A 57,671-nucleotide genomic window follows, 5' to 3' on the forward strand; every position below is an offset into this window, starting at 1 on the left:
AGGTCCGAGATGCTGCCGCCGACGCGCGCCAATGGCACGCCATCCACCGCGACGCCGACCGAGGATTCGAGCGCGGCACTCAACGCATAGGTGCCGACGCCGCGCACGTAGAAGCTGTTGAGCTTGGCCTCGCCCGATGGCGAGAAGGACACGCCGGGAACGGTCTGCTGCAGTTGCACCGTGCTGACCACGCCCGCCTCGGTCAGCGTGCGCGGCGCGACCGCGACGACCGAGATGGGCACGCGCTGGACGCTTTCGGAGCGCTTGTTCGCGGTGACGACGATGTCCGCATCGCTCGACGCCGCGGATCGGGCCGCGCCGCGTTCGTCGGCCTGGCCAGTGGCTGGCTGGGCGGGCGCGGCAGCATCGGGCTGATCCGCCGCGGTCTGGGCCGTCGCAGTGCCGGCCGTCATCGTCCATGCCGCCCCGGCCAGCCACAGGTGGCGCCGATGCCAGATCCCTCCCGCTCGTCCCATCGATCCTCTCCTCATCCCCGAGCCATTTTTGGTCTCGCTCACTTTGATGGCATGCCATTCTGGCGATTTGCAAGCATTACTTGCGCAATAATCCAGCATATGCCTATCATGGCATGCCATAACGATGAACAGGAGAGGATCATGACGTTCGCCCGCGACGCATGGTATTGCGCTGCCTTCGCGACCGAAATCGGCGACGTGCCGATCGCGCGCCGCATCCTGGGGGAGCCGATCATGCTGGTCCGCGACACCGCCGGCGCGGTGCGTGCGATCGGCGATCGCTGTCCGCATCGGTTCGCGCCGCTGCACCTCGGCACACGCGACGCCGACACGATCGAATGTCCGTATCACGGGCTGAAGTTCGACCTGGGCGGCGCGTGCATCTTCAATCCGCACGGACAGGGGCGCATCCCGGCCGCCGCCCGCCTGCCCTCCTATCCCGTCGCCGAGCGCGACGGCGTGATCTGGCTATGGCCGGGGGATGCGACGCTGGCGGACGAGGGCGAGATTCCCGACCTGCAGCTGATCGATCGCGGCGACCGCACGCCGGTGTCAGGCTATCTCGCCATGTCGGTCGACTATCGGCTGGTGCTCGACAATCTGATGGACCTCAGCCACGCCGCCTATATCCACGCCGGCACGCTGTCGCCGTCGCGGGCGAAGCGCGAATCGCAATATGATTCGGACGACAACTCGATCCGCGTCCACACGCAGATGCGCGACGTGCCGACGCCGTCCAGCCAGGCGCTCTATTTCGCCCACGCCAAGGGCGACTATCATTCGGATATCGAATGGGTGTTCCCGGGGACGCTGCGCCAGCGGCTGGCGATGACCGATACCGGCGGCGAGCCCGACGACGGCGCGGTGACGCGCAACGCGCACCTCATCACGCCAGAGACGGACCATTCGACGCATTATTTCTGGATCCACACGCGCAACCGCCGGATGGACGACACCGCCATCGACGAGCGCACCCGCGCGATCATCACCAACGCCTTCCGCACCGAGGACGAACCGATGATCGCGGCATGCCAGGATTATATGGACGGCCGCGAGTTCTTCTCGCTCCAGCCGCTGTATCTGGAAACCGATTATGCCGGGACGCGATGCCGCCGCGCGATCGAGAAACGGATCGCGGGCGAGACCCGGGGCGTTACCCCGGTCGAGCCACGGCTCGAACGCGCGGGCTGACCCCCCGCGCCATCGTTTGGAAGGACCACCACCTTGGCGACCCGCGCGGCTGCTGCCGATCCTGTGCCCGATCATATCGCCATGCTGGACATCGTCGACCGTCACCTCCGGTGGCTGTCGGCGTGGACGATCCACAACGCCAACCACCTGCGCGACAGCCGCGACGATCTGAAGGTCGGCGGGCATCAGGCGAGCTGCGCGTCGATCAGCACGATCATGACCGCGCTGTCCTTCCACGCGCTCGGGCCGAACGACAAGGTCGCGGTGAAGCCGCACGCCGGGCCGGTGCTGCACGCGATCCACTACCTGCTCGGCACGCAGTCGCGCGAGAAACTGCAGGCGTTCCGCGGCTGGGGCGGCGCGCAAAGCTATCCCAGCCGGACCAAGGACGTGATCCCGGTCGACTTCTCGACCGGGTCGGTCGGGCTGGGCGTCGCGGTCACCGCCTTCGCCAGCCTGGTGCAGGATTACCTCGTCGCGCATAACGCGATTGCCGCGGCCGATACCGGACGGATGATCGCGCTGATGGGCGATGCCGAGCTGGACGAGGGCAATATCTACGAATGCCTGATCGAGGGCTACAAGCACGACGTCCGCAATTGTTGGTGGATCGTCGACTACAACCGCCAGAGCCTCGACCATACGACCGCGGATCGCATGTTCCGGCGGTTCGACGACATCTTCCGCACCTGCGGCTGGCGCGTCGTCACGCTGAAATACGGCAAGCTGCAACAGGCGGCGTTCCGCGAGCCGGGTGGCGAGGCGCTGCGCGGCTGGATCGACCAGACGCCCAACGCCGATTACGCCGCGCTGACCTATCAGGGCGGCGAGGCGTGGCGCGCGCGGCTGACCGCCGATATCGGCGGCGAGCGCGGCGTGCCCACGTTGCTGGCGCGCCGCGACGATGCGGCGCTGGCTCGGCTGATGACCAACCTCGGCGGGCATTGCATGGCGAGCCTGACCGAGGCGTTCGATGCCGCGCGCGACGACACGCCGACGCTGTTCATCGCTTATACGATCAAGGGGCACGGCCTGCCCTTCGCCGGGCACAAGGACAATCATGCCGGGCTGATGAACCCGGCGCAGATCGCGAGCCTGCGCGACGAGATGGGCATCGCGCCGGGACAGGAATGGGAGCCGTGGGCGGGGACGGGCGACAATATGGCCGCCGCGCTCGCCGATCTGGTCGCCGCGACGCCGATCGCGCGGCACCGATCGCCGGTGGCACCGGCGGTGCTGGCGGTGCCGCCGATCGTCCCGCCGGCCGGCGACGAACAATCAACGCAGGCGGCGTTCGGCAAGATCCTGCTTGATCTCGCGAAGGGCGGCTCACCCCTCGCCGACCGGATCGTCACCACCTCGCCCGACGTGACGGTGTCGACCAACCTCGGCGCGTGGGTGAACCAGCGCGGCCTGTTCCGCCGCCAGCAATTGGCCGACGTCTTCCGGCTGGCGCGCATCCCCTCGGCGCAGAAATGGGAAGGCGGCGCCGCCGGCCAGCATATCGAGCTGGGCATCGCCGAGAACAATCTGTTCCTGATGCTGGCCGCGCTGGGCCTTGCGGGCGCGGTCTTCGGCGAGCGGCTGATCCCGATCGGCACCGTCTACGATCCGTTCATCGCACGTGGGCTCGATGCGCTCAACTACGCCTGCTACCAGGACGCGCGGTTCCTGCTGGTCGCGACGCCATCGGGGATCACGTTGGGGCCGGAGGGCGGCGCACACCAGTCGATCAACCCGCCGCTGATCGCGATGGGGCAGCCGGGGCTGCGCCATTACGAGCCCGCCTTCGTCGACGAACTGGCGGTGCTGCTGGCGGAGGCGTTGCGCCTGATGCAGGCGCCCGATGGCGAATCGGTCTATTTCCGGCTGTCGACGCGTGCCGTCGCGCAGATCGCCAGAAGCGACGACCGCTGGCAGGCGGATGCGATCCGCGGCGCCTATTGGCTGAAAGCGCCGGACGAGCGGGCGGAGGCGGCGATCGTCGTGATGGGCACGCTGGCGACCGAGGCGCTGCAGGCGTGGGAGGAGATGCGCGACGATCTGCCGGGGCTCGGCCTGCTGGTGGTGACGTCGCCCGATCTGCTGCACCGCGACTGGAGCGCGGCGACGACCGCGGACGGCCGGCGGCGCGGTGCCGCGCATATCGCAACGCTGCTGGCGGCGCTGCCGCGCGGCGCCGGGCTGGTGACGATGATCGACGGCTCGCCCGGCGCGCTGTCGTGGCTGGGCGGCGTCGATGGCCGGCGGGTGGCGCCGCTCGGCGTCGATCGCTTCGGCCAGACCGGCGACCTGCCCGATCTCTACCGCCACTATCGGCTCGACGCCGAGGCCGCGATCGATGCGATGGCGCACCTCTTCGTGCGCGGCCCATGATCCGCCGCCGGTCGCCGGGATCGGCGCGCGCGAACCGGTGTCTGGAAGCGCTGATGGCGATCGTCGGCCCGCCGGGCGAGGCTCGGCCCGCGGCTCCGGTCGCTCGGGGCTAACGGCGCTTTCCGGACGCTCCATCCACCGGGACCCATTGATAGGCATCGACGATCTCGCCGCGCGGTCGATAGCGCAGCTGCAACACCCTGCCGTCCCGTTTCACGTCCAGCGTCACATACGCCAGCTGATCGCCCTGCAGCGCATCCTGCGGAAAGCCGTTCAGGATCTCGTCGCCGTCGCGCAGTCCCGCGACGGCGGCGTTCGACCCGGCGATCAGGCCGCGGACGATCTTCGGCCTCGCCTGCAACGACGCCATGTCGAACCCCAGGTCGTAGCGGCGCAGCGGCCGGCTCACCCGACGGAAGCGCGGGCCATAGGCGTCCGATGGCGGCAGCACCGTCGCGCCGGCCAGCATCGCGTCGAGGTCGGTGAGCCCCCCGTCGCCGAGCTCCGCCTTCAGCAGCGATCGGTACAGCGCCTCGTTCATCGCGCCGCCGTCGCGCCGCGTCTTCAGCATCGTGCGAACGATATCGTCGAGCGATCGCCGGCCGCCGGACTCCGCGCGGATCTGCGCATCCACCGTCTCGAAGTACAGCGATCCGCGATCGTAGGGCAGCACCCGCACCCGCGTATCGCGCCAGAATCCGTCGGGGATCGCCGCATTGGGCGTCGCGATCTTGATGTTGGTATAATAGCGCCCTGCCGTCTCGTTGAGATCCTTCAGGAAATCCTCGGCGGAGATCATGCCGGCGCGATACGGCAGCGTCCGCTGGTAATGCACCGCCAGCCCCTCGCCGAACCACGACCGGTCGAGCCCGCCGGCGCTGTCCATCGATCCGTCGAGCGAATTGACCCAGCTGTGCAGCATCTCGTGCGCGAGCAGGCTGCGCAGGTCGTCGGGCTTCGACGTCTGGTTGAACGTATAGGCGAAACTGTCGGTCAGCCCGATGCCGCTGCCCGGATTGCGCGCATTCGTCCGCCCGAACACGCCGAAGCGCGGCGGCGTGTAGCCGAAGAAGCCGCCGTAGAAGCGATGCAGCGCCCCGGCCCAGGTCATCAGCGGCGCCATCGCGAACGGCGGCTGTCCCTGCCACGCGGCGAAGAACCCGTCCGCCTCCGGCCCCGCCGTACCGGGACGGCCGCCCATGTAATAAGCCGACGCCAGCTTCTGCGCGGGCAGCGCGGCGGGCGTCGTCACGTCGCCGATGCCGAAGCTCGACACCCCCGCCCCGGCTTTCCCGTATGCCGCGAAGTCCCAGCGTACCTCGACCCGCCGCGGCACGGTGTCGGTCGGCAGCAGCAGGAAGGCATTGCCGGCGGCGGAGAAGGTGCCGCCCTCCGTCCGCATCTCATATTGCGGCAGCGCAAGCGGCGGCGCGGCGGCGTCGATCGGCACGCGATAGCGCACCGTGACCCCGCCATCGACCGCGCGCGACGCCCGCCACCGCCGCGTGGTGTTCGACCCGTCCTCCGCAATGTCCTGCGTCGTCACCGCGATCGGGCCGGCGGCGTCGGACACGCTAAGTCCCTGCACGTCCCTGCCGCTGGTGACGACGGTGTTGGCGACCATCGGCAGCTCGAACAGCGCATCCCCCGCCGCCGCGTGCATCCCCTGTACGACCAGCGTGACGTCGACGAACGGCACATGCTGCGCCGCATCCGGCGCGCCGGGCGCGAGGCGGACGACGAGCCGCGGGCCGTCGGCCGCGCCCGGTGCCGCGGCGGTCAGCAGCAACGCGGCGACGGCCGGATATGTGCGCAACGCTCGGCCGGTCATGATACCTCCCTCGTCGTGACGATCAGCCTGTATTTGATGCCGTCAGGCTGACCAACCTCCCGCCGTTCGCCCTGAGCCTGTCGAAGGGCATTGAGTCTCACCTGTGCTTCGACAGGCTCAGCACGAACGGGGTGGTTTGAAGTCCTTGCTCTAGCCGCGTGCCGGCGCGAAGTCCGGTCGCAAACGCCCTTCCGCACCGCCGGCTGCGCATAGACTATTCGCCGATCGCCATCCCCTTCATGCCGTCGGCAGCGGCAACCGGTGCGTGCACTTCACTTCCGACAGCGTCGCGATCGATCGGATGTCCTCGACCCCGGGCAGCCGCAGCAGCGTGCGGAAGGTGAAATTCTGATACCAGGCCATGCTCGGCGCCAGCACCTTCAGCATCACGTCCATCTCGCCGAACAGCGTATACGCCTCGGTGATCTCGGGGATGTCCTCGACCGCGCGCATGAAGCGGTCGCGCGCCTCGTCGCTCAGCCGCCCCATCTTGAGCTGCGCGAAGATGTACATGCTCTCGCCGAACTTCTCGCGGTCGAGCACCGCGACCTGCGCCTTGATATAGCCTTCGTCCTTCAACCGCTGGATGCGCCGCCAGCAGGGCGACTGCGACAGGCCGACGCGATCGGCGATCTCGCTCGACGATTCGGAGGCGTCGATCTGCAACCGGTCGAGGATCTTGAGGTCGAGGCGGTCGAGGGCGTCAGCCATGTTTATGCGTCGTTCCGGCGGAATGAGAATGGAATTGGCCGTGCTTTGACCATGATCGGCGCCGATCGACAAGCATTTGCGCGCCGCCGGGCCTAGCCTGATGCGGACACGCTGGCGGAGAAGCAGGAATGACGCGTGACGAGCTGGCGATCTTCGATAGCGAGGCGGTGCGCGCCGGCCTGCCCTATCGCGACTGCATCCATGTGGTGCGCGAGGCGATGCAGGCGCTGTCCGCCGGCACCACCCGCCAGCTGCTGCGCACGATGCTGTCGCTGGGGCCGGGCCGCACTTTCGCGCAGATGCCCGGCGCATTGGGCGAACGCGATATGTTCGGGACCAAGACGATCAGCGTCTTCGCCGACCCACAATCCCCCGGCAAACGCCGCCACCGCGGGCTGGTCGTGCTGTTCGAACCCTCCGAAGGCCGCCCGGTCGCGATCGCCGATGCCGAGGAGATCACCCACATCCGCACCGCCGCCGCCAGCGCGGTCGCGACCGACGCGCTCGCCCGCGCCGATGCCTCCACGCTGCTGATCGTCGGCACCGGGGGGCAAGCGCACACCCACCTCCACGCACTGCCGCTGGTTCGCCGCTTCGATCGCATTCTGATCTGGGGCCGCTCGCCGGACAGGGCCGATGCGCTGGTCGCCGCCTTCCCCGACCTGCCCTGCGAACGCGCCGACGACCTGGAGGCCGCCACCCGCGCCGCCGACGTCGTCTGCACGCTGACCACCGCGGCGCAGCCCGTGATCCTCGGCGACTGGGTCCGGCCCGGCTGCCACGTCAACCTCGTCGGATCGAGCGGCCCCGGCCCGGTCGAGGTCGATAGCGCGCTCGTCGTGAAAAGCCGCTACATCGCGGACAGCACCGCCTCGGCGCGCGATGCCGCCGCCGAATTCCTCATCGCGCGCGACGCCGGCCTCGTCACCGACGACCATATCGTCGCGGAAATCGGCGAGGTGCTGCTCGGCCGCGTGCCCGGCCGCACCGGGCCCGAGGACATCACCCTCTACAAATCGCTCGGCCATGCGGTGCAGGACCTCGCCGCCGCCGCGCACCTCTATCGGAGTGCGCACCGTTGATGCTCCCCGTCATCCTCGCCCTGCTCGCCGCCACCCCGGCCCACGAACGCCTGTCGGTGATCGCCAACGGCGAAAAGGTCGGCAGCGTCGATGCCACCCGCACCGGCGATCACGTCGCGATCCATTACGACGTCAAGAACAATGGCCGCGGCCCGACGATGGACGAGGCGATCGACCTCGGCCCCGACGGCGTGCCGCTGCGCTGGACGCTCGACGGCAAGGCGACGTTCGGCGGCGACGTCCACGAACGCTTCGCCCGCGACGGCGGCGTGGCGCGCTGGACCGACGCGATGGGCGCGCGCGAGGCACCCGCGCGCGGCACCGCGCTCTACATCGGCCAGTCGGCCAGCCCCTGGGCGCTCGGCCTCTACGCCCGCGCGCTGCTCAAGGCGCCGAACGCGACGCTCCCCGCGCTGCCCGGCGGCCAGCTGCACATCGACCGGCTCGGCCCCGCGACGATCCGCGGCGTCCGCTATCAGGCCTATGCGATCAGCGGCATCGACCTGTCGCCCGAACTGATCCTGCTCGACGAGCGCCAACAGCTCTTCGCGGTGCTCGACACCGGCGGCGCGACGGTGCGCGAAGGGCATGAGGGCGACGTCCCCGCGCTGGCCGCGCTCGCGACCCGCCTCACCGCGGAGCGCTACGCTGCGCTCCAGACACGCTTCGCGCACCGCATCGACGCGCCCGTGCGCATCCGCAACGTCCGCGTCTTCGATCCGGTCACCGGCACGCGCGGTGCGCCCGTGTCGGTGGTATTCGCCGATGGCCGGATCACCGGCATCCAGCCTCTCGACGCGCCCGCCTCGCCCGGCGAAGCGTCGATCGACGGCGCCGGCGGCACGCTGATGCCCGGCCTGCACGACATGCATGCGCACGTCAGCCTCGAATCCGCGCTCCTCTATCTCGCCGCCGGCGTCACCTCGGTGCGCGACATGGGCAACGACAACGCCTTCCTGCCCGACCTTGTCCACCGCATTGCCGCGGGCGAGGTCGCCGGCCCGCGCATCACGGCCAACGGCTTCCTCGAAGGGCGCAGCCCTTATTCCGCGCGGCTCGGCATCGTCGCCGACAGCGAGGCCGCGGCGCTCGACGCCGTCCGCTGGTATGCCGCGCGCGGCCATTGGCAGATCAAGATCTACAACAGCATGAACCCAGCATGGGTGCCGGGAATCACGCGCGAGGCGCACCGGCTGGGGATGACCGTGACCGGCCATATCCCCGCCTTCACCAACGCCGATGCGATGATCGGCGCGGGCTATGACGAGGTGACGCACATCAACCAGCTGATGCTCGGCTGGGTGCTGGAGCCTGAGGAGGACACGCGCACCCCGCTGCGCCTGACCGCGATGAAGCGCACCGCGACGCTCGACCTCGCCGCGCCGCGGGTGCGGCACACGATCGACCTGATGGTCGCCGGCAGAATCGCGCACGATCCGACCGCGGTGACGCTGGAACTGCTGATGGGCGGTCGGGATGGCACGCCCAACCCTGCGGTCGCCGATTACATCGATCACCTGCCGATCGGCCTGCAACGCCGCCGGCGCCAGGCGATCGCGCCGATCGCCGGTCCTGCGGACGCCGCCGCCTATGACGGCGCGATGGCGAAGGTGAAGCAGGTGCTCAAACTGCTCCACGACCGCGGCATCCGCCTGCTGCCGGGCACCGACGACCAGACCGGCCTGTCGGTCCACCGCGAACTCCAGATCTACGCCGAGGCCGGCATCCCCGTCGCCGACGTCCTCCGCCTCGCGACCCTCGCACCCGAACAGTACATGGGCCACGATCAGCAGCTCGGCTCGATCGCGCGGGGGAAGCTCGCGGATTTCATCCTGCTGCCGGGCGATCCGACGCGCGATCTGGCCGAACTGCACCGTATCGCGATGGTGGTGAAGGACGGCACGATCTACTTTCCGTCGGAGATCTATCCTGCGTTCGGCGTGAAGCCTTTCGCTGCCGCACCGAAACTGACGCTGCCGCCGACGGCGGCGAAGACGGCAGGCTCAGGCCCGGCGCACGACGCAATGGACGAATACCTGTTCTAGTGGTGGCGGGCATAGGCCCCACCAACCGTTCGCCCTGAGCCTGTCGAAGGGCCGCTCTCCACCCGCGTCGGCGCCCGTGGAGAGCAGGGCTTCGACAGGCTCAGCCCGAACGGGTCGGCGGGGCTCACCGCCCAGCCGCTACCTCCGCCACGAAGCGATGCAGATCCCCACTCAGCGCCGCCAGCCCCTCGGCGTCCTCGAACGTGGAATGGCCCGCGGCATAGCGATGGAACGCGACGCGATCCGCGGGCACGCCATGCTGCTCGATCGCGAACTGCCCGGCATAGACCGGCGTGGTGATGTCGTAATAGCCACCCGCCGCGAACATCCGCAGCGTCGGCTTCGCCGCCATCGCCGCCTTCAGATACGGCGCGAACGACATGGCGCGATAGCTGCCGCCATAGTCCTTGTCCCAGGTCCATGTGAAGTTGATGCCGAGGTTCAGGCTGCGATAGGCGCTCGGCAGCGCATAGCCGAGCTCGTCCTTCAGATACGTCTCGACCGTCGTCGCCGTCCCCGATCCCAGCGACATCGACGGATCGTCGAACGGCGGGCGCAACCGGCTGTCGGCGATCGCGCGTGTCGCCCGCCCGTCGAGCTGCCCGGTGCGCAATCCCTTCGCCGCGAGCAGCCCGAGCATGAAGTCGCGCCGCTCCAGCCGCAGGTCCTTCGCCATGATCGTCGCCGCCGGGATTCCGGTCAGCGCCGCCATCCGCGCCGCCACCCGCTGCTTCTCCGCCGCGGGCAGCGCCGGCCCCTGCATCAGGGCGGCGGCATAGTCGGTCTGCGCGAAATGCAGCGCCGCGTCATACCATTGCGCGACGCTCTGGCCGCCGCGATCGACCGCATCGTGATACCAGGCGACCGCCGCCAGCGTCGGCAGCAGCACCGCATCCGACACCACCGGCCCGTCGCTGTCGCCGACCGCCAGCGACAGCAGCACGACGCCGTCGGGCAGCGGCTGCTTCGCCTTCATCGTCTCGTTGAGGATCGCGAGCGCGCGCGCCGTGCCATAGCTTTCGCCGACCAGCAGCACCGGTGCGTCGCTGCGCCCGTTCGCCGCCAGCCAGCGCTGGATCATCGACGCGACCCCGCGCGCGTCGCCGCCGACGCCGAAATAGGCCGACGCATCCTTGCCCTTGACCGGCATCGACGCGCCGGTGCCGACCGGATCGATGAACACCAGATCGGCGACGTCGAGCAGCGTGAAGCGATTGTCCTCGAGGTGCGCGGCATCGCCGCTACCGACCATCCGCCGCGGTCCGAACGCCTGCATGTGCAGCGGCGAAGACGATGCCCCCGGCCCGCCGTTGAACACGAACAATACCGGCCGCTTCGCCCCGCCCCGCGGGCCTTCGGCGACATAGGCATAGCTGACACCGACCGCGACCGGCGTGCCGTCCGGCCCCGGCATCGGCTGTTCGCTGACGATCGCGCGATAGGCGAACGGCCTGCCGCCCAGCGCGATCCGATGCCGCGTCGTCACCACCCGCGCGCGCGCGGCGTCGCGCGGCACCATCGGCTCCATCGCGCGCAGGAAGGCCGGCGACATCGGCGCATTGCCCTCGTCCTGCGCATGCAGCGCGGCGGGCGTGAGCAACAGCGCGGCAAAGGGAGCGAGACGGCGCATCGGCAGCGATCTTTCGTTTGGGGTCATGCGCGGGGCAGCGCGGCGAGCAGGCGCTCGATATCGTCCATCGTGTTGAACACCGACGGGCTGACGCGGAAGCGGTTGCGCGACAGCGTGATCTGCACCTTCGCCGCCTTGAGCGGCGCGGCGAGCCGCTCGCGCGCGCCCTCCATCACACAGGTGACGAGCGGCGTCCGGCTCTCGGGCGGCGTCACGACGCGATAGCCGCGGCTCGCCAGCCCGGCGTGCAGCCGCCGCAGCAGCGGCTGGCGATAGCCGGCGATCCGATCGACGCCGAGCGCGAGGATATGCTCCAGCGACCAGTCGAGCATCGCCGACACGACATGCGCATGCGTGCCGCCGGCGAACAATCCCTCCATGTCGGGGCGCGGCGTCACGTCGGCGATGGGGTAATCCGCCTTGGTCGCAGGCGCGTCGAACGGATAGACGTGCGGATCGAACCCGCCAAGCTGGTAATAGCCATAACGCGTCCGCCGCAACCGGTCGTGCAGGTCGGCGCGGACGTAGAGGAAGCCAAGCCCGAAATCCCCCATCAACCATTTATAGCTGGCGCAGGCGGCGAAATCGACGTTGCTGGCGCGCACGTCGATCGGCACCGTGCCGGCAGCGTGGATGATGTCGGCATAGACGAGCGCGCCCTTGGCATGCGCGATATCGCACACCCGTTTGAGGTCGTGCTCGAAGCCGTTGTACGTCGACACCAGCGACAGCGCGACCAGCCGCGTCCCCGGCACGATCGCGCGCTCGATATCGTCGATCGCGATCCGGTTCGCGCGCGGCCGCAGCCAGACGACCTCGACCCCCTGTTTGGCAAGTTCCTCGTAGAGGTAGAAGGAGCCGAAGAAGTGCAGCGTATCGGTGACGATCCGCCCCTTCTCGCGGGGGAAGCCGAGCGCATCGATGATCGCCTGTTCGCCCGCGGTGGTGCTCTGGACGAAGGCGATCTCGTCCGGCGACGCGTTGATGAGCTTGGCGAAATTCGCCTTCACCCGCCCCTCGACCGCGTCGGTCGGGAAATAGCCGTCCATCGTCGCGCGCTGGTCGAGATACGCCCGCGCCGCGTCGCGCGCGCCGATCGGCACGGGATGCATCGTCCCCGAATCGAGGTACGTCCCCGGCATGGCGGCGAAGCTGGCCCTGTCCGGCAAGGCCGCTGGGTCCGGCAAGGCCGCGGGCGCCGCCACGCCGCGCGCCGCCAGCGGCAGGGCCGCAGTCCCCGCCAGCACGTTGCGCCGTGTCACCCCTTCGGTCACCATCATCCCCCTTGTCGATCCGCAGCCTAGCGCACGCTGCCTGCATAGATGTTGCGTCCTTTCGTACGGGCGACACGCACCATACCGTCTACCGCATGTCGCCTCGCCCGATCTGCGCATAAATATGCCGGCGTTTCGCGGCTACCGCTTTGCCTCAAGGGAGTGTGCACGATGATCCGACGGGCCTTGGCGATCATGGTTCTGATGGCGATCGGCACGCCGGCCGCCGCGCGGACCTGCGCAGCCGATGCGGTGGAAAGCCGGCACAGCGCCGACATCGCCGGCAAACGCCTCGCCTATGTCGCCTGTGTCGGCGCGATCCCCGTGCGTGTCGGCGCCGCCGAGGCGCGGATCGTCTACACCGCCTATCTCGTCCCCGGCCGCCCGCACCGGCCATTGAGCTTCGTGTGGAACGGCGGGCCCGGCGCCGATTCGCGCACGCTCCACTTCCACGCGATCGGCCCGCGCGTCATCCGCGGGAGTGCGCTCGCCGACAATCCCGCCAGCCCGCTCCGCACCACCGACCTCGTCTTCGTCGATCCGGTCGGCACCGGCTTCAGCCGCGCCGCGACGCCTGCACAAGCCACCGCCTTCTACGGCACCGTCGCCGACATCGCCGCCACCGCCGCCTTCGTCCGCGACTTCCGCATCCGCTATCGCCGCACCGCCAGCCCGCTCGCGCTCGTGGGCGAGAGCTTCGGGACCTGGCGCGCTTCGGGCGTCGCCGAGGCGCTGGTCGACCAGCGCATCCCCGTCGCCGGCGTCGCGCTGATCTCCGGCGGCATCCCCTTGGGCGAGGAGCAGCATGGCGAACGCCGCCGCGCGCTGTCGCTGGTCAACCGCGCCGCCACCGCCTTCGCACTCGGCAAGCTGTCCCCCGAGCTGCAACGCGACGAGGCCGCCACGCTGGCCGAGGTGCAGCGCTGGGCTGACGCCACCTACGCCCCCGCGCTCGCAAACCCAGATGCGCTCGACGCGACCCGGCGCGCCGCGATCGTCGCGGCCCTCGCCCGCTACCAGGGCCTCGACCCCGACACGATCGATCCGAAGACGCTCTGGGTCTCGCCCCGCGACTTCCGCACCCGCCTGCTCGGGCGGGAGGGCAAGACGCTCGGCATCTTCGATATGCGCCAGTCGACCAAATCCGACACCGCCGGCGAGGACGCGGTCGCCCTCGCTTATTATCGTACCGACCTCGGCTACACCGCCGACCGATATGCCGGCATCGACGCCCCCGCCGCGGACGTCGGCGGCCAGTGGCGCTACGACCAGTCGCCGGTGACGAAGGCCTCGCTCGCCCGGGCGATGGCCGGCGAAGGCCCGCCCAGCGCCTCGCAGCCGTGGATCCAGCGCGCGATGGCGAAGGACCCACATTTGCGCGTCTGGGTCGCGACCGGCCTGTACGATTCGCTCAACAGCTGTGCCGGCAATGCCGCGACCGTCGCGGCCTTACCCGCCGACCTGCCGCGCCGCTTCACGCTGCGCTGCTACGCCGGTGGCCACATGATGTATGAGGACCCGCGCGAAACCGATCGCTTCGGCAACGAACTCGCTGCCTTCCTTGACGACGGCGCATAAATTTTGCGCGGCGGCGCGACTGGCCCGCCTTTTTGAACCTCGCCTACCCCGTCTTGCCCGATCAACGCCGAAATTTGCCCTGCCACCCACGCTATCCTGTGTGGCAGGCAGCGATCGCAGACGGCAGCAAGCCGCACCGATCGCCAACGCGACGAGAAGGGGGCTTCATGCAGCACGCACATGACGGAACGATCCGGGGACTGATGGCATCGACGGCGGTCCTCGCCGCGCTGATCGCGACGCCGGCGCTCGCCCAGCAGGCGCCCGCGCCCACCGCGGCCGACCAGTCGATCGCCACCAGCGCCGATGCCACGCCCGACACCGACGAGACGATCGTCGTCACCGGATCGCGCATCCGCCGCGCCGGCCTCGACAATGCCGCCCCGGTCGCGGAGATCACCACCCAGTCGATCACCGACCGCGGCTTCATCACCGCCGCCGACGCGCTCAACAACCTGCCGTCGAACGCGCCCGTCCTCAACCAGGCGGACGGCAGCGGCAACACCAGCGGCCCCGGCTATCAGGCGCCCAACCTGTTCAACCTCGGGCCCGGCCGCACGCTGACGCTGTTCAACGGCCGCCGCATGGTCACCAGCGGATCGGGCATCGGGTCGGCGGACGGCGCCGGCGACGCCTTCGTCGATGCCAATATCATACCGCTGGGTCTGCTCGACCGGGTCGAGGTCTATCAGGGCGGCGGCGCCGCGGTCTACGGCTCGGACGCGATCGCCGGCGTCGTCAATTACATCGTCAAGAAGGACTTCTCCGGCCTCGTCCTCGACGCGCAGGCGGGTGTCTCCGATCGCGGCGATTACGGGACGCAGAGCCTGCGCGGCACCGCCGGCGTCAACTTCGGCGGCGGGCGCGGCAACGTCGCGATCGACCTCGGCTATTCGCGGTCGCCGGCGCTGATGTTCTCCGCCCGTCCGCTCTCCAACCTCGGGCGGCTGACCGTCAGCAACGCCGCCGACACCGGCCCGACGGACGGCATCCCGGCGGTCAAGGAGATCTTCGACGCCGCCTTCTGGCCGTTCAACAGCAACGGCGTGATCTTCACCCGACCGGCGCCGGTCCCCCAGTTCCTCGCACGCAGCGCCGGCAACGCGCTGCAATTCGCGCCCGACGGCAGCGTCGTCACCTACAATACCGGCGCGATTCAGGGCATTCCCTTCGCGTCGGGCGGCGACGGCTTCAAATATCAGGCGCTCGCGGGCTTACGCACCGGCGTCGAACGCTACACCGCCAACCTCGTCGGCCATTACGACCTGACCGACCATGTCACCGTGTCGACCGAATTGCTCTACGCCCGCACGACGGGCACCGAGATTCCGCAGGGCAACAGCTACACCACGCTCAACGCCGGCGCGTACAACGGCCCGATCGCCTTCACGACCGCCAATCCCTATCTCTCGACGCAGGCGCGCACGCTGCTCGGCGGCGCCAATCCGGCCTTTGCCGGCGGCGCGCCTTTGTATCTGTCGAAATACTTCTACGACCTGACGCCGTCCAACGACCAGACCACCCGCACCGACACCTATCGCGCGGCGCTGGCGCTGGAGGGCGATTTCGACGTCGGCACGCGCAACTTCTACTGGTCGCTCGCCGGCAGCTATGCCCGGGTCGAGGGCGCGCAGCGCAGCTGGCAGGTGGTCAACAGCCGCTTCCAGAATGCGATCAACGCGGTGTCGAGCGGCGGGCAGATCGTCTGCGCGATCAACGCCGATGCCAATCCCAACAACAATGACGCCGCCTGCGCGCCGATCAACCCGTTCGGCGACGGCAACGTCGGCGCCGCCGCGCGCAACTACGTCAGCACCCGCGCCGGGATCGACTGGACCAACGAACAGGCGGACCTGCTCGCCACGCTGGGCGGCACGCTCGCCAAACTGCCGATGGGCAATGCCGATTTCAGCGTCGCCTACGAACATCGCGACGAACGCGCGCGCTTCGACCCGCTCGACGCCAACCGCGCCGGCAGCTTCGGCACCGGCGTCCGCCAGGTGTCCCAATCTGGTGGCTACAACACCGACGAGCTGTCGGCCGAGCTGATCGTCCCGCTGATCGGCAAGGATTTCCAGCTGCCGCTGGTCCGCCTGCTCGAGGCCAAGGGCGCATTCCGCTACGTCGACAACAGCTATGCCGGGCACCAGAACGTCTGGGACCTCGGCCTGCGCTGGGAGGTGCTGGCCGGCGTGACGCTGCGCGGATCGCGCAGCCGCAACTTCCGCGCGCCGACGCTGACGCAATTGCTCGCGCCCTCGTCGAGCGGCCTCAATTCGACCGGTTTCGATCCCTGCGATGCCGACCGGATCGCCAGCGGCCCCAACCCCGCCCAGCGCCGCGCCAGCTGTCTCGCGCTGTTCACCGCCAATCCGGGCTATGGCGTCGACGCCGACGGCACCGGCGCGGGGCTGAGCGCCGCCGCCCGCCTCGCCCGTTTCCAGGACCCGTCGGAGAATTTCGCCCGCGCCACGGTGACCACCGGCGGCAACGCCGCCCTGCGCAACGAAATCTCGAACACCTGGACCTATGGTATCCTGCTCCAGCCGCGCATCGTTCCCGGTCTGACGATCAGCGCCGACCGGATCGAGATCGACCTGAAGGACGGGCTGTCCGCCTTCACGACGCAGGACTTCACCGCCGCCTGCTATGACGATCCCAACCCGGCGGCGGGCGTGTGCGGCGCCTTCACCCGCCTCGCCACCAGCGACGGGCTTAGCCCCGGCGGCACGATCGCGACCGGCACCACCACCACCTTCAACGCCGGCGTGATCCGCTATCGCGGCGAAAACTACATGGTCGATTACCAGTTCGCGCTGGGCGACCTGTTGCGTACGGGCGATCTCGGCCGGCTGCAGCTGACCGCGTCGGCGACGCACAACACGCTGCTCACCACCTCGGTCACCGGCACCACCTTCGTCCGCACCAACGGCACCTATCTGTCGCCGACCTGGGTCGGGCGGTTCAACGCCGCCTACAGCAAGGGGCCGCTGCGCCTCACCTACCAGCTGCAATATCGCGACCGCACCGCGGCGGGGCCGAACGTGTCGATCGAGACGACGCCCAACCCCGTCCTCGCGCGCAACATCGTCCACGACGTCTCGGCGCAGGTCGACCTCGGCAGCATCGCGCTGCGCTTCGGCGTCGACAATCTGACCGACAAGGACCCGTCCTATCCGCAAATCGCCTATGGCGACATCCTGGGCCGGCGCTTCTACGCCGGCGCGCGGATCAAGTTGCGGTGACACGATCGCCCGGCCTGTGCCGCGAACCGGTGGTCATGCCGACCGGGGCGTCGGGCGTCGCCGAATCCTATTCGCACTGGGTCCGCCGGGTGATCCGCGCCGTCCGTTCCGAACGCGCGCTGCTGGTCGGCCTGTTCGACAGTTCGGTGCCCGAACCCGTCGACCACCTCCGCCGTATCGTCGCGGAGGGGTTCGGCGAGACGATCACCTCGCGCTACACCAGCGCCTTCACCAGCGGCAATCCGTACGTCGTCGCGCAGCTCGCGCGCCATTATGCGGTGCCGGCGGAGCGGATCGTCTGCACCACCGGCGCGACCGGCGCGCTGTCGCTGATCTATCGCGCGCTGCTCGAACCCGGCGACCGCGTGCTGGTCGAGAACCCCGGGTTCGACCTGTTCCACAAGATCGCCGAGACGCATGGCTATGGCGTCGATCGCTTTGAGCGGCATGGGCCCGATTTCACGATCGACATCGACGCGCTCGCCGCGGCGATCACCCCGCGTACGCGGCTGATCGTCCTGTCCAACCTGCACAATCCATCGGGCATGGCGCTGTCGACCGAGACGCTCGCGGCGATCGGCGCGCTGGCGCAGGCGCGCGGCATCCACGTCATCGTCGACGAGGTGTATGGCGATTACATCGACCCCGCGCTCCGCCCGCCGCCCGCGGTGCAGCTGTCGCCCGCGCTCATCAGCATCAGCAGCCTCACCAAATCGCACGGGCTCAGCACGCTGCGCTGCGGCTGGATCGTCGCCGCGGACGCGCCGATCGCCCGCATCCGCGCGCTCGCCGAGGAGATCGACTTCGGCGTCTCCAACCTGTCGCACGCCGTCGCCGCCCTGGTCCTCGAACATCCCGAGCCGTTCGAGGAATATCGTAGCGGGATCATGCACCGCGCCCGGCCGATCATGGCGTCCTATCATAAGCATTGGCTTGAAGAGGGTCTGGTCACCGGCGCGCTGCCGCGGTTCGGCTGCATCGCCTTTCCGCGGCTGGTCGGGATCGACGATACCGTGCGCTTTTCGGAATGGCTCGCCGATCGTTGCGGCGTCGTCGTCGCACCGGGGGAATATTTCGGCGCGACCGGCCATATCCGCATCGGCTTCGCGCGCGCGCCGGCCGATGTCGATTACGGCTTGCAGGCGCTGACCGATGGCCTGATCCGCTATCGCGATCGGCATAGCGGGGGGAAGGCATAGGATGACGATGCGGGCGGTCTGGGGATTGGCGATGCTGCTCGCCGCGGCCACCGCCTCGGCGCAAAGCCCGCCGCCGGCCCCGACGGTCAAGGCGCGCAGCGAACAGACCGCCGTGATCCGTGACCAGCAGCTCGCCTATACCGCCGAGGTCGGGCTGGTCCCGGTCGCCAGCAAGCCCGGCCGGCAGGACGCGACCGCCGGTTACGTGTCGTACAGCCGCGCCGGGGCCGCAAATCGCCCGGTGCTGTTCGTCTTCAACGGCGGCCCCGGCGCCGCCTCCGCCTATCTGCAGATGGGCGCGCTGGGCCCGTTCCGTGCGCGGGTGCCGCAGGACCCGACCGCCCCCCTGCCCGCCGCCGCGGACGTCGCCGCCAACCCCGACACGCTGCTCGACGTCGCCGATCTCGTCTTCCTCGACCCGCCCGGCACCGGCTTCTCCGCACTCGGTACCGATGCCGACACCGCCTTCTACCGCTCGGTAAAGGGCGATGCCGACGCGGTCGCGCAACTCGCCCGCGGCTGGCTCGCCGCGCATGGCCGCGCCGGCGCGCCGCTCTACATCCTCGGCGAAAGCTACGGCACGATCCGCGCCGCCGCGATGGTAGATGCGTTGCGCGAACAGGATTCGGCGCTGCGCCTGCGCGGCGTGCTGCTGCTCGGCCAGGCACTCAACATGATCGAGACGTCGCAGCGCCCCGACAATGTCGTCACCTATCCGGTATCGCTGCCGACGCTCGCCGCCATCGCCTGCTATCACCACGTCCGCCCCGCCCCCTGCACGCCCGAAGGCAGCGCACGCGAGGCATCGGCCTATGCCGAACCCTATCTGACCGCGCTGTTCCGCGGCCGCGCGCTCGACGCCGCTGGACGCGCATCGGTCGCGGCGAAGCTGCAGGCACTCACCGGCATCTCGCGCAGCTATTATCTCGCCCACGACCTGCGCATCTCGAAGGAACAGTTCCGCGTCGAGCTGCTGCGCGCGCAGGGCAAGGTGCTCGGCCGCTACGACGCGCGCTACACCGCGCCGCGCCCCGCCGATGCCGGGGAAACCGTCGGCCCCGACGCGTTTTCGGCCGTATCCGATCTCTACGGCAAGGCGGTGATCGGTCAGCTCGCCCGGATCGGCGTCGCCGACGCGGCAGCCTATAAAGTGATCGTCCGCGGCGGCGACGATTGGCGCTATGGGTCGGGGGATTCGCCGTTCAACGACTGGCCGTTCATGGCGCGGCTCGAACGCGCGATGACGGCGACGCCCGGCCTGCGCCTGTTCGTCGGCACCGGCCTGTACGACCTCACCACCACCGTCGGCGCCGCGGACTATCTGTTCGCGCAGAGCGACCTCGCGCCCGATCGCTACCGCAACCGCCGCTACCCCGCGGGCCATGTCGCCTATTCGGACGATACCAGCTGGCGCATGCTGATCGCCGACCTGCGCGCGTTCCTCACGACCGGAGCCGGCCGTTGACGGAGGCGAAGCTCGCCCGGGGAATCGACCTGTGGGGCGTCGTCGCGCTCGGCCTCGGCACTGCGGTCGGCGTGTCGATCTTCTCGGCGATCGCGCCCGCCGCCCGGATCGCGGGCCCGGCGATGCTGCTGTCGGCATTGCTCGCCGCCCTGCCGATGTATTTGATCGCGGTCAGCTACGCCTTCCTCGGCTCCGCCTGTCCGGTGTCCGGCGCGTCCTTCGTCTGGCCCGCGCGCTTCCTCCATCCCGCCTGGGGCTTCTACGTCGGATGGATCCGCATCGTCGCCAACGTCGGCGCGATCGTCGTGCTCGCGCTGGTGCTCGTCAAATATGCCGCGATGCTGGTGCCGCTGCCGACCAGGCCGACGATGCTCGCCGTGCTACTGCTCGCGCTCGTCGCCAATCTGTTCGGCGTCCGTATCGCGACGCGCGTGCAGAAGATCCTGCTCGTCGGCATGCTGCTGCTGTTCGCGATCTTCATCGTCTGGGGCGGCGCGACCGCGGTCGATACCGCGCGGCTGCAACCGCTGTTCCCGCACGGCCTCCACGGCATGGTCGCCGCGACGCCGCTGCTCATCGGCCTGTTCTTCGGGATCGAGGCGGCGACCGAGGCGGGCGCGGAAGTGACCGACAGCCGCCGGACCATCCCGCTCGGCATCGCGCTGTCGATCGGGTCGGCGACGTTGCTCTATCTCGCGGTCGGCTTCGTCGCCTTGGGCGTGCTCGGCGGCGATGCGCTGGGCGCCAGCGAGGCGCCGATCCTCGATGCGGCGAAGCGCTTCATGGGTCCCGTCGCCACGCCGCTGATCGTGCTCGCCGCGGTGTTGTCGATCGGCAAGTCGCTCAACGCGCTGTTCGCGATGTTCAGCCGCAGCCTCTACGCGATGGGCCAGTCCGGCATGCTGCCGCGCGCGCTCGGCAGGGTCCATCCGCGCTGGCAGACGCCGCATGTCGCGCTGGTCGCGGTCTTCCTGCTCGGCTGCGTCGGCCTGCTGCTGCCGATGGAGCTGACCTTCCTGTTCCTCGCGGTGAACATCCCCAATTTGCTCAAATACGGCAGCATCTGCCTCGCCGCCGCGCGCGTCGTCGAACGCCACCCCGATTTGTACGCCGCGGCCGCATTCAAGTTCGGCCGGCGGACGATGCGCGTTTTGAGCTATGCGGGCGCGGCCTGTGCCATCGCCCTGATCTTCGTCGGAATGGAGGCGGACTGGCGGCCGTACGTGCTGCTGCTCGGCTGGACGGCCTGCGGTTTCGTCTATCTCCGGACGCGCAAACGCTACAGCCGGTCCGGTCGCATATCGGTCGAGTAAGTGCGGCCGACCTAGCGGTGGGCGGCGGGCGCCGACCGTCAGGCAACTGCCACGTCTGCCAGCGGTGGACCGGTAGCGCGTTCAGCGTACAGGCGCTGGTGGCGGAGGACCGGCTGTCCGTCACCGGATCCGTCGTCGTCCAGGAGATCACGACCGAGGACCGCACCTCGACCCAGCGGTTTTGCGGTACCTGCCATGCGCGCCTCTACAACACCAACACGCGGCGACCGGGCATCGCGGTGGTGCGCGCCGGCACGCTCGACCGGTCGGAGGAACTCGACTGCGTCGCGCACATCTTCACCGCCTATCGCCAGCGCTGGGTCGTCATCCCCGCGGATGTGCCGCGCTGGCCGGAGGCACCGCCGCCGGCGGATTTCATGCGGGCGCTGACGGCCTGACGCGCGACGACTATACGGTGCCCGTGCTTCGGGTACAGAAGGCACCATGACGCGACTTGCCCGAGCGAACAACGTAGCCGACCTGCGCCTGATGGCCCGCCGCCGGCTGCCGCGGCCGATCTTCGACTATATCGACGGCGGGGCGGACGACGAGGTGTCGCTCCGCCGCAACGCCGCCGCGTTCGCCGACTACGAACTGGTCCCCGACGTCCTCAACGACGTGTCGGCCATCCGGACGGAAACCCGGATCTTCGGGCAGCCGTCGCGCTGGCCGCTGATGCTGTCGCCGACCGGCCTCACCCGCATGTTCCATGGGGAAGCCGAACTCGCCGTCGCCCGCGCGGCGGCGCGGCACGGGCTGCTCTACAGCCTCTCGACGATGGGCACGACGCGGCTGGAGGATCTCGCGCAGGCGTTCGCCGGCCCCAAGGTCTTCCAGGTCTACATCTTCAAGGACCGCGGCCTCACCGCCGAATTCGTGGCGCGCTGTCGCGAGGCGGGCTTCCACGGCCTCGCGCTGACCGTCGACACGCCGGTCGCGGGCAACCGCGAACGCGACCGGGTCAGCGGCCTATCGCTGCCGCCGAAGCTGACGCTGCGTTCGCTGCTCAGCTTCGCGCTCCACCCCGCCTGGTCGCTGCCCGCGCTGACCGGGTCCAAGTTCGACCTCGCCAACGTCAGCCACAAGGTCGATGCGCTGGCATCGGGGCCGATGAGCCTGTTCGACTATATCGGCGGGCAGTTCGATCGCTCGGTCGGCTGGCGCGACGTCGAATGGCTGGCGCGCGAATGGAACGGCCCGCTCGCGATCAAGGGCGTGATGACGCCCGAGGACGCGCGCCGCGCGATCGCTTGCGGCGCGACCGGCGTCATGGTCTCCAACCACGGCGGCCGCCAGCTCGACGGCGCCCCCGCCCCGATCGACCAGATCGCGGCGGTGCGCGACGCGGTCGGCGATGCGCCCGACCTGATCTGCGACGGCGGCATCAGGCGCGGATCGGACGTCGTGAAAGCGCTGGCCCTCGGAGCGACCGCCTGCTCGATCGGGCGTCCGTACCTGTATGGCCTCGCAGCAGGCGGCGAGCCGGGCGTCGATCGCCTCCTGACGCTGCTGCACGAGGAGTTCGAACGCACGCTGACCCTCGCCGGGATCAACGACGTCGCCGCCTTGTCGCGCCGCCACGTCCGCCGTCGGCCAAGCGGGACGGGATTGGGCTGACCAGGTCCATGGCAAGCCCAAGGGGGTGCTGCACACCACCGGCGACTATGCGGTGCACGACCAGATTCCCCACCGCGTCGGGCGTAGACGCTCAGACGAGCTATACGCTTATGGTCCGCGCTCGCCGGGTTCCTGATCCGGCATCACACGCGCGACCGACCAGTCGAGCCGCAGGCGCCCCCCGGCCGACCCGGGTTCGGCACGGCCGCCACGCGTGACGATCCCCTGAGCGACCGCGGTGCGTTGACGCAGGCTGCCGCCGCGAACCACGATCGACCGGGCCAGCCGCGCGGACGCCCAGCTTGCCGCCGATAGCGCTTCGTCGTCGATGACGCCGGCGGTGATGGGGATGGCGGGCAGGGCGATGTCGCCGGGCGGCGTGAGCAGGACGTGCCAGTCGTCGACCGCGGCATCCGCACGCTGCTCGAGATCGCGATAGCCGGCGATGCCGAGGCCGGTCAGCGGCGCCGCAGCGGCGCGGATCGTCCGGTCAGAGGGGTCCGCACGCACCGCTGCGACGGGCACGCCGGCGATCAGCGCGACGTCCGCGACTGCACGATCGCGTTCGCGTGCGGCACGCAACGCATCGCCATTGCCCGCGCGTGCGATCTGCGCCGCCTCGACCGCGCCGGTTTCGGGCGAGATGCGCACCTGATCGACATGGACGTCGACCGGCCGTGCGAGCCGCCGGCGCAGGTCCGCGGCGAGCTTGCGATCCGCCCCCGGTTCGATCCGCGGCGTCAGCATCACCGCGCGCACGCGCACCGGATCGGCGCCATGATCGATCTCGACCTGGCTCAGCCGCGCCCCGGCGGGGAAATCGTCGCCCAGCGCATCGCGCACCTGGCGCTGCGCGACCGCCTCGAACGCGATCCTGCGCAGGCCGGCGCCGAGCGGAATCGACAGCAGCCCGATCGCCACCGCGAACAGGACGAGCTGCCAGCCGGTGTGTCGCGGCGACAGATGGCTGCCGAAACCATAGCAGCGCGCCACCAGCGCCGCGGTCAGCGCGATGGTGATCGCATTGGTCAGGAACAGCAGCAGCGCGCCCGAGAAGACCACCCAGTTCGCCGTCGCGATGCCGAAGCCGACCACCACCAGCGGCGGCATCAGCGCGATCGCGATCGCCACCCCGACGACCGTGCCGCCACGCCCGCGGATCAGCGCATAGCCGCCGGCGATGGCCGAGAGCAACGCGACGAGCAGATCGAACAGCGTCGGCTGCGTGCGTCCGGCGATCTCGCTGGTGATCGTCTGCACCGGAGAGAGCAGGATCAGCACGACGGACAGCGCCACCGCGATCGTCGCGCCCAGGACCAGCGCCGTCGCCGCGCGGCGGATCTCGGGAAAGTCGAGCGTGGCGATGCCGAACCCCAGACCGATGATCGGCATCATCAGCGGCGACAGCAGCATCGCGCCGATCAGCACCGCCACCGACGGCATCAGCAGACCGAGCAGCGAGATCGCCGCAGAGATGACGATCAGGAAGGCATAGCGGCCCGACCAGCCCGATTCCTCGGCGATCTGCCGTCGGACGCCGTCATGGTCGACGCCTTCGGTCGCGCGGGCGAGCCACGACCGTGGCAAAGCGAACATCTGTGCAGGGTTCAGGTGGATCGAATCGTCTCCGTCATCGTGAAGGTCTTCGACAGGCCGTGGTACAGTTTGTCGCGGCACACCCATTGGCTGGCGGCATCGGCGATGAACGCCGTGGCGAACATCGGCAGCATCAGGCCGCGGCTCGCGGTCGTCTCCGACAGGATGATGACCGCGGTCAGCGGCGCGCGGACTACGCCGGCGAAATAGCCGACCATGCCCAGGATCACGATCGCGCTGGCCGGCTCGCCGGGGAAGATCTCGCGCAGCAGATTGCCGACCCCCGCCCCCACCGCGAGCGACGGCGCGAAGATGCCCCCCGGCAGGCCGGCGATCGCGGTCGCGGCGGTGGCGATCATCTTGGCGGGACCGAACCACAGGGGCGCGTCGACCCCGACGATCATCGCGCGCGCCGATGCATAGCCGGTTCCCCAGGTCAGCCCGGTGGCGACGCCGAGCACCGCGACGACGCTGCCGCACAGGCCGGCGAACGCCACCGGATGCGCGCGCGACCAGTCGGTCAGCCGGTTGCGGCCGATCGCCATCGCCAGCAGCGTTCGCGAGAACACCCCGCCGGTCATGCCGCCGGCAATCCCCGCCACCGGCGCCACCAGCAACGCCGACAGCAGCGTCATGTGAGCGCCGATCGCGCCGAAATAGATGTAATCGCCCTGTACCGACTGCGCGACCATGCCGGCGACGACGATCGCGGCGAGGACGAGCAGCGTCACCCGCTGCTCGTAGGCAGACGCCAGCTCCTCGATCGCGAACATCAATCCGGCGAGTGGCGTGTTGAACGCAGCGGCCACGCCGGCCGCGCCGCCGGCGATCACCACTCCGCCACGCAACGGCACGCGCAGCAGGCGGTGCGTGAAGCCCATCACCGCAGCCGCGATCTGAACGGTCGGCCCCTCGCGGCCGACCGACGCGCCGCCCAGCACCGCGCCGATGGTCAGCACCGCCTTGGCAGCGACCGTCCGGATCGAGATCAGCGTGCGGGTCGCCGCGTTCGGATCGGCCTGCGCCGCGATCACCTGCGGAATCCCCGACCCGCGTGCGAGCGGAGCGTAGCGGCGCGTCATCCACACCAGCCCCATGAAGGTCAGCGGCGTCGTGACGAGCGGCAGCCAGTGCCCGTTCCGCGCGAAACGGCCGAACGTCGCGCTGGCCAGATCGGCTGCTTCGGCAAAGAGCGTGGCGACGATCCCAACCAGCACCGCACCGACGATGATGGCCATGCGCGTGCGAAATTGCGTCGATCGCGGCCCCCGCGCGCGAAGCAACGCCCTGTAGCGCGACGGCGTCCAGCGCTTGGCCGGTACAAGGCGGTCGAATATGCCGGCCATTTTCCCTCTTTAAGGCGAACGATCGGCAAGGCCAGCCCGATCCATCGACGCGAGGGTAGCGGTCTGCGCCATCGCGCGCCTCCGGAGCGACCGATCGGCGCTCCTGTGCCTGGACCGGAGCCGCCGACGCCATCGCGGCCGTCGTCGCACCCTTCATCGTGTCGTCTCCTGGTGCGTTGGCGTCGTCGCTGGTCACGGCTGCCTCACGGTGTCCGTTATTTGGCGGTCGCAGCGTCGCGGTGGTCGAGGAAGCGGCTGATCGCAAAGATCGGCCCGCTCGATCGATCCGGTCAGCCGGCGGATATGGCATGCGCCTGTGAGCAGCTGTCATGGAACCACATCTGCCCACCTGCCACGTTGGTTTGACGGAGCCGCCGCACGCTATGTCACGAACGCACAGGCGGTGCCGATCGCGCGGTCGGCACCGTCACCGAACCCCTTGCGAAGAATTAATTGTACGATTAAGTAATGCGCAGGCCTTGCCATGAGGACGAGCAAGAATGCAGCCGATCCTGACCCTGTTCTACCCTGCCACGACGCGCGACTTCGACGTCACCTATTACGCCGGGCAGCATCTTCCGCTGGTCGACCGGATATGGGGATCGTTCCTCGACCGAGTGGAGGTGCTGAAGGGGGTCACGTCGCTGGTGCCGGGCGCCGCTCTGCCGTTCGCCGCACTCACCGTGCTGTACTTCAAATCCGATGCAGACCTGCAAGAAGCCCTGGCCCACCCCGACGCGGTGCTGCTTCAGCAGGACATCGCCCGCTTTTCCGACGTCTCGCCGATCGGACAGGTCAACGTCGCCGTGACGGCCTGATCGGATGGCCGGCCCCCTGACAGGCTTGCGGATCGTCGAATTCGCCGGGATCGGCCCCGCCCCCTTCGCCGCTATGATGCTGGCCGACCACGGTGCGGAGGTCATCCGCATCGAACGGCCCGAAGACCTGACCGAACAGGCGATCGCCATCCGCCGGCGCGACGTCACGTTGCGCTCGCGCACCTTCGTCGCGGCGGACCTCAAGACGGAGGCGGGACGCGACCGCGTCCAAGAGCTGATCGCCGATGCGGACGGCGTGATCGAAGGATTCCGGCCCGGCGTGATGGAGCGGCTGGGGCTCGGCCCGGCGGAGCTGCTCGCCCGCAATCCGCGGCTCGTCTATGGCCGGATGACCGGCTGGGGGCAGACCGGCCCCTATGCGCAGGCCGCCGGCCACGACATCAACTATATCGCGCTCAGCGGCGCACTCCACGCCTTCGGGCGCGCGGGCGAGAAGCCGACGCCGCCGATCAACATGGTCGGCGATTTCGGCGGCGGTGCGATGATGCTCGCCTTCGGCATGGTCAGCGCGCTCTACCACGCCCGCGCGACCGGCGAGGGGCAGGTGATCGACTGCGCGATGACCGATGGCAGCGCGCTGTTGATGAGCGCGATCTGGAGCATGATGGCGGTCGGCATGTGGCGCGACGAACGCGGCGTCAACCTGCTCGATACCGGCGCGCATTTCTACGACACCTACGAGACCGCCGACGGCGGGTTCATCGCGCTGGGATCGATCGAACCGAAATTCTACGCGCTCCTGCGCGCCGCCGCGGGACTGACCGGCGAGGAATGGGACGACCATTTCGACGCCACGCGCTGGGCGGCGTTGAAGCCCCGGCTCGCGGCGATCATCCGCACCCGGACGCGCGACGAATGGACGACGGCGATGGCGGGCACCGACATCTGCTTCGCCCCCGTCCTGTCGATGCGCGAGGCACCGCTCCACCCGCATAACGCGACGCGAGAGACGTTCGTCGAGATCGACGGCGTGATGCAGCCTGCGCCCGCACCGCGTTATTCCGCAACCCCTCTGCCGCGCCCCCGCATGTGGGACGGCGTGCCGCGCACCGGCATGGCGTTCGACGGCGCGGCCACCCCCGGCTGACCCGCCGCACACGAATCGGCATTTCAACAGGACAGGACAGCATGTCGGAAGCATGGATCATCGACGCCGCCCGCACCCCCCGCGGCATCGGCAAACCGGGCAAAGGCGCGCTGGCGGACCTGCATCCGCAGGTCCTTGCCGCCACCGTCCTCCAAGCGCTGGTCGAGCGGAACGGGATCGACAGCGCGACGATCGACGACGTCATCTGGGGCACCAGCGCACAGCGGGGGGCGCAGGGCAACGACCTTGCGCGCATGGCGCTGCTCGACGCCGGATTCGACACGCAGGTCAGCGGCGTGACGCTCGACCGGTTCTGCGGATCGGGGATCACCGCGGTCAGCCTGGCAGCGGGCATGATCGCATCGGGCTTCGAAGAGGCGATCGTCGCGGGCGGGACCGAGATGATGTCGCTGACGGCGACGATGGCGGCGCAGGAGGCGGCGCGCGGCGAACCGCCGATGATGATGGATGCCGGCAACCTGCGGCTGCGCGCGCGCCATCCGCAATCGCACCAGGGCGTCTGCGCCGACGCGATCGCGACGATCGAGGGGATCGGTCGCGAGGACGTCGATGCCCTGGCACTCGAAAGCCAGCAGCGCGCCGCCGTCGCCATCGCCGAGGGGCGGTTCGCGCGCAGCCTCGTCCCCGTCCACCATCTCGACGGTACGCTCGCGCTCGACCGGGACGAATTTCCCCGTCCGGGCACGACGGCGGAGGGGCTGGCGGCGCTGCGCCCGTCCTTTGCGGCCATCGCCGACGTCGCGGTGGACGATGCGGGTACGACCTATCGCCAGCTCATCAACGCACGCTATCCCGACCTCGATATCCAGCACATCCACCATGCCGGCAATTCGTCGGGCGTCGTCGACGGCGCCGCGGCGCTGCTGCTCGCCTCGCCCGATTATGCCCGCCGCCACGGGCTGGCGCCCCGCGCGCGCATCGTCGCCACGGCTAATGTCGGCGACTGCCCGACGCTGATGCTCAACGCCCCCGTCCCCGCCGCGCACAAGGCGCTGGCCAAGGCCGGGCTGTCGGTGGACGACATCGACCTGTGGGAGATCAACGAGGCGTTCGCGGTAGTCACCGAAAAGTTCATCCGCGACCTCCGCCTCGACCGGTCCCGCGTCAACGTCAACGGCGGTGCGATCGCGCTCGGCCATCCGATCGGCGCGACGGGCGCGATCCTGATCGGCACGATCGTCGACGAACTGGAACGCCGCGACCTCAAGCGCGGGCTGGTGACGATGTGCGCGGCAGGCGGCATGGCGCCCGCGATCATCGTCGAGCGGATGTAGCGCCCGGGAAGCGATCTGCAGCAGAAGAAGAGATGTTCGCGCGGAGGCGCGGAGGACGCAGAGGTGTTGCGCCTGCCGCAGCGGCGGCCCCGCTCATCAGGCCATAAAGATGACAGGGCTACGCCCCTCCACGCGAGACATCTCTGCGTCCTCCGCGCCTCTGCGCGAACACGCTTTCCCGTTCTTCGGCACGCTTACATGCGGACGGGAATCACACGCCCGGCACACCTGTCACGCCTCGTCGGCGAGCACGCCCTTCAGGAAGATCGTCACCACCTGATCGATATATTGCCGCTTCAGCGTATCGTCGACGACGGCGATGCCATAGCAATATTTGAGCGATACGCTCGACGAGAACAGATGATCGCACATGCCGATCACGTTGAAATAGAGTAATTTCGGGTCGATGTCGCGGAATTCGCCGATCGCCCGCCCCTCACGCACGATCACGTCGTACGCGTCGGCGATCGGTTTCAGGAAACGGTCGGCGATCCGCTGGCGTTCGTCTTCCGTGCCTTCCTGCAACAGTTTGATCATCAGCCGGCTGAGATAGGGATAATTGTAGTAGGTGTTGATGAGGCCGGCGAGATGATAGCGCAGCTTCTTCGCCGGGCGAATGTCCATGGCGAGCAGATGATCGAGTTCGGCGAGGTTGTTCTCGGTATCCCGCTCCAGCAACGCTCGCAGCAGCCCGTCCTTGCCACCGAAATAATAGCGCACCAGCGCGGCGTTGAGCCCGGCCCTGGCAGCGATGTCGCTCAGCGGCACGTCGAGGCTGTCCGCCTCGCGCATGGCGATGCTTGTTGCCTCGAGCAGCCGCGCGCGCCCCGACGCCGGCGCCTCCACGTCCTGAACGATCGCCTTCCGTCCCGCCACCCGCATTCCTTAACTGATTGATGAACCAATCTATCGTGAAAGGCGGAAAGAGCCAAGCGACGAATGACGAGGCGGATCAGGAGGACGCTGGCAGCCGCCCGCGCAGCGCGGCGACGAAACGCTCCTTCAGCAATGCGAGCGACGCGGTCGCCAGCATCTTGTTGCCGGTCAGGTCGCGGCCGATCGCCAGCCCCTGTGTCGCGGCAATCAGCAGATAGACCTCGTTGAGCAGGCCCAGCGGATCGCTCATCGCGAACTGCTCGGCGACCTGCATCACCTTGCCGCTCGCCAGGTCGCTCATCGCGCGCATCGCGCGCTGCAGCCCGTCTTCCAAGCTGGTATCCCAGCGGCTGGCGAGCTGGATTTCGGTGAAGGCGCGCGCCGGCAGATCGGTCTGCACCCGCCACAGGATGCTGGGGAAGTCCATCATCCCCTTGAGCAGATCGCTATGCCGCAGCAGCCCGCTCTCGACCGCGGCGAGCATCCGCTGCATCGCTTCCTCGGCGGTGGCGACCATCAGCATGTCGCGGGTCGGGAACTGGTGGAGCAGCGACCCGCGGCTGACGCCGGCATCGTCCAGCACGGCCTGCGTCGTGGTCGCGGCATAACCGTGCAGCGCGACCAGTTTGATCGCGCTCGACAGCAGGATGTCACGGGTCGCCTTGCCGCGCGCGCGCGTCGCAACGTTTCGCTCGCCGTTGGCGGCAACAGGGGTGGCAGGCAAATCGATCATCCCGGATGGTCGCAACGATCGCACAATGTAGGCGAGCGTGCGGGGGTGTCCATCCGGCGGGTCCGAACCGGATGACATTTGCTTGATATTCCATGGCTATGGACGGGCCAGCCGCTCAGCCCGTCGAGAATTCCAGCCCTGCGAAGCGGCCGTCCGCCAGCCACTGGTCCTTCAGGTGGAAGAAGGCCGCCGCCCCGGCGCCATAGCCGAAGCCCTGCGCCGCCTCCTGTGTCAAATGACCCTCCAGGTTGTAATAGCCCGGCGTGCATTGTTCGAAGAACGGCACGAGATTCGCCGCGACCTCGCCGCAATGCGCCACCCAAGCATCCTCCGCGTCCTGCGTCGCCTCGACGACCGGACGATCCAGCGCCTGCGCATGGCCGAGGATCGCGGCGATCGCCTTCGCACCCTCGGCCAGGCCGTGGCAGAAATTGGCAGGAAGCGCCGCCTGCGCATTCTGGTGGAGGAACAGATTGGGGAAGCCATGGACGTGCATGCCGTGGAAGGTGGAGAAACGGTGCGACCATTTGTCCTGCAGCGACAGGCCGCCGCGCCCGACGATGTCGTAGCCGGCGCGGCGGATGTAGTCGGTGCCGACCTCGAATCCCGAGGCGAAGACGATGCAGTCGACCTCATATTCCACGCCGCCGACGCGGATGCCCGTCTCGGTGACCGCCTCCACCCCGCGCCCGTCGGTGTCGAGCAGGGTGACGTTGTCGCGGTTGAACGTCTCCAGATAGCCGTCGTGGAACACCGGCCGCTTGCAGAAGCGGCGATACCAGGGCTTGAGCCGCTCGGCGGTCGCCGGGTCCGCAACGATCGCGTCGATCCGCGCGCGGATCTCGTTCATCTTCTCGGCGTCCGCGACCTCGGCGGCGTGCAGGATCTGCAGCATCGCATCGGGGCCGCTGGCGGTCGCCGCCGCCGCGGCGATCTTCTTGAACAGGAAGGTCCAGCCATCCTCGATCAGGTCGCGCTCCGCCGCGCCGCCCGAGGTCAGCGCGTTGAAATTGTCGATCCATTCCTTCTGCCAGCCGGGCTTGAGCGACGCGGCCCATTCGGGATCGGTCGGCACCTCCTGCCGGATATCGACACCGGACGGCGTGCGCTGGACGACGTAGAGGTGATCGGCGCTCGCGGCGAGATGGGGGATGCACTGGATGCCGGTCGCACCCGTGCCGATGATCGCGACGCGCTTGCCCTTCAGGCCGGTCAGGTTCCCGTCCGGTCCGCCACCGGTATAGGCATAATCCCAGCGGCTGGTGTGGAAGGTATGCCCCCTGAAGCCGGCGATCCCGGGAATGCCGGGCAGCTTGGGCCTGGACAACGGCCCGTTGGCGGTGACCAGATAACGCGCCTCGATCACGTCGCCGCGATCGGTCGATACGCGCCAGCGGCCGCTCGCCCCGATCCATTCGGCGCGCGTCACCAGCGTCTGGAACAACGCCTTGTCGCGCAACGACCAATGATCGACGATCCGTTCGGCATGGGCACGGATCTCCGGTCCCGAGGCATAGGAGCGCGGCGGCATGTAGCCCGTCTCCTCCAGCAGCGGCAGGTAGACGTAGGATTTCATGTCGCAGGCGAGGCCCGGATAGCGGTTCCAGTACCAGGTCCCGCCGAAGTCGCCGCCCTTCTCGATCATCAGGACATCGTCGATCCCGGCGTCCTTCAGCTTCACCGCGGTCAGGATGCCGCCGAAGCCCGCGCCGACGATCGCCACCTCGCACGTCCGCGTGATCGGGACGCGCTCGACGCGCTCGACATACGGATCCTCGGCGAAATAGGAGAAGTCGCCGCCGGTCCCGATATACTGGTCGATGCCGTCCTTGCGCAGCCTCTTGTCGCGCTCCTCCAGATATTTGGCGCGCAAGCCCTCGAGATCGACCGGGGTCGTTCCAGCATCAACAACCGACATATCCAGCTCCTTGTCCCCGCCTGCCCGGCGAGGGTCCTATCGTTGCGGTTCAGGCGGGCTTGACCCAGAAACTCTCCAGCCCGCGGAAGCCCGGGTTCATCGTATAGACCGCGTCATGCGCCGGGTCGGCGACCAGTGTCGGGAAGCGCTCGACCATCGCCTTCAGCAATTCCTGTGCCTCCAGCCGCGCGAGCGGCGCGCCGAGGCAGGTGTGCCGCCCCCCGCCGAACGAGAAATGCTTGACCGGCTTGCGCGCGATATCGAACCGGTCGGGATCGGGATTGACCGCAGGATCGTGGTTGAGCGCGGTCAGCATGATCGAGATCTGATGCCCCTTGGGGATGGCGACGCCGCCCAGTTCCATGTCCTCGCCCGCGATCCGGTCGGTCGAGAAGATCGGCGGTTCGAACCGGATCGCCTCGTCCACCGCATTGGGGATCAGCGCCGGATCGGCGACCAGCCGCGCCCAGCTGTCCCCGGCCTTCAGGATGTTGCAGATCATCGTGCCGAGCAGATCGGTCGTCGTCTGGTTGCCAGCGATCAGCAGCACCTGCGCATGTTCGACGATCTCCGGGTCGGTCAGCCGTTCGCCCTGATGTTCGGCGGTCATCAGCGCGGTGATGAGGTCGTCGCCGTCCATCGCGCCGGCACGCCGCGCGGCGATTTCGGCGCTGAACAGCTGATACAGGCTGACCGCCGCGGCCGCACCCTCTTCCTTGACCGCGGGCGGCGCGAGCGGGTTCAGCATCGCGGCGACCATCCGGTCCGACCAGATCTTGAAATCGTCGTGATGGCGCGAATCGATGCCGAGAATATCGGCGATGGTGATCGTCGGCAGCGGCCGGGCGATCGCATCGACGAAGTCGAACGCGCCCGTCCCCGCGGCGTCGATCAGCTGGCGGCACAGCGTCGCGACACGCGGCCGTGCACGCTCGATCCGCTCGGCGTTGAACGCGCGGCCGACCAGCCCGCGTACGCGCTTGTGCAGCGGATCGTCCATGAACATGATCGGCGGGTCGCGCGTCAAATCCTCGCCGCGCAGCCGCCGGGTCGACGTCTCCACGGTGTTGCGTGGATCGCTGGGCAGCTGGCGGTCGGCGAGCACCTTGCGCCCCACCTCCGCCGACAGCACGACATAATCGCGCAGCATCCCGTCGTGCAGCACCGGGCATTTGCCGCGCGCCGCGTTCAGCACGGCATGCGGATCGTCGCGGAAGGTCGCGGACAACGAGGTGAGCTCGAGCCCGCGCGGCAGATCGTCCTGGACAGCGGTCATGATGGAACCTTTCGCAAGCATCAGGTGAGGGGCTGAAGGTTGAGGACCTGCTTCGCCATGGCGAGCAGCGCGACGTCGCTGGCGGGTTCGCCGCGCACCGCGGCCTCAATCTGGCGGTGACGGGTTTCGATCTCGTCGCGATATTCGGGATGGGTGACGACGTAGAAGCGCCGCTCCGCCAGCGCCGCGAACGCCTGATCCGCGACCGCCGCGGGGGCGATGCCGTTGTCGACGAACGACCGGGTGAAGGCGCGCTCCTCCGCCGCCGCGCTGCTCAGCGCGTCGGGCGTCAGATCGGCGGGCAGGTTGCGGTCGGCATCGGTGATGTTGGTGGCGACGCTGCCCGGACACAGGACGGCGACGTGGATCCCGTGCGGGCGCAGTTCGTGCGCCAGCGTTTCGGAGATGGCGACGACGGCATGCTTGCTCGCCGAATAGACCGCCGAGCCGCCCGGCGAGACGATCAGCCCGGTGATCGAGGCGGTGTTGAGCACATAGCCACCCTGCCCGCCGGCGATCATCGCCGGCACGAACAGACTGAGGCCATACCCCAGCCCGAGCACGTTGACCGAGATCGTCCAGCGCCAGTCCTCGGGCGTCGCGGCACTGGCGGGCGCCTTCCACGCGATGCCGGCGTTGTTGACCAGCAGGAACGGTGCGCCATGATCGGCGATCACCGCCGCCGCGACGGCGCGGTACCGGTCGAGATCGGCGACATCGAGCCGATAGGTGAAGACCGTCGCGCCCTCCGCGCGAAGGGTCGCGGCAGCACCCGCCAGCGCGCCCTCCTCGATATCGGCGATCAGCAGCGTCATGCCTTCCGCCGCGCAGCGCTGCGCGATGGCAAGCCCGATCCCGCTCGCGCCGCCGGTGATGAACGCCGTCTTTCCGTGCATGTCCATGCAGCCCTGCTCCTTGATCGGCGAGCCTGACCGACTCGCATCTTTCATCTGCTAATAGTCTATACTGACTATTACAGGATTGCTAGATCGGATTGCTCGCGGGCGGCGTGTAATAGAGCGCCCGCGCGCCCGGATCGCGCTTGATGCGGCCGATCTCGTTGCGCGCGATCATCCGCAGATGGACCTCGTCCGGCCCGTCGACGAAGCGCAGCGCGCGCGCCCAGCCCAGGAAGCCGGCGAGCGGCGTGTCGTTGGTCAGGCCCATCGCCCCGAACACCTGGACTGCGCGGTCGATCACCCGCGTCTGCAATCCCGCCGCGACGACCTTGATCGCCGACACGTCGATCTTCGCCGCCTTGTTGCCATGCCGGTCGAGTACCGATGCGGCACGCAGGACCAGCAGCCGCGCCTGATCGATCTCGATCCGCGACAGCGCGATCCAGTCCTGGATATTGGCGTAGTCGGACAGGTGGCGGCCATAGACGCGGCGTTCGAGCGCGCGTTCGCACATCAGGTCGAGCGCCAGTTCGCACTGGCCGATCGTCCGCATGCAGTGATGGATGCGCCCGGGCCCCAACCGTGCCTGCGCCAGCGCGAACCCCGCGCCTTCGTCGCCCAGCAGATCGGTGACCGGCACGCGCACGTCGCGATACAGCACCTCGCAATGCCCCTCGACCGCCAGATGGTTGAGCACGGGGACGTTGCGCACCACGGTCAGCCCCGGCGTATCCATCGGTACGATCACCATCGAATGGCGCGCGTGCGGCGATGCGTCGGGATCGTCGTCGGTGACGCCCATCACGATCGAGAAGCGGCAATTGGGATGCAGAGCGCCGGTGGTGAACCATTTGCGCCCGTTGATGACATAATGATCGCCGTCGCGACGGATGCGCGTTTCGAGGTTGGTCGCGTCGGCGGAGGCGACGTCGGGTTCGGTCATCGCGAAGCACGACCGGATCTCGCCGCGCAGCAGCGGGTCCAGCCAGCGGCGACGCTGGTCCGGGGTCGCGAACAGATGCAGCAGCTCCATATTGCCCGTGTCGGGAGCGCTGCAATTGAACACCTCGGCCGACCAGGGCATCCAGCCGATCTGTTCGGCGAGCGGCGCGAATTCGAGATTGGTCAGCCGCGTGCCCGGCTCGTCGTCGCGCAGCGCCGGCAGGAACAGGTTCCACAACCCCTCGTCGCGCGCCAGTTGCTTGAGCGGCTCCATGATCTCGGACGGATAGCGACCGGCCTCGGTCGCATGCGACCAGGCACGGTTTTGCGGCAGGACATGGGTATCGCGGAACACCGCCATCCGGCCCCGCCATTCCTCGACACGCGGCGAATATTCGAAATCCATGCAATATCCTTTGGAAAGACGGAGCCGGTTCAGGCGATCTGTTCGACCGCCAGGCGGGCGAAGCGGCCCGCGAGCCGCCCGACGTCGGCGGCATTGTCGGCGCTGGCGGTGCCCTGCCGCGCGCGCGCCGCGATCCCTTCGAAGATCACCGCGAGACGGAACAGCGAGAACGCTGTGTGGAACGGCTCGACCGCGAACGCCTGCGACGCGGCGGCGCGATAGCGATCGAGATATTCGCGCTCCGTCGGGATGCCGAGCGCGGCATGGTCGAGATCGGCGATGCCCATGTAATCGGCGGCGTTCAGGTGCCAGCCGAGCGCGCTGTAGGCGACGTCCGCCGCGGGATGGCCGAGCGTCGACAATTCCCAGTCGAGCACGCCGACGACCCGCGGCTCGCGGGGATGATAGATGAGATTGCCGATACGGAAATCGCCATGCGCGATGGTGGTGATGTCGCTCGCCGGAATGTGGCGCGGCAGCCAGTCGATCAGATGGTCGATGTCCGCCGAGGCAGCGCCGTCCGCCAGTTGCCATTGCCGCGTCCAGCGCCCGACCTGGCGTTCGAAGAAATTACCCGACCGCCCGAAATCGGCGAGTCCGCGCGCGCGCCAGTCGACCGCGTGCAGCGCCGCCAGCGTATCGGCCATCGCCAGATACATGGCGCGCCTGTCCGCGGCCGATACGCCGGGCAGCGCAGGGTCGTTGAACACCCGCCCGTCGATCCGCTCCATCAGATAGAAGGGCGTACCGATCACCGCAGGGTCATCGCAGTAAAGCACCATCTCCGGCACCGGCACCTCGCTGTCCGCCAGCGCCGCCATCACCCGATATTCGCGATCGATCGCATGCGCGGACGGAAGCGCGTTGGGCGGCTGCTTGCGCAGGACGAGGCGCCGGTCGCCATAGGTCAGGAAGAAGGTGGGGTTGGACTGGCCGCCGGGGATCGACTCGATGGCCAGCATCGCGGCGGCACCGGGCAGAGCCGCTTCAAGATATTTTTCGAGTGCCGCCTGCATGGATCCGTCCTATCCCTTCCGGGCTTGCGTTATTCTGGTCTTAGGTGACTGATTCATCCTGAATAAAACACCTGCATTCGCCTATCCACCGAGGGAAGCGGCCAATCAGGCATTCGAATCCGGGATGCACAAACCACTATCCGTTTCGTATTTATACGTGTAGTTAAGAGCGCGAGTGAGGTAAAGCGCTTCCTGAGAAACCGGCGAAACGGTTCCAGAGCGCCGCCTTTCACCGGTGTCGAACGGAAGAATCCTGAGGAGGGGAAATGTCGAACAAGGCCTTGTTGGGGACGGTGTCCCGCATCACGCTTGGCATCCTGGCGGCGGCGACCGCGACGAGTGGCGCCTGCGCGCAGAGTGCCGGCACGGTCGCGCCCCCACGCCCTCCCGCCCAGACGACCGCCCCGGCCGACGACGAGACGCACGACATCATCGTCACCGCGCAGAAGCGCAGCGAGAGAATCCGCGATGTCGGCATGTCGATCCAGGCGCTGTCGAGCCAGTCGCTGGTCGATGCCGGTGTCGCCGCGCCACAGGATCTGGTGAAGGTCGTGCCGGGCTTCGCCAGCAACCCGACGCCCTATGGCGCCAACGTCTATACCTTGCGCGGCATCGGCTATCAGGAGACGACGCTGTCCGCCGCGCCGACCGTCACCGTCTACAGCGACGAGGTGCCGATCCCGTTCAGCCCGGAAACGCTCGGCACCGCGCTCGACCTCGAGCGTGTCGAGGTGCTGAAGGGCCCGCAGGGGACGCTATACGGGCAGAATTCCACCGGCGGCCTCATCAACTTCATCGCCGCCCGTCCTACCGATCGTCTCAGCGCCGGAGGACAGGTCAGCTATGGCAGCTTCGACGCGGTCGATGTCGAAGGCTATCTGTCCGGCCCGCTCACCGACACGCTGAAGGCCCGCGCCGCGTTCAAGGTCAGCGAGGGCGGCGCCTGGCAGAAGAGCTATACGACCGGCGCAAAACTGGGTGAGCGCGATCTGCTCAACGGCCGGCTGCTCATCGACTGGAACCCGGGCAGCCGCTTCCACGCCAGCCTCAACATCAGCGGGTGGCGCGACCATGGCGAGACGCCGGCGCCGCAATTCTTTGGGCTTCAGGTGCTGACGCCGGGCGCGACCGCGCTAATGCCGCCGGGGCTCGTCGCCTATCCGACCGCGCCGCACGACAATCGCGCCGCCGACTGGGATCAGGGTGTCGATTATCACCGGCGCAATTCCTTTTTCTTCACCTCGCTCAAGCTCGGCGTCGACATCACCGACGACGTCAGCCTGACCACGCTGACCTCCTATCAGCGTTTCAAGCGCGACCAGCCGGTCGAGGGCGACGGCACCGCGTTCGAGGATTACTCGACCATCCAGCAGGGTGACGTGAAGACCTGGTATCAGGAGGCGCGGCTGGCCGGCACGTTCGGCGGGCGGGGCAACTGGATGCTCGGCGGCAATTACGAGCACGACACGGTCTTCGACCAGTTCCGGATCCTCGACAAGGACGGGTCGCTCAGCCACGTCCTGCTCTCGGCAGCGCCGCTCGTCATCCTCAACCTGCCCGGCAATTTCGAGCGAACCGACCAGACAATCTCGACCGGCGCGATCTTCGGCAACGTCGAATATCCGGTCACCTCGACGCTGAAGCTGCAGGGCTCGGCGCGCTACACCAGGACGACGCGCGACTTCTTCGGTCAGGCGTTCGACGGAGTGAACGGCAACACCGCCTTCTTCTTCACCCTGCTCCAGGCGCAATTGCGCGCGGCCTATGGCGTGTTCACGCCAAGCGGCCAGACGCCGGGACTGACCGACTGTCTGTCGCTGGGTGCGGCGCCGACCTTCCTGATGGGATGCCGGACGGACCGATTGAAGGAGGACAACGTCAGCTGGCGCGTCGGCCTCAACTGGAAGGCGTCGAAGGACACGTTGCTCTATGCGAACGTCAGCCAGGGCTACAAGGCGGGCAGCTTCCCGACGATCATCGCCTCGACCCTGGCGGAGATGGACCCGGTCACGCAGGAACGGGTGACCGCCTATGAAGCCGGCGTGAAGACGTCGCTGTTCGACCGCACGTTCGACCTGACCGCGGCGGCCTTCTACTATGACTACAAGAACAAGCAGACGATCGGCCGTTATGCCGACATCGCGTTCGGCACGCTGCTGAAGCTCATCAACGTGCCCAAATCGCGCGTTGCCGGGTTCGAGGTGGCGGCGGCGTGGCGCCCGGTGCCCGGCCTGACGATCAGCCCCGTGATCTCGTACATCGATACCAAGGTGCTCGGCAGCTTCCGCAATTTCGACTATCTGGGGCAGCCGCAGGATTTCGGGGGCCGGGCGTTCCCGCTCGTTCCCAAGGTGCAAGGATCGCTCGACGCGCAATATCGCTGGTCGATCGGCGGCGACGCGAAGGCGTTCCTTGGCGGCAATCTCGCGGTCCAAGGCAAGACCTGGTCGGGCTTCATTCCCAACGACAACGAGAAGGTGCCGGCCTATACGGTGCTCGATCTGCGCGCCGGCGTGGAGAAGGACGGCTGGCGCTTCAGCGTGTGGGGGCGCAACGTCACCGACAGCTGGTACTGGACGTCGGCCACACGCATCAACGATGCGCTGGTCCGCCAGACCGGCATGCCGCGGACGATCGGCGCGACGATCGGCTTCGCCTACTGACCCGCGGCGGGTGGAGGGGCGTGTCCCCTCCCCCGCCGGCCATCGCTACCGCAAATATTTGTGGTCATTGTTGACTATTACCGACGATCTGCGACACTCGTCATCATAGCGGACGCGACGCTGAGTTGCCTGACGACGGTCCCGCGACCCGCGGGGAGACAGGCGGCGAAGCCCACGTCGAACGAAAACACGAACAAGGTTTAGGAGAGGCTGGTCATGAAACACGTGCGAACGCGCGCGGTTACCTGCGCGCTTGCCCTGTGGGCATCCACCATCACCACGCTTGCCGGCCCCGCGCCAGCCATGGCGCAGGCGATCGGCACCTTCCCGCCGGTGGAAACGGGCATCGTCCTGCCCAAGGACGAAGGCTCGCACCGCCAGCCCGCCGAATGGTGGTACATGACCGGCTTCCTCGACGGCACCGACCCGGCCGGCGGCAAGCATGCCTATGCCTATGAGATGGTGGTGTTCCAGATCGCGCCCGTCGCCGGCCTGCCCCCGGTCTACGACGCGCATTTCGCCATTTCCGACCTCACCCGCGGCACGTTCAAGTTCGAGAAGCGCGTGCTGCCGGGGCCGTTCACGACCACGGCGAACCGGTTCGACCTCGATGTTGCGGGGTTCAAGATGGGCGGATCGATGGGCGCCTATTATGCCAGGGCCAGCCGTACCGACCTGCAATATGCGATCGACCTGACCGCGCAGGCGACGCAACCGCCGACGCTCAACGGGATCAACGGCGTCGAGACCTATGGCGCGTGGAAATCGCCTTATTATTCGTTCAACGCCAACCGGACGAGCGGGACGGTGTGGGACCATGGCGTTCCCGTAAAGGTCACGGGCACGACCTGGTACGATCACGAATGGGCGACCGGGGCGCCTGGCCAGGCGGACAGCGGCTGGACGTGGTTCGGCGTGTCGATGGACGACAATACCCAGTATAACCTCAGCTTCTTCATGAAGGGCGACGGCACGATCGATCATATGATCGGGGTCAAGACCGCCAACGGCACCTATACGCCGATCCCGGAAAACCAGATGGCGCTGGAGCGCATCGGCAGCTGGCGGAGCCCGAACACGGGATACACCTATCCGGCGAGCTGGAAGGTGACGCTGCCCGATGGCGCGATCAGCATCGTGCCGATCATCCAGGACGCCGAGCTGCACGCGCCGGCGACGCAGAAGTTCTATTACGAAGGCCCCGCGAAAGTCACCGGCACGCTGAACGGCCGCGCCGCCACCGGCCGGGCCTTTGCGGAGATGAACCCCTGGGGCGTCGACTGGGGCCTGCGCATCCTCCCCTGATCGCCAGCGCGATCCACCACCATAACCACAAGGAGAGCAAGGATGATCTGGAGAACGGTACGAAAGCGGCTGGCCGGCATTGGCAGCGGCCTCGCTTTGCTGGCGATGACGGGCGGCATCGGCTCAACCGCGGCGCAGGCGCAATCCTTCGAACAGCCCGCCCCGTTGTCGCTGCCCAAGGATGAAGGCGCGCACCACAGCCAGCTGGAATGGTGGTATTTCGTCGGCCATCTTTACGGCACCGACCCGAGCGGCGCGAAGCGCGAATATGGCTATGAGGTCACGGTGTTCCAGCTGTGGCCGCTGCCGCTCGGCCCGGCGACCTATTCCTGGCATTTCGCGATCACGGACGTGAACAACAACGTCCACCGGGTCGAGGAGCGGATCAAGGCCGATACGATCCCTGCGCAGACCGGCGGCTTCAGCTTCACCAACAAGGACTGGTCGGTCGGTGGATCGCAGCAGAATTACGCGATCAAGGCGATGCTGTCCGATGGCCGGTTCGGGATCGACCTGACGACCAGCAGCCGCATTCCCTTCACGGTGCACGGCAACAACGGCATGGTCGATTACCGCCCGATCGGCAAGACATCGGCCTATTACTCGTCGACGGCGCTCGATACGGTCGGCACGATCTACGACAACGGCGTGCCGATCCGGATCACGGGCACCTCGTGGCAGGACCGCCAGTGGTTCATCAAGGGGACCGCGCTCAACCAGGGCGGCTCCTTCTTCGGCGGCGGCTGGAACTGGTTCGCCATCCAGCTCGACAACAATACGCAGTACATGCTGTATTATCTGCAGGATCCGCTGACCGGGGCGATCGTCAACAAGTTCGGCACCCGCGTCGTCAACGGCGGCTCCAGCCCGCTCGCCGGACCGCAGATGGATCTGCAGGTGCTCTCGACCTGGCGCAGCCCGCAGACGGGGTACAATTACCCCGCGAAATGGAATGTCGTGCTGCCCGAAGGGACGTTGACCATCACCCCGCAGGTCGCCAATCAGGAAATGGTGTGGCCCGCCCATCGGACCTATTGGGAGGGCACGTCGGCGGTCGTCGGCACGCTGAACGGCCAGTCGGTCACCGGCCGCAGCTATGTCGAGGTCAATCCCTACAACCAGCCCTACGCGTCGCTGCCCTGAGCGCCGACGTACGACCGATGACGAAGGAAGGCGGCCCGACGGGACATCCCGATCGGGCCGCCGCCCGTTCGAACCCTGCCTCCCTGTCGAAAGTGATGCCATGATCCGATCGAACGATCGCCCTCGGCACCGGCCGTCCGCGATACGCGCGTTCCGGCTGATCGCGCTGCTGCTCGTCGTGGCGATCGGACAGGCCGGCCGGGCGCAGACGAGCGCCGACACGCTCACCTATCTGACCGCGATCACGGTCGTGGAGGACAGTGCGGCGAAGACCGTCCTCAAGCTCCAGCTCACCCCGCGGATGAACACGCACGTCAGCGCGACCGACGCCTCCGGCACGCCCGCGGTCGCCTTCACGCTCACCGCGCGCGGCCGGCAGCTGGTCGTGCCGGGGGGCTTCACCGGCCCGCTGAAGGCGATCCGCGTCGAGGAGAATCCCGGCTTCCTGTTCCTCCGCTTCGATCCCAAGACGCCCGGCGTGCAGATCGGGTCGATCGACAATCGCGACAACAGCGTGACGGTCACCCTGTCCGATCCACGGCGCAGCGCGACCGATACGACCGCATCCTCCACTGATACCGGCGCGCCCGGCCTGTCCGCCGCCGCGGCCGGGCCGGTGCCGCCGGCCGCGGATTTCTCGGCAATGGGGTTCGAGCTCGTCATGCTCGAATATGCCGACGTCAGCGAGGTCGCAGGGCTGCTCACCGACGGCGCGTCGATCAAGCCCAACGACAATTTCGTGCCGCGCTCGCCCGGTTTCGGCTCCGCCAATACCAACGGCGTCAGCTCCAGCTACAATCCGGGACCGCAGACGCAGAACACCGATCCCGAGCCGTTGGGGCGGTCGATCAATCCGAACATCGGCGTCGACCGCCGGCTCAACGCGATCTGGCTGCGCGGCGACCCGGCGACGATCAAGCGGCTGAAGGCGCAGATCGCGGCGATCGACCAGCCGATCGACACCGTCATGCTCGAAACGCAGATCGTCGAGCTGACGCAGACCGGCGCGCGCAACCTGGGGCTCGACATCGCCAATGCGAACGGCCAGATCGCCACCGCGACCGCCTCCTACGGCAATATCTCGTCGGCGGGGTCGTCCTTTCCGCTGACCACCCGCCAGCTCAGCGGCGCGGTCAATCTGCAGGCGTCGCTCTATGCTCAGGTGCAGAAGGGCGAGGGCCGCATCCTTTCACGCCCGCGGATTTCGGCGCAGAGCGGGTCGGCGGCGCGGATCGTCACCGGCGATGCGATCCCGATCCTCACCTCGATCACGCTGTCGGGGGTCAACGGCGTGTCGCAACAGGTGCAATATGTGAACGTCGGCGTGACGTTGCAGATCGCGCCGCGCGTCACCGAGGACGGCATCGTCTCCAGCCACATCTATTGCGTCGTATCGAGCGTCACCGGCTATCTGCAGGGCTATCCGACGATCAGCCAGCGCGAGGCGGAGACCTATGCGGCGGTACGCGACGGCGAATCCTTCGTCATCGGCGGCCTGTCGCAGGAAAGCAGCATGAAGACCCGCACCAAGCTGCCGATCCTGGGCGACATACCGATCCTGTCGATCCTCGCCGGCGCCAGCAAGTTGAGCAAGCAGACCACGGAATTGTACATCATGGTGACGCCGCATGTGATCCGCCGGCTGAACCTCAGGACCGCCGGCGGGCGGGAGGCGGTGCCGCCCGGGACGCTCGTCGCCGCCCCAACCGGCTCGTGAGCGTCAGTCCGCGTCGGCGATCGTCACCGTCATGCCGTCGAGGGCGTCGGTGATCGTCACCTGACACGACAGCCGCGACCGGGCGTCGCGGCTGTCGGTCCCGTCGAGCAGATCGTTTTCGTCGTCCGACATGGGCGGCAGCCGGTCGAGGAAGTCCGGCGCGATATGGACATGGCAGGTCGCGCAGCTGCAACAGCCGCCGCACAAGGCGGCGATCTCGTCGATCCCGGCGTCGCGGAGCGCCGCCATCAGCGTTACTCCCGCCGGTGCCTCGATCGCCTGCTCGTCCCCTTCCCGCAGGATGACGGAAATGTGCGGCATCGTTCAGCCTCCGGTTTCGAGGGAAAAGGAGGCGTCGCGCAGGAAGGCGGCGATCCGCCCCCGCGCCTGCCGCGCCTCGCGAAAGTCATAGGCCTGGAAGACGTGCGGCATCTCGGGCCAGATCTCCACCCGGATCGGCACCCCCGCGGCGGTCGCCGTCGCCACCAGCCGGATGCCGTCGTCGCGCAGGCGCTCCGTACTGCCGGCCTGAACCAGCAACGGCGGCAGTCCATGCAGATCAGCGAACAACGGCGAGCAGTCGGGGTCGGCCGCGCTCGCACCGCCCAGATAATAGCCCGGCGCCGGCATCGGATGCCCGCCGAACATCGGATCGCGCTCGGCATTCTCGTCGATCGCCTCGCCCGAATAGGTCAGATCGGTCATCGGCGACAGCAACGCGACGGCGCGCGGCAGAGGCAGCCCCCGATCTCGCGCGCGCAGCAGCATCCCCAACGCCAGCGCCGCGCCCGCGGAATCGGCGGCCACGACGATATCGCCGGCCTCCATGCCGTCCGCCAGCAGCGCGTCATACACCGCGAGGCAATCGTCCTGCGCGGCAGGATACACGTCCTCCGGCGCCAGCCGGTACAGCGGCAGGACCACCCGCGCGATACCCGCCTCCCGCGCGATCCGCGCCGCCAACAGCATATGGCCGTGGATCGAGCGGAAGAAGAACCCGCCGCCATGGACGAACAATAGCACGGCGCCGTCACGGCATGGTGCGACCGGGGCGGTGATCGCCAGCTCCTTCGTCGCGACGCCGGCGATCTGCGTGTCCCGCGCGGTGAAGGGCAGCGAGGACCGGCGGCGCAGCCGGGCCATCCCCGCATCGACCCGGTCGAGCTTGTGGCGCGCCGCGATCAGCGCCGCGGGATCGGTGACGTCGAGCGGCGTCTTCGCCCGCATCGCCCGCAACAGCCGGTTGGTCAGGCGTGCACCGATCCCCGGACGGCCGGCGACATAGTCGATACCGGTCATGCCGCCGTACCCGCTGCATGCCAATAGGCATCCCGGATCAGCCTTTTAAAGAGCTTGCCGGTCGGTTGCCGCGGCAGTTCGGCCATGAAGTCGATCTGCCGCGGCACCTTGATCCCCGATAGCTGGCCGCGCAGCCACTGGCGGATATCCTCGGCGAAGCCGTCGTTGGCGTCCGCCCAGTCGACCGGCTGGATCACCGCGACCACCCGCTCGCCGAAATCGGGATCGGGCGCGCCGACCACCGCGGCATCGGCGATGCGCGGATGCGTGACCAGCAGGTTCTCGATCTCCTGCGGATAGACGTTCACCCCGCCCGAGATGATCATGAACCCCTGCCGGTCGGTCAGGTACAGATAGCCGTCCTCGTCCAGCCGACCGACATCGCCCAGCGTGGTCCAGCCGTGCACGTTCGCGGCTTCCGCGGTCTTGGCGGGATCGTTGTGATAGGAAAAGCGCGGCCCGCCCTCGAAATAGACCGCGCCCTCGTGCCCCGGCGGCAGGTCATGCCCCGCCTCGTCGCAGATGTGCAGCGTGCCGATCACCGCGCGCCCGACCGATCCGGGCCGGCTGAGCCACTCGGCCGAATCGATCATCGTCCAGCCATTGCCCTCCGTCCCCGAATAATATTCGAACAGGATCGGGCCCCACCAGTCGATCATCGCGTGCTTGACCGGCACCGGGCACGGCGCCGCGGCATGGATCGCCACGCGCAGCGACGACAGGTCGTGGGCGCGGCGCACATCCTCGGGCAGTTTCAGCATCCGCACGAAATGCGTCGGCACCCATTGGCTGGCGGTGACCCGATGACGGGCGATCACGCTTAACGCGCGTTCGGGATCGAAATGCCCCATCACGACGACGGTGCCGCCCAGCCGGTGGACCGTCATCGACCAGTGCAGCGGCGCCGCGTGGTAGAGCGGCGCCGGCGACAGGTATACGGTGTCCTCGGTAAAGCCGAACCGCTGCGTGGCGAGCTGGGTCAGCAGCGGCGGGGCCGCGATCGCCGGATCCTCCGGCAGCGCCCAGCGCACGCCCTTCGGCCGCCCCGTTGTCCCCGACGAATAGAGCATCAGCGCACCCGCCGATTCATCCGCCACCGGCGTGTCGGGCATCGCCGCCGATTCGGCGTTCCAGTCGCGGAACCCCGCCATGGGTCCGTCGAGCATGAACGTCGCAATTTCCGGCAGCCGCTCCGGCAGCTCGCACGCCACCGCGGCGAGATGCGGCGACGTCACCAGCAACTTCGCGCAGGAATCGGTCAGGATATACTCCGCCTCGGCGGCGGTGGCGCGCGACGACAGGCAGACGAGGTACAGCCCGCTGCGCTGCGCCGCCCAGGCGAGATCGAAGAAGCGCGGATGGTTTTCCAGGAACAGCGCCACGACATCGCCGCGCACCAGTCCCGCCGCGCGGAACAGATGCGCGCCCTGGTTGGAACGGCGGTCGAGCGTGGCGTAATCGATCGTCTCGCCCGTCGATTCCATGATGACCGCCGGTTTGGCGGGATGGGCGAGCGCGTGAATGGCAGGATGCATGACGGCAGACGTCCGAAAGAGGAAAGGCCGGGATCAGGCGACGGCACGATCGGGGGCACGATCGGGGGCACCATCGGGGGCGCGGTCGGGGCCGGTGCGATGGGCGGCACGCAGTTCGCGCTTCAGGATCTTGCCGGACGCATTGCGCGGCAGCGTGGCGACGAAATCGACCGACCGCGGCACCTTGTAGCCCGCGATCGTCGTCCGGGCATGCGCGACCAGTTCCTCGGCATTCACCGCGGCGCCGGGCTTGAGGACGACGAATGCCTTCACCGTTTCGCCCCAGCGATCGTCGGGGATGCCGATCACCGCGACCGCATCGACCGCCGGATGGGTGGCGATCGCCTGTTCCACCTCGATCGGATAGATGTTCTCGCCGCCCGAGATAATCATGTCCTTGATCCGGTCGCACAGGAACAGATAACCGTCCGCGTCGAGGTAGCCGGCATCACCGGTGCGCAGCCAGCCGTCCGCGTCGATCGTCTCGCGCGTCGCCTCCGGCATGTTCCAATAGCCGGCCATCACGCCCGGCGTCCGCACGCAGACCTCGCCCACGACGGACGGCGGCACCTCGGCACCTTGAAGATCGACGATGCGGATCGCGTTGCCCGACATGACCCGCCCGGTGGAGGCGAGCCGGTTGCCGACCGGGCGGACATGATCCTCGGGCGGCAGCGCGACGAAGCTGCCGCACGTCTCGGTCATCCCGTAATATTGCACGAAATCGCAGCCGATGAGCTTCAGGCAGCGCTTCAGCAGGACCGGCGGCATGGGGCTCGCGCCGTAGACGATCTGGCGCAGCGATCCCGGCCGCACGTCGCCCTGTTCCCAGCTGTCGACCAGCATCTGCAACGCGGTCGGCACGATCATCGCATGCGTGACGCCGTCGCCGGCGATCGCCCGCTCGATTCCGGCGATCGAGAATTCGCGCAGGACCACCGATCGCCCGCCGCCATGGAAGGCGCCCAGCGCCCAGCCCGAGCCGGAGACGTGGAAGACCGGCATGGCGACCAGCGCGGTCAGATCGGGCGTCCAGCGGCGCCACGCCTCACCGCTGGCCTCGGCGAGCTCCAGCGCGCCCAGTATCGCACCATGGGTCAGCATCACCCCCTTGGGCCTGCCCGTGGTGCCGGAGGTGTAGAGCTGGAGGAAGACATCGTCGCGGCCCACATCGACCGTCGTCCCCGCGGCGTCGCCGGGCGCGTCGCGCCAGGCGGTGAAATGCCGGTCGGGATCGTCGCCCGGTTCGATCGCGATCAGCCGCCGTATCCCGGCGACGTTGGGCACCAGCCGCGCGGCCGCCGCGAGGAAGTCACCGGTGACGAACAGCAGTTCCGCTCCGGCATCCGCCAGGATCTGTTCGTGCTCCGCCGGCGCGAGCCGCCAGTTGAGCGGCACCGTCACCAGCCCCGCCATCCCGGCGCCGACCAGCAGTTCGAAAAACAGGTCGCTGTTCTTGCCGAGAAAGGCGACACGCGCGCCGGGGCGACAGCCCTCCGCGGACAATGCGACGGCGACCCGGCGGCACCGGGCCGCGAAGTCGCCGAAGCTGGTCGTCCGCCCTTCGAAGGCGAAGGCGATCGCATCGGGCCGTTCGCGTGCGTGATGCTCCGCGACTTCGCCGAAATGGACGAACCGGTGGCTCATGCCATTCCCCTCACGCGCCGGTGAAGACCGGCGCACGCCGGTCGAGAAAGGCGCGCGCACCCTCGGCGAAATCCTGCGTGAAGCCCGCCTCGCGCTGGTCGGCACGTTCGCGGGCCAGGGCGTCGGCCAGCCCGCCCTCCAGCCCGTCGCGCACCGCGCGCCGCAGCATGGCATAGGCGCGCGTCGGGCCGGCGGCGAGGCGTGCCGCCAGCGCGCGCGCCGCCGCCGGCAGCGCGTCATCCTCCTCGACGCCGTAGATCATGCCCCAGTCGAGCGCGCGCTCCGCGGACAGCCGGTCGCCGAGCATCATCAGCGCCATCGCCCGCCCGCGGCCGATCTGGCGCGGCAGCAGCCATGTCGATCCCAGGTCGGGGACCAGCCCGACCTTCGTGAACGCCTGGATGAAACAGGCCGATCGCCCGGCGAGGATGACGTCCCCGGCGAGCGCCAGCGAAAACCCCGCCCCCGCAGCGGGGCCGTTCACCGCCACGACCAGCGGCTTGGGCATCGCGAACAGCGTCTCCAGCAGCGGATTGAAGAACCGCTCCAGACTCTCGCCGACGTCGGTCGCACCACCGCCGGCATCCCCGCGCAGATCCGCGCCGCTGCAAAAGGCGCGCCCCGCTCCGGTCAGCAGCACCGCGCGGACCGCCAGATCGGTCGACACGCGCGCGACCGCATCCTCGAGTTCGGCGGCCATATCCAGCGTCAGCGCATTCAGCGCCGCCGGCCGGTCGAGCGTCAGCTCCGCCACGCCATCGCGCACGGCGAGGCGGATATCCGTGTAATCGGCCATCGGCCTCTCCCTTGTCTCCGCTATATATACGCATAGTTAAGTACCACTGCCAATCCCTCAAACAAGGCGACGGAAGGCGAGGGCGGGGCCGGCGCTCCGCTTTGATCGACGTTATTATATGTTCGTTTAATTACCTCTTTTCTTCGAGTCGATCTTGGGGCATCAGCACCGGCGAAACCACGGCGCCGACCGGGCGCCGGCCGTGACGTCACGGCGGCAACGAGGGAGGGTCACATGCCGACAGGCACGTTCGACACACGCGGCACCATCGGGCTGATCACGATCGATTCGCCGCCGGTCAACGCGCTCGGGCTCGGCGTGCGACAGGCGATTCTCCACGGCCTCGCCGCGGCGGAGGCCGAGGCGTCGGTGGCGGCGATCGTGCTGCTCTGCGCGGGACGGACGTTCTTCGCAGGCGCCGACATCACCGAATTCGGCAAGCCGCCGATGCGGCCCGACCTGCTCGACGTGATCGCCCGGATCGAAGGCGCGACCAAGCCGGTGATCGCGGCGATCCACGGCACCGCGCTCGGCGGCGGGCTCGAGACCGCGCTGGCCTGCGACTATCGGATCGCCAGCCCGACCGCACGCGTCGGCCTGCCCGAGGTCGCGCTCGGCCTGCTCCCCGGCGCGGGCGGCACGCAGCGCCTGCCGCGGATCGTCGGCGCGGCGGCGGCGCTCGAGATCATCACCGGCGGCAAGCCGATCGCGGCACCCCGCGCACTGGCACTCGGCATCGTCGACCGGCTCAGCGCGCCGGACGACCTGACCGACGCCGCGATCGCCTTCGCGCGGGAGATCGTCGCAGACGGCGCGGTCCGCCGCCGGGTGCGCGACCGGGAGGACAAGGTCGCCGCCGATCGCGGCAATCCGGCGCTGTTCGACGATTTCCGCGCACGGAACCCGGGCCTGTTCCGCGGCGTGAGGGCGCCGACCAACATCGTCGCGGCGATCGAGGCCGCGGTCGCGCTGCCCTTCGACGAGGGCATGGCGCGCGAGGCGGCGCTGTTCGAGGAGCTGCTCCACAGCCGCGAATCCGAGGCGCAACGCTATGCCTTCTTCGCCGAGCGCGACACCGCGAAGGTCCCGGGCCTGCCCGCCGACACCCCCGTCGCGCCGATCGCCTCGGTCGGCGTGATCGGCGCCGGCACGATGGGCGGCGGCATCGCGATGAACTTCCTCAATGTCGGCCTGCCCGTGACGTTGGTCGAGACGCGGCAGGATGCGCTCGACCGCGGCGTGGCGACGATCCGTCGCAATTACGAAGCCAGCGCGCGCAAGGGCAAGCTGGACGCGGCCGAGGTCGAACGGCGCATGGCGCTGTTGACCGGAACGCTGGCGCTGTCCGACCTCGCCGGCTGCGACCTCGTCATCGAGGCGGTGTTCGAGAGCATGGACCTCAAGAAGACGATCTTCGCCGAGCTCGACGCCATCGCGAAGCGCTCGGCGATCCTCGCTTCCAACACCTCCTTCCTCGATCTCGACGCGATCGCGGCCGTTACCGAGCGGCCCGAACGGGTGGTCGGCCTGCACTTCTTCTCGCCCGCCAACGTCATGCGGCTGCTGGAGGTGGTGCGCGGCGCGCGCACCGCGCCGGACGTCGTCGCGACGGCGATGCGGCTGGCCAAGCGGATCGGCAAGCTGCCCGTCCTGTCCGGCGTGTGCGAGGGCTTCATCGCCAACCGCGCGATGGGCGTGCGCATGGCACAGGCGGATGCGCTGGCGCTGGAGGGCGCCAGCCCGCAGCAGATCGACCGGGTGCTGGTCGATTACGGCTTTCCGATGGGCGCGTTCCAGATGCTCGACCTGATCGGGCTCGACGTGATCGGCCGCGACTCGACCGAACGGACGCTGATGGGCGACCTCGTCGCGCAGGGCCGGCTGGGCCAGAAGCAGAATGGCGGCTTCTACGATTACGATGCGCAACGCCGCCCCACGCCCTCGCCGGTCGCCGACGAGGTGATCGCCGCGCTCGCCGCCGCGAAAGGCATCGTGCGCCGCAGCTTCACCGACCAGGAGTTGCGCGAACGGCTGCTATACGCCGTCGTCAACGAAGGCGCGCGCATCCTCGACGAGGGAATCGCGCTGCGCGCCTCCGACATCGATATGGCGCTGATCGCCGGCTATGGCTGGCCGGTCCATACCGGCGGACCGATGTTCTGGGCCGATACGGTGGGCCTGCCGACGATCGTCGCGACGCTGGAGGCGCTGGCGCAGCGCCACGGCGACACCTTCGTGCCCTCGCCGCTGCTGGTCCGCCTCGCGGAAAGCGGCGGCATGCTGCACCGCGCGGTCGCCGCGTCGTCAACCCCCGTTCTCGAAGGAGCCCTGCATGGCTGAAGCCTATATCGTCGACGCCGTCCGCACCGCCGGCGGCCGCCGCAACGGCGCGTTGAGCGGCGTCCATCCGACCGACCTCGCCGCCACCGTCCTCGATGCGCTCGTCGCGCGTACCGGCATCGATCCCGCGGGGATCGAGGACGTCATCATGGGCTGCGTCGGCCAGGGTGGCGAACAGAGCACGCAGGTCGGCCGCAACGCCGTCCTCGCCTCGACCCTGCCCGACAGCGTGCCGGCGGTGACGATCGATCGCCAGTGCGGATCGTCGCAACAGGCGGTGCAGTTCGCCGCCCAGGCGGTGCTGTCGGGCACACAGGACATGGTCATCGCCGCCGGCGTCGAGAGCATGAGCCGCGTGCCGATGGGATCGACGGTCGCGCTCTATGCGCAGGCCGGGCTCGGCACCGGCCCATGGAGCGAGGCGGCCAAGCGCCGCTACGGCGTCAGGTCGTTCGACCAGTTCACCGGCGCGCAGATGATCGCCGACAAATATGGCTTCACCCGCGAGCAGGCCGACGCCTTCGCGCTGTCGAGCCATCGCAAGGGCGCCGCCGCGGTCCAGGCGGGCGCATTCGATCGCGAGATCGTGGCCGTCGCGATCACCCGCCCCGACGGCTCGGCCGCACTTCATACTGCCGACGAAGGGCTGCGGCCCGACGCCTCGCTGGAGGGGCTGGGCGGGCTCAAGACCGTGATGGACGGCAGCATCATCACCGCGGGCAATGCCAGCCAGATCTGCGACGGCGCGAGCGCCGTGCTGATCGTCAACGAACGCGCGCTGAAGGCGCACGGCCTGACCCCGATCGCGCGGATCGACAATCTGACCGTCACCGCCGGCGATCCCGTGGTCATGCTGGAAGAACCGATCAACGCGACCCGCACCGCGCTGCGCCGCGCCGGCCGCGCGATCGGCGAGATCGACCTGTACGAGGTCAACGAGGCGTTCGCGCCGATCCCGCTCGCCTGGCTGCGGATGCTCGACGCCGATCCCGAGCGGCTGAACGTGCATGGCGGCGCGATCGCGCTCGGCCATCCGCTCGGCGCGTCGGGGGCGAAGCTGATGGCGACGCTGGTCCATGCGCTGGGCCGCACCGGCAAGCGGTTCGGCCTGCAGACCATGTGCGAGGGCGGCGGCATCGCCAACGTCACCATCGTCGAACGGCTGTGACCGTTCGCCCCCTGTTCGAAGGATTCTACCCGTGAAACTCGACTCCTCCATCGCCGCGGTCGTCACCGGCGGCGCCTCCGGCCTCGGTGCCGCGACCGCGCGTGCGCTGGCCGCGAAGGGCGTCCGCGTCGCGCTGTTCGACCTCAACGCCGAACTCGGCGAGCGTGTCGCCGCGGAGATCGGCGGCCTGTTCTGCGCGGTGAACGTCACCGACGACGCCTCGGTCGATGCCGGCTTCGCGAAGGCGCGCGCCGCGCACGGGCAGGAGCGCGTGCTGGTCAATTGCGCCGGGACCGGCAATGCGATCAAGACGGTCGGTCGCGACAAGGCGACCGGCGAACTGCGCCACTTCCCGCTCGCCGAATTCGAGAAGATCATCCAGATCAACCTGATCGGCACCTTCCGCTGCACCGCCAAGTCGGCGGTCGGCATGGCATCGCTCGATCCCGTCGACGACGGCGGCGAGCGCGGCGCGATCGTCAACACCGCCTCGGTCGCGGCCGAGGACGGCCAGATGGGGCAGGCCGCCTATGCCGCGTCGAAGGGCGGCGTCGTCAGCCTGACGCTGCCGCTGGCGCGCGACCTGATGGCGGAAGGCATCCGCGTCAACACGATCCTGCCCGGCATCTTCAGCACGCCGCTGCTGCTCGCCGCGCCCGACAACGTGAAGGCGGCGCTGGCGGCGTCGGTCCCCTTCCCCAAACGGCTCGGCGACCCGGCCGAATATGCCGCGCTGGCGCTGCTGATGATCGAGAACGGCTATTTCAACGGCGAGGACGTGCGGCTCGACGGCGCGATCCGCATGGCCCCACGCTGAGGAGGCGGACGATGCGCGCATTCACCGAAGACCAGATCATGTTCCGGGAAGCCTATCGCCGGTTCCTCGACACCGAGATCGCGCCGCATATGGAGGAATGGCGCGAGGCGGGAATCGTCGATCGCAAGGCGTTCAGGAAGGCGGGCGATCAGGGTTTCCTGATGATATGGCCCGACGAGGCCTATGGCGGCCTGGGCGACGACGACTTCCGCTACGAACAGATCATCATCGAGGAAACGGTGCGCGCCGGCTGTGCCAACTGGTACAACACGCTGCACAGCCGCCTCGTCGGCCCCTATCTGCAACGCTTCGGCAGCGAGGAGCTGCGCCGCCGCGTCCTGCCGGGTTGCGTCAGCGGCGAGACGATCCTCGGCATCGCGATGACCGAGGCGGGCGCCGGTTCCGACCTCGCCGGCATGCGCTCGACCGCCGAGGACAGGGGCGACCATTTCCTGCTCAACGGGTCGAAGACCTATATCTCGAACGGCATCAACGCCGATCTGGTCGTCGTCGCGGCGAAGCTGGCCGGCGCGGAACGGAAGCATGCCCTCGTCCTGCTGCTCGTCGAGCGCGGGATGGCGGGGTTCGAACGCGGCCGCAACCTCAAGAAGATGGGCATGTCGGCACAGGACACCGCCGAACTGTTCTTCGACAACGTGCAGGTCCCCAAGGCGAACGTGCTGGGCGAACCGGGCAAGGGCTTCTACCATCTGATGGAGGGGCTGGCCGAGGAACGGCTGATCGCCGCGGTCGGCGCCGCCGCCAATGCCCGCCGCGCGTTCGACGTCACCCGCGATTACGTCATGCAGCGCGTGCTGTTCGGCAAGCCGCTATCCGAACAACAGAACACGCAATTCCGCATGGCCGAGATGGATGCCGAGATCGACCTCGTCCAGACCTATGTCGATCATTGCGTCGTCGAGCACAATGCAGGCCGGCTGACCGGCAACATGGGCGCCAAGGCCAAGATGCTGGCTACCGAGGTCGAGTGGAAGATGATGGACCTCGGCGTCCAGCTGCACGGCGGCGCGGGCTATATGGACGAATATCCGATCAGCCACATGTTCACCGACGCCCGCATCAACCGCATCCTGGCCGGCAGCTCGGAGGTGATGCGGCTCATCATCGGCCGCGACATCTTCTCGCAGAATTATCGCAGCATGCTCGCCTGACGCGGCAACGGGAGACGATCGGATGCCCATGAACGATCCCATGAACGACCCCATGAGCGACGATGCCGCGATGCTGATCGGCGGCGCGGCGGTGTTCGCCGACGAACGTCTGGCGGTGGTCGATCCGGCGACGGAGGCGATCGTCGCGCATGTTCCCGATGCGTCGCCCGGGGACCTCGACGCCGCCGTCGCCGCGGCCCGTGCCGCCTTTCCGGGATGGTCGGCCACCCCGATCGCGTCGCGACGCGCGGTGCTGGAGGCGATGGCCGACCGGATGCTGGCCGATATCCACGGCCTGAAACGCCTGCTGACCCGCGAACAGGGCAAGCCGCTCGCCGAGGCGGAGGGCGAGATCGGCGCGGCGGCGCACTGGCTGAAGGGAACCGCCGCGCTCGAATTGCCCGGCGGCGTGATCGAGGACAGCGCCGACCGCCTGGTCGAGACGCAGGCCGTGCCGCTCGGCGTCGTCGGTGCGATCGCGCCCTGGAACTTCCCCATGCTGCTGGCAATGTTCAAGCTGGGGCCTGCGCTGCTCGCCGGCAATACGGTGGTGCTCAAACCGTCGCCGTTCACGCCGCTGACCCTGCTGCGCTTTGGCATGCTGGTCGCCGATCTGTTGCCCCCGGGCGTGCTCAACATCGTGACCGGCGGCGACCGCCTCGGTCCGTGGCTCACCGCGCATCCGGGCGTCGACAAGGTGAGCTTCACCGGCTCGACCGAGACGGGCCGAAAGGTGATGCGCAGCGCCGCAGCCACCCTGAAGCGGATCACGCTGGAACTGGGCGGCAACGATCCGGCGATCGTGATGCCGGATGTCGACGTGGATGCGATCGTCCCCCAGCTGTTCTGGGCAGCGTTCGGCAATGCCGGACAGGTGTGCATCGCGATCAAGCGATTGTACGTCCATGCCGCCATCTACGATCGCCTGCGCGATGCGCTGGTCGCCTATGCCGCGACGGTGCGGATCGGCGACGGTGCCACGGAGGGGACGCAGATCGGCCCGGTTGCCAATGCCGATCAGCGCGCGCGGCTGCGCGACCTGATCGCGGACTGCAAGGCGCAAGGATATCGGGTCATCGGCGACGATCCCGGCGAGGGGCCGGGCTTTTTCGTGCCGGTCACGATCGTCGACAACCCGCCGGACGACAGCCGCATCGTGCAGGAGGAACAGTTCGGCCCTGTCCTCCCGCTGCTCCGCTTCGACACCAGCGACGAAGCCGTCGCGCGCGCCAACGTCGGCGATTATGCGCTCGGCGCATCGATATGGAGTGCGGATGACGGACAGGCGCGCACCATCGCCGCGCGTCTGACGAGCGGTACGGTCTGGATCAACGAAGTGCAGCATCTCTCTCCACGCATACCGTTCGGCGGACAGCGCCAATCGGGCATAGGCCTCGAAAACGGTCCAGAGGGACTGAGGGAGTATTGCGGCCTCCGCACGATCATCACCCGCAAGCATGGCTGACGATGAAACACGGCCGTGGGGCGATCGTCCCACAGCCGCACGGGAGCGCATCGTGATGGGGGAAGCCTGCGGAATCGGATAGAGCTGCCCGTCTGCCGCTTCGCACCTCCTGCCGACCGACGATCGAGGGTCCCCCGGGGCGGTGTCGCGCAACCCCACCCTGCAGCATGGGCGGACGTCAGTTCGCCTGTGGCCGCGATGCGGTCGCACGTGGTCGTCGTCGCCGCGCCAGCGCCGGGAATATCCCGAGGCGCCTGGTGTCAAACCTGGAACGCGGCTCCCCTCCCTTGATGGAAGGGAAGGGAAGGATTTACCTCAATCGCCCAACCAGTCGGTTATGACCTCGCCGCTATGTCCCTCGGGCGCCAGCACGGTGCGCAGCGCTTCCAGCAGAGGCGGCAGCGCCTGCGTGAAGGCATAGGGCGGGTTGACGATATACAGGCCCGCGCCATTATAGATGCCGGGCTGATCGCCATCGTACAACCAATGCTCGATCGTCAGAAATTTCGGGATGCCGAGCTTGCGCAGCTGCTCCTTCCATCGGCCATGCGTGGCGCGGTCTTTCAGCGGATACCAGATCACCGTCACGCCATGCGCCCATTTGCGGTGAGCCGCGGCAAGGGTAGCCGTGATCCGTGCGCGCTCGTCCGTCTGCTCGTACGGCGGGTCGACCACCACCATGCCGCGCGGCATTCGGGGCGGCACCATCGCCAGCCAAAGCTCGTAGGCGTCGCGCTCATGCACCGCGGCGGATGTGCCGCGCATCACGCCGCGCAGGGTATAGGCGTCCTCGGGATGCTTTTCGTTGAGGATCAGGACATCCTGCGGGCGCAGAAGCTGCGCCAGAACCCGCGGCGAGCCGGGGTAGAGGTGCGGCTCGGCCCCGATATTCACCGCCCGAACGGCCGCGCGGTAGTCGTCCAGCAAGGGATTCGGGTCGGCAAGCGCCCGCAGCACGCCCTGCGTGGACTCGCCGGTACGTCGGGCCTCGTCGCCGCCTAGGTCGTAGAGCCCGCAGCCGGCATGGGTGTCGATCAGGGTCAGCGCGCCCGGTTTTTGCTGCAACGCCCGGACGAGGGCGATCAGCAGGCTGTGCTTCACGACATCGGCACTATTGCCGGCATGGAAGGAATGACGATAATTCATGGCGACTCAAGATCCTGACGATCTGCCTTCATGGCGGCTATTGCGCGCGAAACGGTGGCGGCAACCCATCAGCGCTGCTTCTTCGTGATCGTTGCGGTGAAGTCGGGATCCTTCTTCGCCACCCAATCCACGAATTTGCGCACGTTCGGATGATCGAGCAGGCCGGCGACATTCATGCCGTGCCGCTGCAATTCCG

Annotated in this window: 44 protein-coding genes (2 of these 44 only partly in view); 23 read left to right on the forward strand and 21 right to left on the reverse strand. The window is 68.5% G+C overall.

Annotated features, from left to right (window positions below):
• Positions 1-413, reverse strand: partial view of a TonB-dependent receptor gene (locus M9979_RS05125; protein WP_254288266.1) — the 5' end (the start) only. 1,900 nt of this gene lie to the left of the window's left edge; the window shows 413 of its 2,313 coding nt (coding positions 1-413); the start codon lies at positions 411-413; its stop codon lies off the left edge, out of view.
• Positions 414-617: 204 nt separating this feature from the next.
• Here M9979_RS05125 and M9979_RS05130 point away from each other — a divergent pair, with 204 nt between their 5' ends.
• Positions 618-1,667 carry an aromatic ring-hydroxylating dioxygenase subunit alpha gene (locus M9979_RS05130; protein WP_254288267.1) on the forward strand — a complete coding sequence of 350 codons (1,050 nt, stop codon included), beginning with the start codon at positions 618-620 and terminating at the stop codon, positions 1,665-1,667.
• Between the two features lie 81 nt (positions 1,668-1,748).
• Positions 1,749-4,043, forward strand: a complete 2,295-nt coding sequence (locus tag M9979_RS05135) for a transketolase (protein ID WP_254288404.1) — start codon at positions 1,749-1,751, stop codon at positions 4,041-4,043.
• 109 nt (positions 4,044-4,152) lie between these two features.
• Here M9979_RS05135 and M9979_RS05140 read toward each other — a convergent pair whose 3' ends face one another.
• Both M9979_RS05140 and M9979_RS05145 read right to left on the reverse strand, forming a co-directional pair.
• Complete coding sequence (locus M9979_RS05140; RefSeq protein WP_254288268.1) at positions 4,153-5,874, reverse strand: M61 family metallopeptidase; 1,722 nt, start codon at positions 5,872-5,874, stop codon at positions 4,153-4,155.
• 237 nt (positions 5,875-6,111) lie between these two features.
• Entirely contained in the window at positions 6,112-6,585 is a 474-nt protein-coding gene (locus M9979_RS05145; RefSeq protein WP_254288269.1) for an Lrp/AsnC family transcriptional regulator, read from the reverse strand.
• 128 nt (positions 6,586-6,713) lie between these two features.
• On the opposite strand from M9979_RS05145, the gene M9979_RS05150 reads away from it, so the two are divergent.
• Together M9979_RS05150 and M9979_RS05155 are read left to right on the forward strand one after the other, a co-directional pair.
• Positions 6,714-7,667, forward strand: a complete 954-nt coding sequence (locus tag M9979_RS05150) for an ornithine cyclodeaminase family protein (RefSeq protein WP_254288270.1) — start codon at positions 6,714-6,716, stop codon at positions 7,665-7,667.
• The gene (locus M9979_RS05155; protein WP_254288271.1) at positions 7,667-9,712 is read left to right on the forward strand and encodes an amidohydrolase family protein; all 2,046 of its coding nucleotides are present in this window, start codon (positions 7,667-7,669) and stop codon (positions 9,710-9,712) included. The genes M9979_RS05150 and M9979_RS05155 overlap by 1 nt, the downstream gene beginning before the upstream one ends.
• Before the next feature lie 124 nt (positions 9,713-9,836).
• Here M9979_RS05155 and M9979_RS05160 read toward each other — a convergent pair whose 3' ends face one another.
• Together M9979_RS05160 and M9979_RS05165 are read right to left on the reverse strand one after the other, a co-directional pair.
• Complete coding sequence (locus M9979_RS05160) at positions 9,837-11,342, reverse strand: S10 family serine carboxypeptidase-like protein (RefSeq protein ID WP_254288272.1); 1,506 nt, start codon at positions 11,340-11,342, stop codon at positions 9,837-9,839.
• A gap of 23 nt (positions 11,343-11,365) precedes the next feature.
• Complete coding sequence (locus tag M9979_RS05165; protein ID WP_254288273.1) at positions 11,366-12,622, reverse strand: aminotransferase class V-fold PLP-dependent enzyme; 1,257 nt, start codon at positions 12,620-12,622, stop codon at positions 11,366-11,368.
• Positions 12,623-12,787: 165 nt separating this feature from the next.
• On the opposite strand from M9979_RS05165, the gene M9979_RS05170 reads away from it, so the two are divergent.
• From M9979_RS05170 to M9979_RS05200, 7 genes are all read left to right on the forward strand, one after another.
• Positions 12,788-14,194 (forward strand): S10 family serine carboxypeptidase-like protein, encoded by a 1,407-nt coding sequence (locus M9979_RS05170; RefSeq protein WP_254288274.1) that lies wholly within the window; start codon positions 12,788-12,790, stop codon positions 14,192-14,194.
• Between the two features lie 203 nt (positions 14,195-14,397).
• Complete coding sequence (locus tag M9979_RS05175) at positions 14,398-17,439, forward strand: TonB-dependent receptor domain-containing protein (RefSeq protein WP_254288275.1); 3,042 nt, start codon at positions 14,398-14,400, stop codon at positions 17,437-17,439.
• Positions 17,436-18,638, forward strand: a complete 1,203-nt coding sequence (locus tag M9979_RS05180; RefSeq protein WP_254288276.1) for a pyridoxal phosphate-dependent aminotransferase — start codon at positions 17,436-17,438, stop codon at positions 18,636-18,638. Before M9979_RS05175 ends, M9979_RS05180 begins: the two co-directional genes overlap by 4 nt.
• 1 nt (position 18,639) lies before the next feature.
• On the forward strand, positions 18,640-20,103 hold the full coding sequence (locus M9979_RS05185) for a S10 family serine carboxypeptidase-like protein (RefSeq protein WP_254288277.1): 1,464 nt from the start codon (positions 18,640-18,642) through the stop codon (positions 20,101-20,103).
• Entirely contained in the window at positions 20,100-21,416 is a 1,317-nt protein-coding gene (locus M9979_RS05190; protein WP_254288278.1) for an APC family permease, read from the forward strand. Before M9979_RS05185 ends, M9979_RS05190 begins: the two co-directional genes overlap by 4 nt.
• Positions 21,417-21,433: 17 nt before the next feature.
• The gene (locus M9979_RS05195) at positions 21,434-21,814 is read left to right on the forward strand and encodes a GFA family protein (RefSeq protein WP_254288279.1); all 381 of its coding nucleotides are present in this window, start codon (positions 21,434-21,436) and stop codon (positions 21,812-21,814) included.
• Positions 21,815-21,860: 46 nt separating this feature from the next.
• Positions 21,861-23,033 carry an alpha-hydroxy acid oxidase gene (locus M9979_RS05200; protein ID WP_254288280.1) on the forward strand — a complete coding sequence of 391 codons (1,173 nt, stop codon included), beginning with the start codon at positions 21,861-21,863 and terminating at the stop codon, positions 23,031-23,033.
• Positions 23,034-23,141: 108 nt separating this feature from the next.
• Here the strand turns inward: M9979_RS05200 and M9979_RS05205 are convergent, their stop codons facing one another.
• Together M9979_RS05205 and M9979_RS05210 are read right to left on the reverse strand one after the other, a co-directional pair.
• Positions 23,142-24,629 (reverse strand): DUF389 domain-containing protein, encoded by a 1,488-nt coding sequence (locus tag M9979_RS05205; RefSeq protein WP_254288281.1) that lies wholly within the window; start codon positions 24,627-24,629, stop codon positions 23,142-23,144.
• Between the two features lie 11 nt (positions 24,630-24,640).
• Complete coding sequence (locus tag M9979_RS05210) at positions 24,641-25,975, reverse strand: chloride channel protein (RefSeq protein WP_254288282.1); 1,335 nt, start codon at positions 25,973-25,975, stop codon at positions 24,641-24,643.
• A 500-nt stretch (positions 25,976-26,475) separates the two neighbouring features.
• Between M9979_RS05210 and M9979_RS05215 the strand changes: the two genes are divergently transcribed.
• The 3 genes from M9979_RS05215 to M9979_RS05225 are packed head-to-tail and all read left to right on the forward strand — an operon-like array spanning position 26,476 to position 29,196.
• The gene (locus M9979_RS05215) at positions 26,476-26,793 is read left to right on the forward strand and encodes an EthD family reductase (RefSeq protein ID WP_254288283.1); all 318 of its coding nucleotides are present in this window, start codon (positions 26,476-26,478) and stop codon (positions 26,791-26,793) included.
• A 4-nt stretch (positions 26,794-26,797) separates the two neighbouring features.
• Complete coding sequence (locus tag M9979_RS05220) at positions 26,798-27,901, forward strand: CaiB/BaiF CoA transferase family protein (RefSeq protein WP_254288284.1); 1,104 nt, start codon at positions 26,798-26,800, stop codon at positions 27,899-27,901.
• A 41-nt stretch (positions 27,902-27,942) separates the two neighbouring features.
• On the forward strand, positions 27,943-29,196 hold the full coding sequence (locus M9979_RS05225) for an acetyl-CoA C-acetyltransferase (RefSeq protein ID WP_254288285.1): 1,254 nt from the start codon (positions 27,943-27,945) through the stop codon (positions 29,194-29,196).
• 231 nt (positions 29,197-29,427) lie between these two features.
• Here M9979_RS05225 and M9979_RS05230 read toward each other — a convergent pair whose 3' ends face one another.
• The 7 genes from M9979_RS05230 to M9979_RS05260 form a co-directional block, all read right to left on the reverse strand.
• Positions 29,428-30,072, reverse strand: coding sequence for a TetR family transcriptional regulator (locus M9979_RS05230; RefSeq protein WP_254288286.1), 645 nt, complete (start codon positions 30,070-30,072; stop codon positions 29,428-29,430).
• 76 nt (positions 30,073-30,148) lie between these two features.
• Positions 30,149-30,805 carry a TetR/AcrR family transcriptional regulator gene (locus M9979_RS05235; protein WP_254288287.1) on the reverse strand — a complete coding sequence of 219 codons (657 nt, stop codon included), beginning with the start codon at positions 30,803-30,805 and terminating at the stop codon, positions 30,149-30,151.
• A gap of 115 nt (positions 30,806-30,920) precedes the next feature.
• Complete coding sequence (locus M9979_RS05240; protein WP_254288288.1) at positions 30,921-32,723, reverse strand: flavin-containing monooxygenase; 1,803 nt, start codon at positions 32,721-32,723, stop codon at positions 30,921-30,923.
• A 49-nt stretch (positions 32,724-32,772) separates the two neighbouring features.
• The gene (locus tag M9979_RS05245; protein ID WP_254288289.1) at positions 32,773-33,999 is read right to left on the reverse strand and encodes a cytochrome P450; all 1,227 of its coding nucleotides are present in this window, start codon (positions 33,997-33,999) and stop codon (positions 32,773-32,775) included.
• Positions 34,000-34,019: 20 nt separating this feature from the next.
• Positions 34,020-34,901, reverse strand: a complete 882-nt coding sequence (locus M9979_RS05250; protein WP_254288290.1) for an SDR family NAD(P)-dependent oxidoreductase — start codon at positions 34,899-34,901, stop codon at positions 34,020-34,022.
• An 82-nt stretch (positions 34,902-34,983) separates the two neighbouring features.
• Positions 34,984-36,246, reverse strand: coding sequence for an acyl-CoA dehydrogenase family protein (locus tag M9979_RS05255; protein WP_254288291.1), 1,263 nt, complete (start codon positions 36,244-36,246; stop codon positions 34,984-34,986).
• Positions 36,247-36,275: 29 nt separating this feature from the next.
• Positions 36,276-37,262, reverse strand: coding sequence for a phosphotransferase family protein (locus M9979_RS05260; RefSeq protein ID WP_254288292.1), 987 nt, complete (start codon positions 37,260-37,262; stop codon positions 36,276-36,278).
• 266 nt (positions 37,263-37,528) lie between these two features.
• Here M9979_RS05260 and M9979_RS05265 point away from each other — a divergent pair, with 266 nt between their 5' ends.
• From M9979_RS05265 to M9979_RS05280, 4 genes are all read left to right on the forward strand, one after another.
• Positions 37,529-39,925 carry a TonB-dependent receptor gene (locus M9979_RS05265; protein ID WP_254288293.1) on the forward strand — a complete coding sequence of 799 codons (2,397 nt, stop codon included), beginning with the start codon at positions 37,529-37,531 and terminating at the stop codon, positions 39,923-39,925.
• A 216-nt stretch (positions 39,926-40,141) separates the two neighbouring features.
• A complete protein-coding gene (locus M9979_RS05270; RefSeq protein ID WP_254288294.1) occupies positions 40,142-41,230 on the forward strand; it encodes a carotenoid 1,2-hydratase in 1,089 nt (362 codons plus the stop codon).
• Positions 41,231-41,272: 42 nt separating this feature from the next.
• Positions 41,273-42,373 carry a lipocalin-like domain-containing protein gene (locus M9979_RS05275; RefSeq protein WP_254288295.1) on the forward strand — a complete coding sequence of 367 codons (1,101 nt, stop codon included), beginning with the start codon at positions 41,273-41,275 and terminating at the stop codon, positions 42,371-42,373.
• A gap of 100 nt (positions 42,374-42,473) precedes the next feature.
• Positions 42,474-44,090 (forward strand): type II secretion system protein GspD, encoded by a 1,617-nt coding sequence (locus M9979_RS05280; RefSeq protein WP_254288296.1) that lies wholly within the window; start codon positions 42,474-42,476, stop codon positions 44,088-44,090.
• A gap of 3 nt (positions 44,091-44,093) precedes the next feature.
• Here the strand turns inward: M9979_RS05280 and M9979_RS05285 are convergent, their stop codons facing one another.
• From M9979_RS05285 to M9979_RS05305, 5 genes are read right to left on the reverse strand one after another with little or no spacing between them, the layout of a single operon-like run.
• Complete coding sequence (locus M9979_RS05285) at positions 44,094-44,411, reverse strand: 2Fe-2S iron-sulfur cluster-binding protein (RefSeq protein ID WP_254288297.1); 318 nt, start codon at positions 44,409-44,411, stop codon at positions 44,094-44,096.
• Between the two features lie 3 nt (positions 44,412-44,414).
• Positions 44,415-45,389, reverse strand: coding sequence for an alpha/beta hydrolase fold domain-containing protein (locus tag M9979_RS05290; protein WP_254288298.1), 975 nt, complete (start codon positions 45,387-45,389; stop codon positions 44,415-44,417).
• A complete protein-coding gene (locus M9979_RS05295; protein WP_254288299.1) occupies positions 45,386-46,924 on the reverse strand; it encodes an acyl-CoA synthetase in 1,539 nt (512 codons plus the stop codon). The genes M9979_RS05290 and M9979_RS05295 overlap by 4 nt, the downstream gene beginning before the upstream one ends.
• A 33-nt stretch (positions 46,925-46,957) precedes the next feature.
• Positions 46,958-48,571, reverse strand: coding sequence for a long-chain-fatty-acid--CoA ligase (locus M9979_RS05300; protein WP_254288300.1), 1,614 nt, complete (start codon positions 48,569-48,571; stop codon positions 46,958-46,960).
• A 10-nt stretch (positions 48,572-48,581) separates the two neighbouring features.
• Positions 48,582-49,367, reverse strand: coding sequence for an enoyl-CoA hydratase-related protein (locus M9979_RS05305; RefSeq protein ID WP_254288301.1), 786 nt, complete (start codon positions 49,365-49,367; stop codon positions 48,582-48,584).
• 234 nt (positions 49,368-49,601) lie between these two features.
• On the opposite strand from M9979_RS05305, the gene M9979_RS05310 reads away from it, so the two are divergent.
• From M9979_RS05310 to M9979_RS05330, 5 genes are read left to right on the forward strand one after another with little or no spacing between them, the layout of a single operon-like run.
• Positions 49,602-51,707, forward strand: a complete 2,106-nt coding sequence (locus M9979_RS05310) for a 3-hydroxyacyl-CoA dehydrogenase NAD-binding domain-containing protein (RefSeq protein WP_254288302.1) — start codon at positions 49,602-49,604, stop codon at positions 51,705-51,707.
• Entirely contained in the window at positions 51,700-52,875 is a 1,176-nt protein-coding gene (locus M9979_RS05315; RefSeq protein ID WP_254288303.1) for an acetyl-CoA C-acetyltransferase, read from the forward strand. The genes M9979_RS05310 and M9979_RS05315 overlap by 8 nt, the downstream gene beginning before the upstream one ends.
• Before the next feature lie 31 nt (positions 52,876-52,906).
• Complete coding sequence (locus M9979_RS05320; protein WP_254288304.1) at positions 52,907-53,692, forward strand: SDR family NAD(P)-dependent oxidoreductase; 786 nt, start codon at positions 52,907-52,909, stop codon at positions 53,690-53,692.
• Between the two features lie 11 nt (positions 53,693-53,703).
• A complete protein-coding gene (locus M9979_RS05325) occupies positions 53,704-54,864 on the forward strand; it encodes an acyl-CoA dehydrogenase family protein (protein ID WP_254288305.1) in 1,161 nt (386 codons plus the stop codon).
• A gap of 40 nt (positions 54,865-54,904) precedes the next feature.
• On the forward strand, positions 54,905-56,329 hold the full coding sequence (locus tag M9979_RS05330) for an aldehyde dehydrogenase family protein (protein WP_254288306.1): 1,425 nt from the start codon (positions 54,905-54,907) through the stop codon (positions 56,327-56,329).
• A 315-nt stretch (positions 56,330-56,644) separates the two neighbouring features.
• Here M9979_RS05330 and M9979_RS05335 read toward each other — a convergent pair whose 3' ends face one another.
• Together M9979_RS05335 and M9979_RS05340 are read right to left on the reverse strand one after the other, a co-directional pair.
• Positions 56,645-57,475, reverse strand: coding sequence for a 23S rRNA (adenine(2030)-N(6))-methyltransferase RlmJ (locus M9979_RS05335; RefSeq protein ID WP_254288307.1), 831 nt, complete (start codon positions 57,473-57,475; stop codon positions 56,645-56,647).
• A gap of 68 nt (positions 57,476-57,543) precedes the next feature.
• On the reverse strand, positions 57,544-57,671 hold the 3' end of the coding sequence (locus tag M9979_RS05340; RefSeq protein WP_254288308.1) for a hypothetical protein. It continues 208 nt past the right edge of the window; 128 of the gene's 336 nt are visible here — the last part of the coding sequence; its start codon lies off the right edge, out of view; its stop codon occupies positions 57,544-57,546.

The organism is Sphingomonas liriopis, from assembly GCF_024211255.1.
Taxonomy (GTDB): Bacteria; Pseudomonadota; Alphaproteobacteria; order Sphingomonadales; family Sphingomonadaceae; genus Sphingomonas; species Sphingomonas liriopis.

Coding starts and splice junctions, on each gene's coding strand:
- M9979_RS05130 (WP_254288267.1), top strand. CDS start 618: ATGACGTTCGCCCGCGACGCATGGTATTGCGCTGCCTTCGCGACCGAA.
- M9979_RS05135 (WP_254288404.1), top strand. CDS start 1,749: ATGCTGGACATCGTCGACCGTCACCTCCGGTGGCTGTCGGCGTGGACG.
- M9979_RS05140 (WP_254288268.1), bottom strand. CDS start 5,874: ATGACCGGCCGAGCGTTGCGCACATATCCGGCCGTCGCCGCGTTGCTG.
- M9979_RS05145 (WP_254288269.1), bottom strand. CDS start 6,585: ATGGCTGACGCCCTCGACCGCCTCGACCTCAAGATCCTCGACCGGTTG.
- M9979_RS05150 (WP_254288270.1), top strand. CDS start 6,714: ATGACGCGTGACGAGCTGGCGATCTTCGATAGCGAGGCGGTGCGCGCC.
- M9979_RS05155 (WP_254288271.1), top strand. CDS start 7,667: ATGCTCCCCGTCATCCTCGCCCTGCTCGCCGCCACCCCGGCCCACGAA.
- M9979_RS05160 (WP_254288272.1), bottom strand. CDS start 11,342: ATGCGCCGTCTCGCTCCCTTTGCCGCGCTGTTGCTCACGCCCGCCGCG.
- M9979_RS05165 (WP_254288273.1), bottom strand. CDS start 12,622: ATGATGGTGACCGAAGGGGTGACACGGCGCAACGTGCTGGCGGGGACT.
- M9979_RS05170 (WP_254288274.1), top strand. CDS start 12,788: ATGATCCGACGGGCCTTGGCGATCATGGTTCTGATGGCGATCGGCACG.
- M9979_RS05175 (WP_254288275.1), top strand. CDS start 14,398: ATGGCATCGACGGCGGTCCTCGCCGCGCTGATCGCGACGCCGGCGCTC.
- M9979_RS05185 (WP_254288277.1), top strand. CDS start 18,640: ATGACGATGCGGGCGGTCTGGGGATTGGCGATGCTGCTCGCCGCGGCC.
- M9979_RS05200 (WP_254288280.1), top strand. CDS start 21,861: ATGACGCGACTTGCCCGAGCGAACAACGTAGCCGACCTGCGCCTGATG.
- M9979_RS05205 (WP_254288281.1), bottom strand. CDS start 24,629: ATGTTCGCTTTGCCACGGTCGTGGCTCGCCCGCGCGACCGAAGGCGTC.
- M9979_RS05210 (WP_254288282.1), bottom strand. CDS start 25,975: ATGGCCGGCATATTCGACCGCCTTGTACCGGCCAAGCGCTGGACGCCG.
- M9979_RS05215 (WP_254288283.1), top strand. CDS start 26,476: ATGCAGCCGATCCTGACCCTGTTCTACCCTGCCACGACGCGCGACTTC.
- M9979_RS05220 (WP_254288284.1), top strand. CDS start 26,798: ATGGCCGGCCCCCTGACAGGCTTGCGGATCGTCGAATTCGCCGGGATC.
- M9979_RS05225 (WP_254288285.1), top strand. CDS start 27,943: ATGTCGGAAGCATGGATCATCGACGCCGCCCGCACCCCCCGCGGCATC.
- M9979_RS05235 (WP_254288287.1), bottom strand. CDS start 30,805: ATGATCGATTTGCCTGCCACCCCTGTTGCCGCCAACGGCGAGCGAAAC.
- M9979_RS05240 (WP_254288288.1), bottom strand. CDS start 32,723: ATGTCGGTTGTTGATGCTGGAACGACCCCGGTCGATCTCGAGGGCTTG.
- M9979_RS05245 (WP_254288289.1), bottom strand. CDS start 33,999: ATGACCGCTGTCCAGGACGATCTGCCGCGCGGGCTCGAGCTCACCTCG.
- M9979_RS05250 (WP_254288290.1), bottom strand. CDS start 34,901: ATGGACATGCACGGAAAGACGGCGTTCATCACCGGCGGCGCGAGCGGG.
- M9979_RS05255 (WP_254288291.1), bottom strand. CDS start 36,246: ATGGATTTCGAATATTCGCCGCGTGTCGAGGAATGGCGGGGCCGGATG.
- M9979_RS05260 (WP_254288292.1), bottom strand. CDS start 37,262: ATGCAGGCGGCACTCGAAAAATATCTTGAAGCGGCTCTGCCCGGTGCC.
- M9979_RS05265 (WP_254288293.1), top strand. CDS start 37,529: ATGTCGAACAAGGCCTTGTTGGGGACGGTGTCCCGCATCACGCTTGGC.
- M9979_RS05270 (WP_254288294.1), top strand. CDS start 40,142: ATGAAACACGTGCGAACGCGCGCGGTTACCTGCGCGCTTGCCCTGTGG.
- M9979_RS05275 (WP_254288295.1), top strand. CDS start 41,273: ATGATCTGGAGAACGGTACGAAAGCGGCTGGCCGGCATTGGCAGCGGC.
- M9979_RS05280 (WP_254288296.1), top strand. CDS start 42,474: ATGATCCGATCGAACGATCGCCCTCGGCACCGGCCGTCCGCGATACGC.
- M9979_RS05285 (WP_254288297.1), bottom strand. CDS start 44,411: ATGCCGCACATTTCCGTCATCCTGCGGGAAGGGGACGAGCAGGCGATC.
- M9979_RS05290 (WP_254288298.1), bottom strand. CDS start 45,389: ATGACCGGTATCGACTATGTCGCCGGCCGTCCGGGGATCGGTGCACGC.
- M9979_RS05295 (WP_254288299.1), bottom strand. CDS start 46,924: ATGCATCCTGCCATTCACGCGCTCGCCCATCCCGCCAAACCGGCGGTC.
- M9979_RS05300 (WP_254288300.1), bottom strand. CDS start 48,571: ATGAGCCACCGGTTCGTCCATTTCGGCGAAGTCGCGGAGCATCACGCA.
- M9979_RS05305 (WP_254288301.1), bottom strand. CDS start 49,367: ATGGCCGATTACACGGATATCCGCCTCGCCGTGCGCGATGGCGTGGCG.
- M9979_RS05310 (WP_254288302.1), top strand. CDS start 49,602: ATGCCGACAGGCACGTTCGACACACGCGGCACCATCGGGCTGATCACG.
- M9979_RS05315 (WP_254288303.1), top strand. CDS start 51,700: ATGGCTGAAGCCTATATCGTCGACGCCGTCCGCACCGCCGGCGGCCGC.
- M9979_RS05325 (WP_254288305.1), top strand. CDS start 53,704: ATGCGCGCATTCACCGAAGACCAGATCATGTTCCGGGAAGCCTATCGC.
- M9979_RS05330 (WP_254288306.1), top strand. CDS start 54,905: ATGAACGACCCCATGAGCGACGATGCCGCGATGCTGATCGGCGGCGCG.
- M9979_RS05335 (WP_254288307.1), bottom strand. CDS start 57,475: ATGAATTATCGTCATTCCTTCCATGCCGGCAATAGTGCCGATGTCGTG.